48 protein-coding genes are annotated in these 52,453 nt (G+C 42.4%); 24 read left to right on the plus strand and 24 right to left on the minus strand.

Annotated elements, in window-relative coordinates; translation table 11 throughout:
* Window positions 1-271 precede the first annotated feature (271 nt).
* The 5 genes from ACEYW6_RS26535 to pilM form a co-directional block, all read right to left on the minus strand.
* Window positions 272-439, minus strand: coding sequence for a hypothetical protein (locus ACEYW6_RS26535; protein ID WP_412982106.1), 168 nt, complete (start codon window positions 437-439; stop codon window positions 272-274).
* A gap of 237 nt (window positions 440-676) precedes the next feature.
* On the minus strand, window positions 677-3,025 hold the full coding sequence (locus tag ACEYW6_RS26540) for an AMIN domain-containing protein (protein WP_412982107.1): 2,349 nt from the start codon (window positions 3,023-3,025) through the stop codon (window positions 677-679).
* 126 nt (window positions 3,026-3,151) lie between these two features.
* Window positions 3,152-3,922: a pilus assembly protein PilO gene (locus ACEYW6_RS26545; RefSeq protein ID WP_190899352.1), complete on the minus strand. Its 771-nt coding sequence runs from the start codon at window positions 3,920-3,922 to the stop codon at window positions 3,152-3,154.
* The gene (locus tag ACEYW6_RS26550; RefSeq protein WP_190899350.1) at window positions 3,919-4,695 is read right to left on the minus strand and encodes a PilN domain-containing protein; all 777 of its coding nucleotides are present in this window, start codon (window positions 4,693-4,695) and stop codon (window positions 3,919-3,921) included. Before ACEYW6_RS26550 ends, ACEYW6_RS26545 begins: the two co-directional genes overlap by 4 nt.
* Window positions 4,696-4,699: 4 nt before the next feature.
* Window positions 4,700-5,806, minus strand: a complete 1,107-nt coding sequence (gene pilM / locus ACEYW6_RS26555) for a type IV pilus assembly protein PilM (protein WP_190899348.1) — start codon at window positions 5,804-5,806, stop codon at window positions 4,700-4,702.
* A 142-nt stretch (window positions 5,807-5,948) separates the two neighbouring features.
* Between pilM and ACEYW6_RS26560 the strand changes: the two genes are divergently transcribed.
* Window positions 5,949-7,247, plus strand: a complete 1,299-nt coding sequence (locus tag ACEYW6_RS26560) for an ABC transporter substrate-binding protein (RefSeq protein WP_412982108.1) — start codon at window positions 5,949-5,951, stop codon at window positions 7,245-7,247.
* Between the two features lie 51 nt (window positions 7,248-7,298).
* Here the strand turns inward: ACEYW6_RS26560 and ACEYW6_RS26565 are convergent, their stop codons facing one another.
* From ACEYW6_RS26565 to ACEYW6_RS26575, 3 genes are all read right to left on the minus strand, one after another.
* Window positions 7,299-8,597, minus strand: coding sequence for a bifunctional folylpolyglutamate synthase/dihydrofolate synthase (locus tag ACEYW6_RS26565; protein WP_412982137.1), 1,299 nt, complete (start codon window positions 8,595-8,597; stop codon window positions 7,299-7,301).
* A gap of 159 nt (window positions 8,598-8,756) precedes the next feature.
* On the minus strand, window positions 8,757-8,882 hold the full coding sequence (locus ACEYW6_RS26570; protein ID WP_069072075.1) for a photosystem II protein Y: 126 nt from the start codon (window positions 8,880-8,882) through the stop codon (window positions 8,757-8,759).
* 260 nt (window positions 8,883-9,142) lie between these two features.
* A complete protein-coding gene (locus ACEYW6_RS26575; protein ID WP_190899342.1) occupies window positions 9,143-9,670 on the minus strand; it encodes a gamma carbonic anhydrase family protein in 528 nt (175 codons plus the stop codon).
* A 239-nt stretch (window positions 9,671-9,909) separates the two neighbouring features.
* Here ACEYW6_RS26575 and ACEYW6_RS26580 point away from each other — a divergent pair, with 239 nt between their 5' ends.
* The 5 genes from ACEYW6_RS26580 to map all read left to right on the plus strand — a co-directional run bounded on the left by ACEYW6_RS26580 (window position 9,910) and on the right by map (window position 15,853).
* Window positions 9,910-10,422, plus strand: coding sequence for a TIGR02652 family protein (locus ACEYW6_RS26580; protein ID WP_412982109.1), 513 nt, complete (start codon window positions 9,910-9,912; stop codon window positions 10,420-10,422).
* Between the two features lie 76 nt (window positions 10,423-10,498).
* A complete protein-coding gene (locus tag ACEYW6_RS26585) occupies window positions 10,499-10,942 on the plus strand; it encodes a VOC family protein (protein WP_412982110.1) in 444 nt (147 codons plus the stop codon).
* A gap of 142 nt (window positions 10,943-11,084) precedes the next feature.
* Complete coding sequence (locus ACEYW6_RS26590; protein ID WP_412982111.1) at window positions 11,085-13,955, plus strand: M16 family metallopeptidase; 2,871 nt, start codon at window positions 11,085-11,087, stop codon at window positions 13,953-13,955.
* 262 nt (window positions 13,956-14,217) lie between these two features.
* The gene (locus ACEYW6_RS26595; RefSeq protein ID WP_412982112.1) at window positions 14,218-14,742 is read left to right on the plus strand and encodes a cupredoxin domain-containing protein; all 525 of its coding nucleotides are present in this window, start codon (window positions 14,218-14,220) and stop codon (window positions 14,740-14,742) included.
* A 283-nt stretch (window positions 14,743-15,025) separates the two neighbouring features.
* Window positions 15,026-15,853 (plus strand): type I methionyl aminopeptidase, encoded by an 828-nt coding sequence (map, locus tag ACEYW6_RS26600; protein ID WP_190899332.1) that lies wholly within the window; start codon window positions 15,026-15,028, stop codon window positions 15,851-15,853.
* Between the two features lie 135 nt (window positions 15,854-15,988).
* Here map and ACEYW6_RS26605 read toward each other — a convergent pair whose 3' ends face one another.
* Window positions 15,989-17,242: a hypothetical protein gene (locus ACEYW6_RS26605; protein WP_412982113.1), complete on the minus strand. Its 1,254-nt coding sequence runs from the start codon at window positions 17,240-17,242 to the stop codon at window positions 15,989-15,991.
* A 433-nt stretch (window positions 17,243-17,675) separates the two neighbouring features.
* Between ACEYW6_RS26605 and ACEYW6_RS26610 the strand changes: the two genes are divergently transcribed.
* Both ACEYW6_RS26610 and ACEYW6_RS26615 read left to right on the plus strand, forming a co-directional pair.
* Window positions 17,676-19,073, plus strand: coding sequence for an amidase (locus ACEYW6_RS26610; RefSeq protein WP_412982114.1), 1,398 nt, complete (start codon window positions 17,676-17,678; stop codon window positions 19,071-19,073).
* An 8-nt stretch (window positions 19,074-19,081) separates the two neighbouring features.
* Window positions 19,082-19,780, plus strand: a complete 699-nt coding sequence (locus ACEYW6_RS26615) for a Crp/Fnr family transcriptional regulator (protein ID WP_412982115.1) — start codon at window positions 19,082-19,084, stop codon at window positions 19,778-19,780.
* A gap of 84 nt (window positions 19,781-19,864) precedes the next feature.
* On the opposite strand, the gene ACEYW6_RS26620 is transcribed toward ACEYW6_RS26615, so the two are convergent.
* The 8 genes from ACEYW6_RS26620 to ACEYW6_RS26655 form a co-directional block, all read right to left on the minus strand.
* Complete coding sequence (locus tag ACEYW6_RS26620) at window positions 19,865-20,356, minus strand: hypothetical protein (RefSeq protein WP_412982138.1); 492 nt, start codon at window positions 20,354-20,356, stop codon at window positions 19,865-19,867.
* 21 nt (window positions 20,357-20,377) lie between these two features.
* The gene (locus ACEYW6_RS26625; RefSeq protein ID WP_412982116.1) at window positions 20,378-20,725 is read right to left on the minus strand and encodes a cupin domain-containing protein; all 348 of its coding nucleotides are present in this window, start codon (window positions 20,723-20,725) and stop codon (window positions 20,378-20,380) included.
* Window positions 20,726-20,817: 92 nt separating this feature from the next.
* A complete protein-coding gene (locus tag ACEYW6_RS26630; protein ID WP_412982117.1) occupies window positions 20,818-21,594 on the minus strand; it encodes an SAM-dependent methyltransferase in 777 nt (258 codons plus the stop codon).
* A gap of 83 nt (window positions 21,595-21,677) precedes the next feature.
* Entirely contained in the window at window positions 21,678-22,217 is a 540-nt protein-coding gene (locus ACEYW6_RS26635) for a GNAT family N-acetyltransferase (protein WP_190899321.1), read from the minus strand.
* A gap of 143 nt (window positions 22,218-22,360) precedes the next feature.
* Window positions 22,361-23,197, minus strand: coding sequence for an EndoU domain-containing protein (locus tag ACEYW6_RS26640; protein WP_190899318.1), 837 nt, complete (start codon window positions 23,195-23,197; stop codon window positions 22,361-22,363).
* 171 nt (window positions 23,198-23,368) lie between these two features.
* A complete protein-coding gene (locus ACEYW6_RS26645) occupies window positions 23,369-24,235 on the minus strand; it encodes an aldo/keto reductase (RefSeq protein ID WP_196512778.1) in 867 nt (288 codons plus the stop codon).
* Between the two features lie 413 nt (window positions 24,236-24,648).
* The gene (locus ACEYW6_RS26650; RefSeq protein WP_412982118.1) at window positions 24,649-25,155 is read right to left on the minus strand and encodes a pentapeptide repeat-containing protein; all 507 of its coding nucleotides are present in this window, start codon (window positions 25,153-25,155) and stop codon (window positions 24,649-24,651) included.
* 133 nt (window positions 25,156-25,288) lie between these two features.
* Window positions 25,289-26,803, minus strand: coding sequence for an LCP family protein (locus tag ACEYW6_RS26655; protein WP_412982119.1), 1,515 nt, complete (start codon window positions 26,801-26,803; stop codon window positions 25,289-25,291).
* A 115-nt stretch (window positions 26,804-26,918) separates the two neighbouring features.
* Here ACEYW6_RS26655 and ACEYW6_RS26660 point away from each other — a divergent pair, with 115 nt between their 5' ends.
* From ACEYW6_RS26660 to ACEYW6_RS26680, 5 genes are all read left to right on the plus strand, one after another.
* Window positions 26,919-27,983, plus strand: a complete 1,065-nt coding sequence (locus ACEYW6_RS26660; RefSeq protein WP_412982120.1) for a mannose-1-phosphate guanylyltransferase — start codon at window positions 26,919-26,921, stop codon at window positions 27,981-27,983.
* Between the two features lie 78 nt (window positions 27,984-28,061).
* Complete coding sequence (gene yidD / locus ACEYW6_RS26665) at window positions 28,062-28,358, plus strand: membrane protein insertion efficiency factor YidD (protein WP_196512774.1); 297 nt, start codon at window positions 28,062-28,064, stop codon at window positions 28,356-28,358.
* A gap of 31 nt (window positions 28,359-28,389) precedes the next feature.
* Window positions 28,390-30,033, plus strand: a complete 1,644-nt coding sequence (locus tag ACEYW6_RS26670; RefSeq protein WP_190901479.1) for an ABC1 kinase family protein — start codon at window positions 28,390-28,392, stop codon at window positions 30,031-30,033.
* A gap of 161 nt (window positions 30,034-30,194) precedes the next feature.
* Window positions 30,195-31,175 (plus strand): ATP-binding cassette domain-containing protein, encoded by a 981-nt coding sequence (locus ACEYW6_RS26675; RefSeq protein ID WP_190901481.1) that lies wholly within the window; start codon window positions 30,195-30,197, stop codon window positions 31,173-31,175.
* Window positions 31,176-31,247: 72 nt separating this feature from the next.
* On the plus strand, window positions 31,248-32,036 hold the full coding sequence (locus tag ACEYW6_RS26680) for an ABC transporter permease (protein WP_412982121.1): 789 nt from the start codon (window positions 31,248-31,250) through the stop codon (window positions 32,034-32,036).
* A gap of 18 nt (window positions 32,037-32,054) precedes the next feature.
* Here ACEYW6_RS26680 and ACEYW6_RS26685 read toward each other — a convergent pair whose 3' ends face one another.
* The 3 genes from ACEYW6_RS26685 to ACEYW6_RS26695 all read right to left on the minus strand — a co-directional run bounded on the left by ACEYW6_RS26685 (window position 32,055) and on the right by ACEYW6_RS26695 (window position 35,836).
* Window positions 32,055-33,782 (minus strand): protein kinase domain-containing protein, encoded by a 1,728-nt coding sequence (locus ACEYW6_RS26685; RefSeq protein WP_412982122.1) that lies wholly within the window; start codon window positions 33,780-33,782, stop codon window positions 32,055-32,057.
* A 178-nt stretch (window positions 33,783-33,960) separates the two neighbouring features.
* On the minus strand, window positions 33,961-34,797 hold the full coding sequence (locus ACEYW6_RS26690) for an alpha/beta fold hydrolase (RefSeq protein WP_412982139.1): 837 nt from the start codon (window positions 34,795-34,797) through the stop codon (window positions 33,961-33,963).
* A 118-nt stretch (window positions 34,798-34,915) separates the two neighbouring features.
* Window positions 34,916-35,836: a bestrophin family protein gene (locus tag ACEYW6_RS26695; protein ID WP_412982123.1), complete on the minus strand. Its 921-nt coding sequence runs from the start codon at window positions 35,834-35,836 to the stop codon at window positions 34,916-34,918.
* Window positions 35,837-35,958: 122 nt separating this feature from the next.
* Between ACEYW6_RS26695 and ACEYW6_RS26700 the strand changes: the two genes are divergently transcribed.
* Complete coding sequence (locus ACEYW6_RS26700) at window positions 35,959-36,177, plus strand: hypothetical protein (protein ID WP_412982124.1); 219 nt, start codon at window positions 35,959-35,961, stop codon at window positions 36,175-36,177.
* A 445-nt stretch (window positions 36,178-36,622) separates the two neighbouring features.
* Here the strand turns inward: ACEYW6_RS26700 and ACEYW6_RS26705 are convergent, their stop codons facing one another.
* From ACEYW6_RS26705 to ACEYW6_RS26720, 4 genes are all read right to left on the minus strand, one after another.
* Window positions 36,623-37,009, minus strand: coding sequence for a VOC family protein (locus tag ACEYW6_RS26705; protein ID WP_412982125.1), 387 nt, complete (start codon window positions 37,007-37,009; stop codon window positions 36,623-36,625).
* Between the two features lie 580 nt (window positions 37,010-37,589).
* A complete protein-coding gene (locus tag ACEYW6_RS26710; protein ID WP_412982126.1) occupies window positions 37,590-38,438 on the minus strand; it encodes an SIMPL domain-containing protein in 849 nt (282 codons plus the stop codon).
* A gap of 190 nt (window positions 38,439-38,628) precedes the next feature.
* Window positions 38,629-39,006, minus strand: coding sequence for a hypothetical protein (locus tag ACEYW6_RS26715; RefSeq protein WP_190896604.1), 378 nt, complete (start codon window positions 39,004-39,006; stop codon window positions 38,629-38,631).
* A 533-nt stretch (window positions 39,007-39,539) separates the two neighbouring features.
* Window positions 39,540-40,604: an NAD(P)/FAD-dependent oxidoreductase gene (locus ACEYW6_RS26720; protein ID WP_412982127.1), complete on the minus strand. Its 1,065-nt coding sequence runs from the start codon at window positions 40,602-40,604 to the stop codon at window positions 39,540-39,542.
* A 144-nt stretch (window positions 40,605-40,748) separates the two neighbouring features.
* On the opposite strand from ACEYW6_RS26720, the gene ACEYW6_RS26725 reads away from it, so the two are divergent.
* The 10 genes from ACEYW6_RS26725 (at window position 40,749) to arsB (ending at window position 52,353) form a co-directional block, all read left to right on the plus strand.
* Window positions 40,749-41,591: a hypothetical protein gene (locus ACEYW6_RS26725; protein WP_412982128.1), complete on the plus strand. Its 843-nt coding sequence runs from the start codon at window positions 40,749-40,751 to the stop codon at window positions 41,589-41,591.
* A complete protein-coding gene (locus tag ACEYW6_RS26730) occupies window positions 41,573-42,904 on the plus strand; it encodes an O-antigen ligase family protein (protein WP_412982129.1) in 1,332 nt (443 codons plus the stop codon). Before ACEYW6_RS26725 ends, ACEYW6_RS26730 begins: the two co-directional genes overlap by 19 nt.
* Before the next feature lie 442 nt (window positions 42,905-43,346).
* Window positions 43,347-43,868, plus strand: coding sequence for a Ycf51 family protein (locus ACEYW6_RS26735; protein ID WP_190896596.1), 522 nt, complete (start codon window positions 43,347-43,349; stop codon window positions 43,866-43,868).
* 659 nt (window positions 43,869-44,527) lie between these two features.
* Window positions 44,528-45,721, plus strand: coding sequence for an iron-containing alcohol dehydrogenase family protein (locus ACEYW6_RS26740; protein WP_412982130.1), 1,194 nt, complete (start codon window positions 44,528-44,530; stop codon window positions 45,719-45,721).
* On the plus strand, window positions 45,718-46,929 hold the full coding sequence (locus ACEYW6_RS26745) for an aspartate aminotransferase (RefSeq protein WP_412982131.1): 1,212 nt from the start codon (window positions 45,718-45,720) through the stop codon (window positions 46,927-46,929). The genes ACEYW6_RS26740 and ACEYW6_RS26745 overlap by 4 nt, the downstream gene beginning before the upstream one ends.
* 30 nt (window positions 46,930-46,959) lie before the next feature.
* Window positions 46,960-47,283 carry an ArsR/SmtB family transcription factor gene (locus ACEYW6_RS26750; RefSeq protein ID WP_412982132.1) on the plus strand — a complete coding sequence of 108 codons (324 nt, stop codon included), beginning with the start codon at window positions 46,960-46,962 and terminating at the stop codon, window positions 47,281-47,283.
* Between the two features lie 191 nt (window positions 47,284-47,474).
* A complete protein-coding gene (locus ACEYW6_RS26755; protein WP_412982133.1) occupies window positions 47,475-48,533 on the plus strand; it encodes a PstS family phosphate ABC transporter substrate-binding protein in 1,059 nt (352 codons plus the stop codon).
* Window positions 48,534-48,724: 191 nt separating this feature from the next.
* Window positions 48,725-49,744, plus strand: coding sequence for an ArsJ-associated glyceraldehyde-3-phosphate dehydrogenase (locus tag ACEYW6_RS26760; RefSeq protein WP_412982134.1), 1,020 nt, complete (start codon window positions 48,725-48,727; stop codon window positions 49,742-49,744).
* Between the two features lie 145 nt (window positions 49,745-49,889).
* On the plus strand, window positions 49,890-51,152 hold the full coding sequence (arsJ, locus tag ACEYW6_RS26765; protein WP_412982135.1) for an organoarsenical effux MFS transporter ArsJ: 1,263 nt from the start codon (window positions 49,890-49,892) through the stop codon (window positions 51,150-51,152).
* A 58-nt stretch (window positions 51,153-51,210) separates the two neighbouring features.
* Window positions 51,211-52,353, plus strand: coding sequence for an ACR3 family arsenite efflux transporter (arsB, locus tag ACEYW6_RS26770; RefSeq protein ID WP_412982136.1), 1,143 nt, complete (start codon window positions 51,211-51,213; stop codon window positions 52,351-52,353).
* Window positions 52,354-52,453 lie beyond the last annotated feature (100 nt).

Raw genomic sequence — 52,453 nt, forward strand, 5'->3', positions numbered from 1 at the left:
GTTCTTTTCCTCGTACCCCTGTTGATGAATTTTACTGTTATAACTCCTCCTAACTGTAAAAAACCTACACTTGTCAGCCCCTGCTCCCTGCCCCCTGCCTTTATAGGGATGGTATATTTTTTTATTTGGAAGTCCCTTACCTCCAATTTGACAAACTCACTACAAGCAAATTCCCGTTGGGAATCTCCTAATATTTCAAGGGCTTTATCGGCAATTCAACCAACACCATCTGTTGCGCTGATTAATACCCCTGAATCAATATAAGTTATTTTCATTCTTCTCTACTCTGTAGCTCACCTCTCCGACTGGCAAGTTCTTTTTCGATTTCATCTTCATCTAATAAATGTTTACCAGAAGCAACAATCTTAGTACAAATTTGCTGCAAACGTTCTCCCAATGGGATTTTATTTGCAGAGTTTTTCAAACCAAGAAATTCCACAAAATCTAAAACTTCCTTTTGCTTGCCTTGTGGAAGAGAACGCCACTTTTTAATAATTCTTGTTCTGAAGTCATTAGTATTTACCTATTACTATTAATTCTATTGTGATTGGATATTTTTATTGTAGAATGACATTTAAATTTAATCCTACTTGTGAACAAGAAGATCCCCGACTTCTTAAAGAAGTCGGGGATCTGAGCCTTTGCCAAAAGTGACTCACCTTGTCCATTATCCTTATTACCTGCCAGGAACCTTCAAGCCTCGACGCTCAAGGATTTGCCGCACTTCTGGGCTGGGGGCGTAGTTATAGCCGTAGGAGGAGTTCTCTGTATCATCCATAATCTGAGGTGTGAGTAATACAATCACCTCATTGCGCTGGTTCTGTCTGTTTGTACTTCTAAACAGCGAACCAATTAGTGGAAGATCACCCAAGATGGGAATTTTAGAGACAGTTGTCCGGTCTGCGTCTTGAATGATGCCTGAAAGAATTAGTGTTTGACCATCTCTCAAGCGAATCGAGCCAGAATTAAGAGAGCGCTCCGATACCAAGAATATTTGTTGGGTACCGCCTCCTCCAACGTTGATAGTAGCTGGAGCTTGGGGTGCTTTGACGACAGGAGCTACCGATAGAGAGACAAAACCATTGTCGTCAATCCGTTCAACTTTAACAGCTAGGGTTAAACCTACTCGGTCTTTTTCTGCTGAAATCGTTTCTGTAGCAAGATTCGTATCCCGAACTATTTCCCTTTTTATGTTGCCTACTACTTCCTGAGTCAGGTTGACATTAGCGGTTTGGCCTTCTTGCACAATTAACGTCGGGTCTGTCAAAATCTTGGCATTGCCATTTTGCACTTGAGCTTGCAAGCTAGCGAGAAGACGCTTAGGGAACTGAAATAAAGTTGGGAGAGCAAATGTATATTGATCAGGAGTTCCAGCGGTTGTGGCTGTTGCCGGAGTTCCTGGAGTAAACTCTGTAATACCTGGTTGTAGTGGATTACCTACATCAGCAGTAGCTGATGGTATATTGCCCTGAGAGTTAAAAAACCCATCACCCAAAAATGTTCCACCTGTAACGGGATTCTGGATAACTGGCGTACTAGTCACGCTGCTCGACGTTTCAGCTCTAGTAGCTGGTCTCGAACCGCCAAAATTTAGAGATGCTGCACCGCCATCATTTGTAAAGTAGTTATTACCAACCCCAAAGGAAAAGCTAGTGTTGTAGTCCTGGGTGTTCAAGAGGTTAACATCGATAATCTTGACATTGACTACTACTTGACGACGGCGGATATCAAGCTGAGTTAGTTGAGCCATGGCCATCTCAACTAGCCGCGGAGGACCAATCAAAGTCAGGGAATTGGTGCGCTCATCTCCTAATGCCTGTAAACCTCTAAGTAATGGGTTAGAGTCTGTAAAATTAACGCGTTGAGTTTCAACTTTGGTTTCTGTAGTTGTCTGAGTTTGGGTGATAGGAGCAACTCCAGTACCCACGGGTACGGCATTAACACTGGTAACTTGTCGTTCGCGGCTGACGGCGCTTTCTGCTCCTAAGCCGACCAAAAAGTTCAAGGCGACTCCCACTGTCACCTGATTGAGTCGCAGGCTACGCATAACCATGTCACGGGTGGAATTAGGTAGTTTAGGCCCAACAAAAACCGTGCGATTACTGCGATTCGCTTCTAAACCACTCAAGCGTAAGACGTAGTTAAACACATCTTGCACTGGCTCATTTTCTATATCTAACGAGATTGTTTGAGAAACTGCTGGTGCATTAGCAGCACCACCTTGCTGACCTCCAGCAGCTTGCTCGCCTCCGATATAAGCCAGGTTCAAACTAGCAGCACGGGCAAGTAGTGACAAAACCTCACGCACCGGCGCATCTCGCAATACTAAACGGGGTACACGTTCCTGAGTTCCTAAGTCAATGGTGCTAGGAGAAGCATCAGTATTAGAGATGGCAATATCTCCCACTGGTGGCGCGACAGCTCTAGGTAAGAAAGGTGGAGCCTGACTCACCGGTTGACCTGGCCCAGCTGCTTGTGCAGGTTGTCCGTCAATGGTGACTTCCGGGTTAGGAACAAGAACATCTGGCTTCTGACCCGGTTGGGCTGGAGTAGTAGCAGGCGGTGCTGTGGATGTTGGCGTTGGCGCTGTTGGCGTTGATGCTGATGCTGTAGTGCCACTGGATGGGCTAAAGCTGAGTGTAATTCCATTTTGCGATCGCACCACGGGTTGACTCTCAGGTGTATTGTTACTACCAGTTACGGTCACCCGAATGCTATTGGCATCAAGCTGATTAATCTCAACGGAGGCAATTCCTGGTGCTGGGCTATCTTGACGAAAACTATTGCCTTGTGGTAATCGTAATTGAGTATTGATAATATCTGCGACTAAAGTCTTGCCTCTTTTTGTAGTGAAAACTTGGGGGCGCGACCCTGAAGAAGTTTTCAAAGCAACGCTAATTCCACCATTAACTGGATTTAACTGTACGTTAGTAACTTGACTAATTTGTGCCCAAACTGGTTGAGCTGCCAAAAATACAAAAGCGGCAGTACCCAATATAAAACTATTACCGTGAAGCTGTTTCACAGTTCATTCCTCACCTTATAAAACCTTGTTTACAAACAATTTTGAGTAGGCGAATAAAATTCGCCCTGGCTCTAAGTTTACTTAACGCTAAATCGGCGCTTAGAAACCGCCTTGGCTCTAAGTTAACTACTTTTTCGGGGCATTTTTAGCCGCCGCCGCCGCCGCTACTTCTTCTGCACTAAGTGGCATCAATACCTGTAACTGGAATGACGTATTGATCGCTGCTGGCCCTACCCGAACCGGCGTTTTATCTAATGGCGATCTTGACTCTACTGGAGCCAAAGTTGCTTGATAATCTTTAACTATTAACAAAGGCTGTAAACGCTCAATGTTACGCATTATCGATTGTGTTTGCTCATAAGTTCCTGTAATTTCGGCATTGATACTGCTGCGTTGCAGCTTACCGTCAACCTGTAGTCCTAGAGTTCCATCGATAATCGGTTCTGGTTTGGCGGAAACTGGCACAAATTTCTTGAGTTTGGCTCTCACTGCATTAATAGAAGTTGGAGTACTGCCAGAGTCAATTAATCGGTTCAGATCCAACAGCAATGTATCCAAGGTTTTTTCGTTAGCAAATAAACCTAAAACCTGAACTTTTTGCTGTTTTGCCTGTGCTAGCTCGTCTTTAACTTTGGCAATCTGTTTGATACTGGCTTTTTTTTGCTCAATTTGCGCTTGCAGTTCAGAGCTTTTAGCTTGCTGCTGCTGATAGCTTTCCCAAGCTGGCATCAGCAGGTTTAACAATATATAACCTGCTCCCGCTAAACCAATTACCCCTACCAAGATACCAATAATTTTTGGTGTGAAAGCAATACCAAATACCACGGGGTAGGCTGGCGTTTCCGAATCGAATTCCCCACCATGTTCGGCAAAATTTAAATCATCACTCAGCGTCATTTTGAAATGACTCCTGTTTGTTGCATACTACGAATTCGAGTTACTAACCCCACTGTGCCTTTTTTTTCCAACTCCCGGATTAATTCCGAAGCTGGAACATCGTTCATACTCGATTGAATAGTGTATTTAACTACTTGGGGCGGCTTAATTATTACAGCATTAGTAGGTTGACCCAAACCTGGAGTTAAGGGAGCATCTACTAACGTTGCCGTCAGAATTCTGCTTTCTGAGGACTTCAAGAACTGAGACTGTTGTAAACTCAATAAGAAATCATTGACATCGTTAAAAGAACGAGCCAATCCGGTAATTTCTAATCCCCCAGCGGGATTGCCTGCTGGCTTCCCTTCCACTGCCGCAATGGGTGGGATTTGCTTGATGTTCTCGATTTGCACTGTCGCTGGGATGCGATCGCGCAAATCTTGCAGCATTGCTGACCAAGGTCGAATCTGGTCAAATACGGTGACTAAAGCTTGGGTTTCCCCTTTAATTGCATTCGTCTCGGCTTTGATTTTATTCAGATTTCCTATTTCTGTATCTAACTTCTTGCTTTCTTGGTCTAGTTGTGCTATTGTCCCCTCTAATTCAACAATCTTTCCTTGTAACAACCACCAACCAACTCCCAATAAAGCTGGAAGACCTACACCTAGTGCAACTCCCACATACACTGGTGTCATATTCCCTGTAGGCAGGTTTAGAGATATGCCTCCCTTTCTCTCAGGCTTTTTCTGGTATGCTGGGCGGTCTTTAAGAAAGTTAACATCTAGGCTGTACATTTTGTTACACCTCCCGCATTCCTAGACCTAGTACGATCGCCAAACCAGAGCGTTGTACCTGTGGATATTTATCAGTGTCAACTTCCAAAGATAAAGACCCTATTGGATCTATTTGGGTAGTTGGCAAGCTCAATCGTTGCGTAAAGAATTCATCTAGCTGTTGGAGTCCACCTCCTGGGCCAGCTAATATAATTTGTGCTACCTCCAAATTTTCACTTTGATTGAGGTAAAAATCGATGGAACGGCGCAGTTCATCTGTAAGTTCTCCCAACACTCTTAATATGGCTGCCATACCAGGATCGAGTTCGGTGACACCAGTTTTGCCGCCGTCTATGGGAGTTGGCGGAATAACCATTCCGTGTAACAGTTCCATATCTCGTGATGTGGGTAAGCTCATTGCCCTTGCTAAGGCAGTTTGCATTTGATAAGTCCCAATTGGGACTGTGCGTGAAAATTGCGGCACTCCGTTAACGATGATGGCGATTTCTGTACTGTCAAACTCTATATCAACTAGTACTGCTGCTTCTTGTGGCCCAAATTGTCGCAGTTGCTCACGAATAGTCCGAATCAGAGCAAAACTGTTAATTTCTAAAACATCGATTTGTAATCCTGCCTGCTCGAATGTACTTATATAGGTATCCGTTATCTCCTTGCGGGTGGCAACTAGGAGTACGTGTACTTTTTCAATGCCATCTTCATCTACAAAGTACCCAAGTTTCTGATAATCTACATCAGCTTCTTCACGAGGATAGGGTAAATATAAACCTGCTTCATGGTTGAGCACCATTTCTCGCAGTTCTTTATCATCTAACTCTGCTGGCACTGGTATGATCCGAACGATGGAATCTCGCCCTGGTACACCAGTGGCAACGCGAGAAGTTTTGATTTTGCTCTCAGCTAGCGCCTGCTGAATTAATTGCGCCATTGCTGCGGGGTCGGTGATTTGACCATCAGTAACTATGCCTTCGGGAACTGCTACCGATGTAAAGGTTTCTAGTTTCAAGCCTTGACGCTGCTTGCGTAGCTGAACTACATTTACCCGTTCGGGAGCAAGTTCAATGCCGACCCCTTTATTCGATTTGCCAAACAGACTATTGAAGCTTTTTACCACATTTGTGCCCGCTGGACTGCTAAATTGAAAATTTAAATGATACTAAGAAATGGACTTGGTGCTAAGTAATTTATTTAGCCTATAATCTCGACAATTCTGATCTAAGCTTTTCACACTGAGCAAGCGTAAAAATACTGGGAAAATGATTCAATTGCGAAAATTTAAACAACTTGTTGCTTTTACACTGCTGGGATTATTAACCAGTTGGATTGTAAGTTGCAGCACAAGTAATGTTGGTACAGGTACAAAACAGGCTAGTTCAGGCACGGCAACTGTTGAGTTTTGGACGATGCAACTCCAACCTCAATTTACCGACTACTTCAAAAACCTAATTGCGAATTTTGAATCGCAAAATCCAGGTATAAAGATTAACTGGGTAGATGTACCTTGGGCGGCGATGGAGAACAAAATTTTAACAGCTGTCTCAGCAAAAACGCCACCTGATGTAGTTAACCTCAATCCGGGTTTTGCTTCCCAACTTGCTGGACGAAATGCCTGGTTAGATTTAGATGCGAAAGTCCCAAACGATGTACGTTCCTCCTATCTACCGAATATCTGGAAAGCAAGTACTCTTAATGGCAAGAGTTTTGGGATTCCCTGGTATCTCACCACAAGGTTAACCATTTATAACACTGATTTATTAAAACAGGCAGGTATCAATAAAACACCTGCAACCTACGCAGAATTGGCACAAGCAGCCCAACAAATTAAAGATAAGACTGGCAAGTATGCCTTTTTTGTGACTTTCGTGCCGCAAGATTCCGGTGAAGTGTTGGAATCTTTCGTGCAAATGGGTGTCACCTTAGTAGATGCTGAGGGAAAAGCAGCGTTTAATTCAGCACAAGGTAAGGCAGCGTTTCAGTATTGGGTAGACTTGTATAAAAAAGGTTTGCTTCCTAAAGAAGCTTTGACGCAAGGACATCGCCACGCGATCGATTTATACCAATCTGGAGAGACTGCGTTTCTAGCTTCTGGGCCAGAATTTCTGAAAACGATCGCTAATAATGCCCCGAAAATTGCACAAGCTTCGGGAATAGCACCTCAACTCACTGGTGACACAGGCAAGAAAAATGTTGCGGTGATGAACATAGTTATTCCCCGCGATAGCAAACAACCAGACGGGGCTGTAAAATTTGCTTTATTTGTCACCAATGACGAAAATCAGTTAGCCTTTGCTAAAGCTGCAAATGTCTTACCTTCTACAGTAAAAGCATTGTCTGATAGTTACTTTAAAGATGTTCCAGCTAATGCTTCAACAATAGAAAAAGCGCGAGTTATCACCGCCCAACAACTGCAACAAGCAGAAATATTAACTCCTACTTTGAAGGATTTCAAAAAACTCCAAAAGGCGGTTTACGAGAACTTGCAAGCAGCAATGTTAAACCAGAAGACTGTAGATAAAGCCGTAGAGGATGCGGCGCAAGAGTGGAACAATAGATAAATTTTGTAATTCGTAATTCGTAATTCGTATTTCGTATTTCGTATTTCGTAATTATGATTTACGAATTATATTGGTGGGTGATAAAAAATCGCCTACTAAATAAAGGGAACCACATAAAACGATTAAATCGTCTGTGGTTGCGGTTGAGGTTACGGCTTCCAATGCTGTGAATAAATCTGGATGGATTTGGCGATCGCTTAATTCTGGACAGAGGCTGTAAGCTAGATTTGCTAAGTAGTCTAGATCAGCGGAAGTTCTACCGGGCCAAGATTCTACTGGTATTGGTACTAGGAAAAGGCGATCGCCTGGCCGCAACAGGGCGGCAAAAATATCAGCATGATCTTTGTCAGAAAACATTCCCATAACCCAGTTGACTGGCTTGTGGTTCACTGCGTCTAAGCTATCGACATACTGGCGGAGAACTTGGGCTGCGGCGGTATTATGAGCACCATCAAGTAATAATTTATGGTTATTCCAGGTAGTCCATTGCATCCGCCCCGGCCATTTAGTTTTTGCCATGCCGTTAGTTATGGCTTCTTCAGAAATCTGCCAACCCTGTTGTTGGAGAATTTCTAAAGCAGCTAAAGCCAAAGCTGAATTAGTTAATTGAATCTGTCCCGCTAACGGTAACTGGTATTTAATTAATTTAGAATTTTGAATAGTTTGATATTCTGCCCATCCAGAAGCTATTTCACGGGCGGGTTGAGGTGTAAAAATCGGGCATTTTAATTCTAAGGCACGCGATCGCACAACTTCTTCTGCATCTGGTGGCAATCCTCCAACCACAACGGGACATCCCGGTTTGAGAATACCTGCTTTTTCTCTAGCAATGTCAGCGACGGTGGGGCCAAGTTGCTGCCAGTGTTCCCGGCTGATAGAAGTGATGATTGTAACCAGGGGTTCCAAGCAGACATTGGTAGCATCTAAGCGTCCTCCTAGTCCTACTTCTACTACAGCCACATCGACTTGCTGCTGGGCAAAATATAACCAAGCAGCCGCCGTAATTACTTCAAACTGAGTTGCAGATTCCTCATCAGCACGAATAGCAGCTTGGACTTCTTCTAATAATTGGCTCAATTCTTCAGAGGAAATTGGCTGTTCATTCAGACAAATACGTTCCGTCCAATCGACTAAATGGGGGGAAGTGTAGCGTCCTGTACGATAACCTGCCTCAGTAAGTACTGAGGAAAGATAAGCACATACTGAACCTTTGCCATTGGTGCCAGCAACATGAATGATCGGGACTTGGTGATGAGGATTGCCCAGATTTGCCAATAAATTGACAATGCGATCGAGTCCTAGATGGACACCAAAACGTTGCAGGGGCTGTATTACAGAATCGATATCCAAGGAAGGGGAGATTGGGGAGTCAGGGAATGAGGGAGACAAGGGAGATGATGGGGACAAGGAGAATAACCAATGCCCCATGCCCATTAATTGATATCAATAAAACCGGCTGCCTCTGTGAAGAGAAACAGTCGGTTAAAGCTCGATGATATTGAGCCGTATTTAAGCTTCTCTATCCAAAAAGCCTTGAATTTGTCTTAAAGCCGCAGCGCCAATATTAAACACTGCCCAGCTAGCGGCAATGGCAACTGGTGCTAAAACGATCGCTATACGGTAATCGATATCCATATCTAGAACCCCTCTTTTAAGTAGAAATTAAAGTTTTGTCAACTGCTCTCATTTTTATTTTTAGCTGAAGTGGGCAACTTTTCCAAGTAGATATGTAAAGAATGATTAAATTATGGGGCATTGGGCATTGGGAAAAGACAAGGAAGAGGGGGGAGACAAGAAAGAAACTTGTTCAATAATTCTCCGTTGTCCCCCTTGTCCCCCTTGTCCCCCTCATCTCCCCCTGCTTCCCCTGCTCCACAATCCCCACTCCCCCCTCCCTAAGGCTTCTGAAAGCCGAGATCAGTACCCTTACCAGCATGAACTAAAGCTAACTTTTGGTAACGTTTAGCGTGTTCAATAAGTTCTGCGGCTTGAGCCTCTGTTACTTGCCGCAACACTTTGCCAGGAATGCCTACAACTAGGGACAAAGGAGGTACATCTTTGGTTACGACTGCACCAGCACCGATAATGCTACCAGCGCCCACTCGTACCCCGTCTAAAATCACTGCGCCAATGCCAATCAAACTTCCACGCTCAATGTAAGCGGAATGTACCACAGCGCGATGCCCTACGGTCACATGATCTTCTAAAATTGTCGGAAACCCAGGATCTCCATGTAAAATTGCACCATCCTGAATATTTGTGCATTCGCCAATTTCAATCCGTTCTACATCTCCCCTAACCACTGCTCCATACCAAATGCTTACCCCTGCTGCTATATTTACCGAACCCATAACAACAGCATTGGCTGCGATGAAGGCAGCTTGAGAAAAATCAGGAGATGTCCAGTAAGAAGCGGTAGACACGATAGAATATTAATATGGTACCCAGGAACACTGGAGAAAATCCAACCTTTGAGGCTGGTTGAACAACCAGGATATCACACTGTTAAGCCTCTACGGTGAGGAAAACACTAGTGAACAATGTTCCTGCCGCAACTCCGTGTCTATGCCGCAGTGAGCAAGTAACCCAAAGTAGTGGAGCCGAAGTGTATAATCCAATGCACTAGTGCTGGTGAAGACAAAATTATGTTTGTACGCACTTCATGATGAATCCAGGCTTGCAGTACCCGATGTTTGGGCCGGAAATACAGTGTCCTCACTGTCGCCAGACTATTCCGGCGCTGACACTAACAGATACCTATTTGTGTTCGCGTCATGGCGCTTTTGAAGCTAATCCTAAAAATGGAGAGTTAATCCATTTGCAATCGGGGCGTCATTGGCGGAGGTGGAATAATGAATGGTATAGACAGCATACTCATCCCGATGGTATTCGGTTTGAAATTCACGAAGCATTAGATAAGCTCTATACCCAAGGCTATCGAGCAACAAGAGTGATTATTGCTCGACGCTATCAGGAATTGATGAGTGGCTATTTAGAACGCAGCACCCCTTGGCGTTCTGGACAACCAGAAGCTACTGCTGCGCGTTTATACGGCTTACCCGTGGAGTTTAGCCCCGATAGCTCAGAAGATGCCTGTTGGGAAGTGATCAATTTTGACTTGGAAAAAGAGCCTGGCGTCCCTGTGCGCTACCCTTATTTCAGGTTGTTTGAGTAAAGTTAGGAGTTAGGAGTGAGGAGTTAGGAGTTAAATTCAATTTAGAACTCATAACTTACAACTCCTAACTTTTGTTATGCACCACGCTTCTATTCGGACTGCGAATATTCATCGAGCGATCGCTTTCTACGAACATTTAGGGTTTACAATTTCGGAACGCTTTACTACGGGCTACACCCTAGCTTGCTGGATGGAAGGATTGGGCGGCAGAATTGAACTAATCCAAATTCCCGAACCAAAACCAGCCCCAGATGCCTTTGCTGACGAGCATTATGTGGGGTATTATCATCTCTCGTTCGATTTAACTGAAATTACACCAGATTTACCTAGCTGGTTGACAAATTTACAAGAACGTGTAATGTTAGCTGCCGAGAATCAACCCGGAGAATTACAACCGTTGAAGGTACTTTTAGAACCGACACAACAGCAAATAGGCGATCGCATTTACGAAGTGGCTTTCATCGCCGATACCGATGGTTTACCTCTGGAATTCATTCGAGTTTTAGCAAAAAAACCATAATTTAGCTTTTTTATTACCTTTATTGCTAATATATTATTTTTCTGTATTGTTACCGAGATAACAGATTTTTTTGCGATATTAAACTGTGGTCACTCTCCAACATAACTATGTAACTTAATTTACAGATATATTTGCTAAATACATGTATGGATTTTCTAGATTTTATAAATATCCCTTGCCATTATTATTTTTAAGCTTATGGCTAATAGCGGTTTTTTTGTTAAGCGATCAACCTGCTCATAGCCAACATCCAGCCATATCTAATAAAGAAAAATACCAGTCAACCTTGCTAACAAAAAGAATAATGCCCTCAACACTGACACTAAATGTCCGTAAGACAGTGCTGGAAAATGGTCTAACTATCCTTACAAAGGAAGTACATACTGCACCAGTGGTGACGGTGCAGGTGTGGTACAAGGTTGGCTCACGCAACGAAGAACCGGGCGTGAATGGCATTGCCCATCAGTTGGAACACATGATGTTTAAAGGTACAAAAAATCGTCCGATTCAATTTGGCCGTTTATTTAGTGCTTTAGGTAGTGATTCCAATGCTTTCACCAGCTATGACCAAACTGCATATTACGGTACTGTGGAACGAAACAAGCTAAAAGCGCTCTTAGTGCTGGAAGCAGACAGAATGCAAAATTCCCAGATTGAGCCAGAACAACTGGCGAGTGAAAAGCGGGTAGTCATTTCCGAGTTGCAGGGTTACGAAAATAGTCCAGAATATCGTCTCAACCGTGCTGTAATGCAAGCGGTGTTTCCTAATCATGCTTATGGGTTGCCTGTAGGTGGAACCAAAGCTGATGTAGAGAAATTTGAAGTTGAGCAGGTAGAAAAATATTACCGCAATTTTTACAGTCCCGATAATGCCGTTTTAGTAATTGTTGGAGATTTTCAAACTGCAAATACCCTAGAAATAGTTAAAGAGGTATTTGGCAAACTATCGAAGAGGCAGGATAGCGCAGCGGTAGCTCATCCTAGAGCGTCGGCAGAAGGCAGGGGGCAGAAGGCAGGGGGCAGAAGGCAGGGGGCAGGAGTTATTTCTTCCTCATCTTCTTCATCTCCCATAGTGTTGCGAGAACCGGGAGCAGGGCGGCTGTTGCAGGCGGTTTACCCGCTACCGGATGCAAATCAACCGGATGTGCCTGCGCTGGATGTAATGGATTACATCTTGACAGAGGGGAGGAATTCTAGACTTTATCAGGCATTGGTGGAATCAGGTTTAGCTAGTGAATTAACAGCATCAGTTACCAGTCTGCGAGAATCTGGCTGGTATGAGGTGTTGGTGACGGCTGGTTCTAAACAAGATTTGAAAAAAATTGACTCAGTGTTGAGTAGTGCGATCGCCAATGTAGCAGAAAAAGGCGTGACATTAGAGGAAGTTGAACGAGCTAAAACCCAATTAACAGCAGATGTAATTTTGAGTAACCGTGATATCACTTCTCAAGGAATGCAATTGGGCAATGATGAGACAACTACTGGTGATTATCGCTACACAGACCGTTATTTGGCTGCTGTCCGTCTGGTGAAGCCGACGGATGTCGTTGCTGTCATTAACAAATACCTTACCAAAGGAGCCAGGACAGTAGGCTTTTTTGAACCAACCCAGAAGCTGATAACAGAGGTTATTGATAAACCAGACTCAGCCCAAACTACAGAGAATTTTTCTCCTGGCGCACCTGTGCTTCCTTCTGAGGTGGGGAAGTACTTACCACCTGTAGATTTGGCTACAGATGCGATTGCACAAGTATTACCACAGGAATTTAAATTTACCAACGGACTGCGGATATTACTGTTACCAGATCATAGTACTCCCACCGTTACCTTGAGCGGTCACATTCAAGCCGGAAAGGAATTTGATCCAGATAATCAAGCTGGGCTGGCTGCTTTTGTGGCAGAGAATTTGCTAAATGGCACTAAGAGCAAGGATGTCTTAACTATTGCCAAAGCTTTGGCAGAACGAGGGGCGAGTTTAGACTTTGAAGCCTACCGCGAAGGTGTGCGGATTGAGGGTGATAGTTTAGCAGAGGATTTGCCGATACTCCTTGAGATATTGGCTGATGTTGTAAAAAATAGTACCTTTCCAGTCAAAGAATTGGAATTGCATCGCCAACAAACTTTAACTGATTTGCAGCTGGAATTAGATGAGCCATCAGAAGTAGCCAGAAGAGTATTTGTTCAGTCAATTTACCCGAAAAAACATCCCTTACACACCTTTCCCACAGAGGAGAGTCTACAGCAGATTCAGCGCCAGGATGTGATTGATTTCAAAGCTAAACACTATCGTCCAGATACGACAGTGCTTGCGCTGGTGGGAGATTTTGATCTGGACAAAGTGCGATCGCTCATTAAAAATGAGTTTGGTAACTGGGAAGTTAGCGGCCAAGCACCCACATTAAAATATCCCACAGTGCCAATGCTGGAGAAAATAGTCAGTGTCAACCCAGTTTTACCAGGTAAAGCCCAAGCCGTTACATATATGGGTTACACAGGTATTAACCGTTATGATTTTCGGTTTCACGCAGCCTTAGTATTGAACCAAATTTTGGGAGGCGATACCCTATCTAGTAGACTGGGTGCAGAAGTGCGCGATCGCCAAGGTTTGAGCTATGGAATTTATAGTTCCTTCCAAGCCGGGAAGAATGCAGGCACATTTTTGATAGAAATGCAAACTAGTCCTGAAGATAGCAGTAAAGCGATCGCTAGCACCCGCCAGATGCTACAGCAAATCCATCAACAAGGTGTCACTGCACTGGAAGTAGAAACAGCTAAACGCACCCTCGTCAGCAACTACAACGTTTTGCTGGCAAACCCAGAGGAATTAACACATAGAATTCTGATGAATGAGGTGTATGGACTCGACAAATTAGAATTGTACTCCTTCACTCAAAAAATCCAAAAAGTCACTCTTGAGCAAGTTAATCAAGCGGCTCGTGAGTTACTCCGCCCAGATCAAATCGTAGTCGTTACTGCTGGGCCATCTGTGTTAGCAGAGAAAAGCATTAGGTAGAGATGGGCACTGGGCATGGATAATATAAAGAATGGGTAAACTCAGAACTTGCACCAGTCCCAACAACTGCCTCGGAATTGATTTCGAGGCTAGTCTTCTAAAGAAGAGTGAATAAGGATTGGAGTCCACTTGAGTGGATTTGCGCTATGAGCCAGAGAATAAATTCTCTGGCGGGAAGTGGGCAGGTGCAAGATATAAAGTAGTTTTTCCCGCTACCTATTAATTGTTCCTGCTCATCAGCATTGCCTTTTGAGAACTACCAATGAAAACTTACAACCATTTATACCAAATTGTAATTACATTGCTTGTTTTTCCAACTACCGTTTGGCTGCAAATATTACGGCGAAACTACGTGATATTAACGTTGCTCCTAGCTCTAAATTTCATTGCTGCGACTCCAGCGATGGCGGCAAATTTGTCTGACGATTTGCTCAAGCAACCAGCCACAGAAATTAGAGTTAGCTTGGGTAATTCGGCTAATGAACTCAAATTTGAGCCAAATCATTTGGAATTCGAGGCCGGCAAACGCTATCAACTAAAGCTTACCAATCCCAGCCAACTGAAGCACTATTTTACTGCTAAAGATTTTGCCGATGGCATCTGGACACAAAAAGTTGAAGCAGGCAAAGTAGAAATTAAAGGAGCCATTCACGAACTGGAACTCAAGCCTGGTGCTGAGGCAGAATGGGTATTTGTGCCCTTGAAATCTGGCACTTATGGCTTGCGTTGTCCAATACCAGGACATACCGAAGCAGGTATGACTGGAGAGATTGCCATCAAGAATTAAAAATTATTCGACTCAGTATTTAGCAGCGATCTAATGTTTAAATTAAAGTTAATTGAGCTAAATACCATAGTGTGCAATGGAAAATAAGTTAGGGCAATTTAGATTGAAGTCCAACACATTAGGAGTAGGCAATGTGTTATTATATATACGTTAGCGGCTAAACTGGAAGAATCCCTATTTGGGATTAAAATAACTTAAATTATAGATATTATTTCTCAAGTAATCTAGAGAAAGCATTAATACTTCAGCGCTAGAGCCACCAGTAATTATTAATTAATTTCCCATGAACATTTTCAGTAACTTACTTTCTCAAGCGACTCAGCCTGCACCTGCGAAAAAGCAACGTCGAGGAATTGAAATCAAATCGCCGCGTGAAATTGAAATCATGCGGCAATCAGCGACAATTGTAGCAACTGTTCTAAAAGAAATTTCCGAGTTAGTAAAGCCAGGAATGACAACGGCTGATTTGGATGTTTATGCAGAAAAACGCATCCGCGAAATGGGTGCAACGCCTAGTTTTAAAGGATATCACGGTTTTCCTGGTTCTATCTGCTCTAGCATTAATAATGAAGCAGTGCATGGTATTCCTAGTCCCAAGAAAGTGATTCGCGTGGGGGATGTATTAAAAGTAGACACGGGTGCTTATTATCAAGGCTTTCATGGTGATTCTTGCATTTCAATTGCTGTCGGTGAAGTGACGCAAGAAGCTGCTAAATTAATTCGCGTAGCAGAAGAAGCTTTATATAAAGGCATTGAACAAGTAAAGGCTGGTGTATACCTGCTTGACCTGGCTGGAGCAATTGAAGATCATGTTAAATCTAACGGCTTTAGTATAGTCGAAGAATTTACTGGACACGGTGTCGGTCGTAATCTGCACGAAGAACCTTCAGTATTCAACTATCGTACCCGTGAGATGCCAAATGTTAAACTCCGTGCGGGAATGACGCTGGCAATTGAGCCAATTTTAAATGCGGGTTCTAGACACACCCGGACATTATCTGACCGTTGGACAGCAGTCACTGTGGATAATTCTTTGTCGGCTCAGTTTGAGCATACAGTGTTGGTAACAGAGACCGGTTATGAGATTTTAACTGACCGTTCTAAGCTGTAATTTTTAGTTGTAATTATCTGTTGTTAAAAGAGGTGAAGCGTCAAAAGAGGGCGATTTGCCTCTTTATTTTTTTACAAAAATCGAAAGGCTCGGATTCGTAACTTCTTAGAGAAATCAGAAATCTTGTAATTGTTTTTAGTTCTGGATTATTTGCCTGATAGCTGCATAGTTAGTTTTATAAATAACAAGTGTTTCTTTAGCTTGTATAGAGACAGAAGTTTTCTCTGGAATCGCTTCTAACAAATTAATTGCCTGTTGCCATTTGTCTTGTGCTTGCTGCCAAACTAGTAACGGATGAGGTGGATTTTGGACAAATAAATTAGCTTCAATTGCTAACTTTTGCGCTGCTTCTAAGTTGGCTAAGGCTTTCTTTTCAATTAAGACTCTTTGATTGATAGATTTATAGTTAATCCGATAGTAAGCCAATTTCTTCTTTGCTCGGTCATAAACTGATGTTTCAACAGGAATGCTATCTAATAATTTTATTGCCTGATGCCATTTAGTTTCTGCTTGTTGCCAGACTTTTAAAAAATGCGGTGGATTTTGAACCAGAGAAGCAGCTTCCATTCCGAGTTTTTGAGCAGATTGAAAGTTAGTAATAGCACTTCTTTCTTGATTTAAACTTAGACTCATCTGCTTCGATTGTAGACTTTTCTCTTTAATTTTCCAACCAGCAAAACCTAAGATTAATAAACTTGAGGCTATGAGTAAAGCTGAACGTACTATTTTTTGTGTGGAAAACTTTGGTACTATTTCTACATGCTGGCTAATAATTGGTTCTTTACTACTTTCGTGCTTAATCTTTTTCAGCGCTTCTTCTGCCTGTTCCTTTAAAGTATCACCCTGGATAATTAAAGTTGCAATTTGTTCTTGGAAAAAATCACAATCATTAAGAATGTCTGTCAATTCTTGAAATTTGCCATCACTAGATATAATTAATTCGTGATCATCATCTAACCACTCTAAGGCAAAGCCAGATTTACCACAGAAAGCAGACACACCTAATAAAATGTTTAATAAATTATGACTATTTTTAATAGTATCAAAAATATAATTTAACTTTTCTTTTAGCTGGAACAATTCATTTTTAGAATTGCTGATTTTGTGAATTTGCCGTTCCAAAACATGAGAATTATCAAAGGCTAAGTTAATTTTTAAGCTTTCAGCAATAACCTGAAAATGGGCGCATATGCTGAGATTATTATTATCAAAATTTAGTTTATTTACCAACTGAATATCACTGAGAATATCAGCAGCTATTGCCTGCAAAAAATAGCCCCATTCAATCCAGACATCGATTTTTGATTTTAAATCAGTTAAAGTAATTTTTGTTTTTGAGTTGCCAAACTTCTCTGCTATGGCTGGATCTACTAATCCAACAGGTATCAAGAAACTAGGGATTGTAGCTATTCGAGGAAGTGTAGCGATCGCAGAATTTTTGATGTTCTCAAATCCCAATTCCTGAACAATTATTTTTTGAGTATTTCGTAGTTGTTCCTGAGCATTATTGATCAGGATAATTTGTTCCATGATTTCATTAGAATCGCCAATATTCAGTTTTAAACTCTGAATTAGTGTTGGCAATTCACTAACAAGTATTTCTAGGTTAGCCATAAATACCCCTTAGGGATTTGTCGAAAGTTTATGCGAAACAATTAAAATGGCTTGAGTAAGAACGTAAACACGCCTGTTGCATCTGAGCATCCTAGTTGAGTGACAAATCTCAGGAGCTATAAAATGTATAGTTCCCGGAAATCCTGCTAAAGTAACAATTTCACATTTCAAATCCCAGAAAAAGACAAAATTACCCATTCACTAACGTATGAATGAAGTTGATTTAGCATTTACCCCAGCACTAGAGTTGGCACAATTAATCCGTCGCCGGGAAGTATCACCGCTAGAGTTGGTGGAAATATATTTAGAACGGATTGGGCAGTTAAATCCCCAATTAGGAAGTTATTTTACGGTGACGGCAGAACTAGCGATCGCAGATGCCAAAGCCAAAACAGAATTATTGACAACCACCTCAGAACTACCACCATTTTTTGGGGTGCCAATTTCCATTAAAGACCTCAATGCTGTAGCAGGTGTTACCTGTACTTATGGAAATCCAGCATTACTGAACAATATCCCTAACTATGATGATGGCGTTGTAACCAGGATTAAGCAAGCTGGGTTTACTATTCTCGGTAAAACAGCCACATCCGAATTAGGTTCATTACCATACAGCGAACCTACGGGTTTTCCTCCAGCTAGAAATCCGTGGAATTTAGAATACACCCCTGGCGGTTCCAGTGGTGGCGCAGCGGCGGCGGTAGCAGCAGGATTGTGTGCGATCGCTCAAGGTTCTGATGGCGGTGGTTCGATTCGGGGGCCTGCGGCTTGTTGTGGTTTGGTGGGACTCAAACCATCAAGAGGCAGGGTGAGTAAAGCACCCGTAGGCGAACGCCTTGCTGGAATTGCCGCCAACGGCCCGATCGCCCGCACCGTGGCTGATGCTGCTGCCCTTTTGGATACTATATCTGGCTATGTCACAGGCGATCCTTACTGGTTGCCTGATCCTGAACCATCATTTCTCGCCGCCACTCAGACAAAACTCGGTGCATTGCGAATTGCCTTTGACACTACTATTTCTCCTTTAGGAGAAGCTGATGCCAACTGTCAGCAAGGTGTCCGCCAAACAGTTGAGTTATTAGAACAACTCGGACACCAAGTTGAACAGAAATCTCCAGATTTTAGTGGTTTAGTTGAACCATTTCAAATCGTTTGGCAAGCTGGGGTAGCTGCTTCGGGACTTCCTGTTGAAGTTATGCAGCCATTGAATCGCTGGCTATTTGCACGCACAGGTTCTGTTGCTGAGTATCTTCAAGCAGTTTCCCAAATGCAGATAGTGGCACGGCAGATTGTGGCGTTTTTCGATACCGTGGATGTGCTGGTATTGCCAGTTTATCTACATTCACCCATCCTGGTTGGGGAATGGGCTTCCCTGAATCCAGAAGAGACATTCCAAAATATTATTCAATGGGTTGCCCCTTGTCCACCTGCGAATGCAACTGGACAACCTGCGATCGCAATTCCTGGAGGCTTTGATAGTAAGGGTTTACCCATCAGTGTGCAGCTAATTGGTAAACCTGCCGCAGAAGCCACACTCATTAGCCTAGCAGCCCAATTAGAAGCGGCTAACCCTTGGATTCATCATCGTCCAGCCTTTGCAATATAAGGCTAATCATGCAGGCATCCCTGGAACAACTTTCGCAAATTATTGTATTTGCAGGCTTAGAAACAGCAGAGAAGATAAGTTTGCAACCTTACACTCAGGTGCAACGCCATAGCAAAGGAGAGATTATTCTGCATGAGGGCGATCGCTTACCAGCTAAACTCTATGCTGTTGTCAGTGGATCAATTCAAGTTACCAAAACAGCAACAACGGGGAAAGAAACAATTTTACGCGCCCTAGCTGCTGGAGAAATTTTTGCGGCTCCTGCTTTGTTAGGAAATGGAATTTCTCCGGCAACTGTCACTGCTGAATCTGATTGCGAGATTCTCACTGTAGAGCGAGATGCTTTATTAAAAGCAATTGGACAAAATCCTGAAATCGCATTACGAATGCTGATGGTTTTTAACAGTCGAATTCAGCAATTGCACGAAACAGTTCACGGATTAGTTTCTGAAAGAGCTATTGTTCGCCTTGCTAGGTTAATTCAATATTTTGCTGCTGAATCTGGAACTGAATCAAGTCCACAAGGTGAGTGTTTAAAAGCCAAATTATCTTATTATCGGATGGCTCGGAGTAGTGGCATTACTTACGAAGAATGTGTGCGGTTAATTAAAAGTCTCAAGTCAATAATTGCCTATAGTCGGGGTGGGAAGATTACAATACTTGATGCGGAGAAATTAGATGCGATCGCTTCTGGAGATATAGATTAGAGAATCTAACGAATACAATTCGCGGTTACATAGAGAAAACCTGCCTCCGCAGGTTTCACAAGCTTAATTTTCCGTAAACAGTTATCAGACTTCTACAGCTGCTCTATCTTGTTCACGTGCAGCGACAACTAGAACTAGACATAGAGCTGCGATCGCTTTTTGCCATTCCTGCCGAACTTGCGCGTCTTCGACACCTGCAAACATCCCTACCAAGCGCGGGATAGAAGCTTCTAAAGCCGGACGAGGCACTGGTCGGTGTAACTCAACTAAATGAGTTAAACTTTCTTGATGATTGACAAAACCAATTACCCATGTTGTTGTGTGATCAGGACTATCAGGAACCCGCTTGACTCCCAACTCATTTTTTAGCCAATTGTAGAAAGGTGGTAATTCCTCAGCTAAAACTTCTCCTGCTGTGGGTAAAGTTTCCTTAAGCAAATTGATATCTAAGCTGTTTAATGCTTTCTGCAATTGAGGTGAATTAAGAACTTCAGCTAGAGGTTGTGATAGTATTTCTTCCAACTGAGTTTCAGAAAGATTTAAATTTTGAGTGAAAGTTAAAAGTAGCGATCGCATATTTCCAGACTCCATAAATAACTAATTACTCTCTGTGACTTTCTCAGAAAGAGTGAGCAGAAATGTCAAGTTATCTTCAGCTTTTAAGGCATGGGGTGCGTTAGCAGGCATAAAGACAAAAACACCAGGTTTAAGGATGATGTTTTCTCCCGATAAAGTAAGTAAACCTCTGCCTTCGATGACGTTGATAGTGGCATTACGAGTAGAGGTATGCTCAGAAATATCAGTGTTAGCTGCTAGGCAAAATAGAGTGTATTGACAAGCATTATCTTTCAGCAATACTTTGCTGAGAACTCCCGCACTGGGGTATTCAATTTGTTCTCGTAGTTGAGTAATAAAAGATGGACTAGTTGTGATTGAAATTGTCATAGTATTTTAAGATTATGAACCGTAAACAAAGGCTGATATCATTCAAAGATTATCGGTATTTATGAAGCGATGGTTTTGGGAAAGAAATTATGTTACTGGGCAACAGCACACAAAATTATGTAGCCTAATTCGTGTTGGTATTTATGAAAAACTTGGTGAATTTCTAAAACCCGCTTGCGAATATCTCTCTGCGTCAATATATTCCACAAAATCCGAATTGTGTTAAAAATACCTTCATCTTGAAATATCCGCCTTAAATTCAATAAATTCATTGAGTCAGTTTGGCATTTCTCTACTTGCAATCCTGCTGTTGCAAAAGCCGTAATCCAGTTGGTTTCTGACAGTGGTGTAGAATTAACTCGAATTACTCGTGCTAAATCAGCATGAATTTGTTCTTCTTTGTCACAAGCTAATAGTTCATGGGAGAGAAATTTACCTCCCGGTTTGAGTCGATTGCGAATTTCAGCTAAAAGCTTGGTTTTTCCCAATAGCGATTGCATTGTAAGAATGGCTTCTGCCAATACATAATCAAACTTTCCTGGGATTGCCTCTAGGTTAAAAATATTACCTTCAATGATTTCGACTTGATTTTCTAACCCAGCCGCGCAGATATTAGCACGCGCACAAGCTACACTCTCAGGATTTTTTTCAACGCCTACTACTTTGACATGGTAGCGTTTTGCTAAAGCGATCGCACTATAACCAAAGCTAGAACCTAGCTCTAAAACTGTCTCTCCAGGCTGAAAGTTTGCCCACTGAAATAATTTCTCTGTGGCTATTCGTCCACCAGGACGCAGATATTTTTTACCCGCTGCTGCTAAAATTTCGTGTCCGGTAGCTGTTTGGAAATTGAGGATAGTGTTGGTCATGTCTGTGACCCTCTGAAGTTGTCTTACCCTCAATTTCTCAGGAATTTATGATATTGTCTCTGAGGTAGCTCATAGAAGCAGTATTACTTTGCTTTCCACTCGTGGTCAAGGATAGCGTAAAGAAAGTTGTCGTACCATCTACCTTTGATTAACTCTTTTTCCCGCAGATAACCTTCACGACGCATACCAATTTTTTCTAATACTTTTACAGAAGCAACATTCTCTGCAACACACCAAGACCAGATACGATGTATTCCCAGTTCTTCAAAGCCAAACTTTAAAATGGCTTGTGCTGCTTCTGTTGCATAACCTTGTCCCCAATACTGAGAATTTAGTTCATAGCCAATGTTTGCTTCCCGTATTTCCGGGTCGTTTACACGGATACCACAATTACCAATAAGCCGATTTTCTTCTTTAAGGACAATAGCTAACTGAAACTTTGTTCTTGGTTGCTCTTTTTGCTGATCAATAAACATCTGGATAAACTCACACACATCGTTCTTTGTGCGGTGCGTCCAATAGTTATAACGCAAGTACAAAGAATCAGATTGATAAGCAAAAACCGCCTGCCAATCTGCCTCTACAAAGTCACGCATTAGCAAGCGGTGTGTTTCTAATATCATGTCTTTTATTTATAAGCTTATAGTGGTTCCCACTTAGATACGGTACAACATTATATCGCAAGGTGTAGGGCACGGCATGCCGTGCCCCTACGGCTGTACCTCAGGTAAATAAGAACCGCTATAGTGCAGACGATCTATAAATTTTAACTTTTACATTTTGCACCTTGAGGAGTAGCATCGGGATAATAGGTAATGATCGCTTTTTCTTTACTGACAAAAACAGTAGGAAAGGATTTTCCTGTTTCTCGATCACGCACATTATAAATACATGCTTCCTCATTATTGCCTTGGAGTTTAAATATTTTGGTGGCATCTAAAAGCATTTCTTCAGCATTGCTGAGGTAGCCATAGCCTTTAATTACATCTGTTACTGTACGATTTTTCTGTTTAATTACTACACCCATTGTATAAATTACATTAGGAATAACTTCCTCTCGTCCTTGATTATTTGGCAAACGTCCGCCTATTCCTTCATCTTGTAACTGTAAATATCTGCCATAGAAATGTAAACCACCAATATCATCGGCGTTATATATTTCACCACAAAAGATATGTTCAAACCCCCGCCGTTTGAACCAAATATTTGTTAAATCTTCGAGAAATTGTGCTTTATTCCTACGTCCCGGACGAAGTTCACCACCGCTAGCTTGCTGAAGTTTCTGCAACACATCTGGGTAATAAGATAACAATTGTTTAAAATTATTAGAACTAACTCTCGTACCAATAGGACCGCAGAGTTTTAGTACAGCTTTGTCAAAAGAATTTAGCAGCGGTGGAGGTGGTGTAATATCTACCTGTTGTCCTGGAGGGAAACGAACAGAAACTGGGTTATTTACATTATCAAAAAACGGCAGAAGTTGCGTATTTTGCTTAGGCTGTGCGTCTCCTGGATTTTGCCAGATGAATTGAGAAGCTACCAGCAGAACTGCAAACACTCTTAACCTCTGCTTTAACCTATCGATTACAGAATTTAGCTGCATAAATTTTAGATTAATTACTTTCGATAATAGTTTCGCATGAATACAAAAAGACGCAAAGATACTAAAAAATTCTTTGCGTCTTTTTGTAAGATTTACGATAGTTTATGCAGCTATACAAGCCACGGAAATCTTAGGCAACTTCTACCACATCTACATTAGCTAGTAAAATAATTAGGTTGCTCCATCAATTTTTTGCACTTCTTCATCAGATAGTTTCACATTGATAGCACGTGTTGAGTCTTCAATGCTGAAAACCTTGCTAGCACCAGGAATTGGCAAAATAGCGGGCGACTTGGAACGCAACCACGCCAAGACAATATTATACACTGACACGCCTTTTTCTTTAGCTAACTGAGCGATCGCAGGGATATCTTGCAAGCCCTGATGGCGACGCCTACCACCAAAGGGACTCCAAGGCAAAAAGGTCAATCCTTGCTGTTCGCAATACTTCAACACACCGTCATTTTCTGGCTGTCGTTGCCAAGGGCTGTATTGATTTTGCACCGAGACAATATCTACCACGTCCCGTGCCCGTTTAATTTGTTCAACGGAAAAGTTAGAAACTCCCACAAACCGAATCAAACCTGCCTCCACTGCCTCTTTCACAGGTGTAAGGGATTCCTCAATGGTGTAATTATTATCGGGAGAATGGTATTGCCAAACATCGATAGGTTTAGCACCACCCAACGCCTCAAAACTGACTCTAATTGCTTGGCGCAGATGTTCTGGATTGCCGTTGCTTGTCCAGTTTCCATCGGGACGCATTAAACCGCCTTTAGTTGCCACAATTACTTGGCTAATATCGCCTTTGTAACTAGTAAGCGCCTTGTGAATTAGTCGCTCGTTGTGGTGCTTATCTGACTCATCTTTGCAGTAAGCGTCGGCAGTGTCAATAAATGTAATACCCAGATTCAGCGCATGATGAATCACTTGGATTGATTCTGATTCGGGAGGACGATTAGAAATTGACATGGGCATACCACCCAAACCGATCGCACTTACAAAGACACCAGTTTTTCCTAGCTGTTTGGTTTCCATGCTTCTAGCTATAGCTTTCTGCCCCAATTATCTACCAGTTAGCCAAAGCTTTTTTAGCAATTCATGATAAATCCTCCCTAGTACTTAGACTAGGTAATCAGTGAATATGCTACCAAGGGAATACTCTACTCAAGGGTTAAGTATTCTATACACAGACACTTTGCTCATGAATTTTTAGATTTTTACCTCTGAGCAAATACCAAATTAAAATCAAATTGATAATTAATATAGCGGTTCTCGTTTACGTGAGATACACCCGTAGGGGCACGGCACTGCCGTGCCCCTACACCTGGCAATATAATGTTGTACCGCATCTGAGTGAGAACCGCTATAATACATAGCCTAATAAAAAAGCTTGATTTTCCATTTTTTCGGTAAAATGTCTTTGTTTTCAGGCTTAACGCTGAGATTCTTTACTTACAACCTAAACTATCTCGCGTTGGCACACCTGTAACCGGATTTACGCCATCCGCTCTTTCACACATTAACGACACTTGATAACGGTCAATCAAAGCGTCGGTAAAATCAGCGCCTGTAATTTCGGCATCAAAAAAACGGCTGCGGGTCAAAGTTGCTTCTGTAAAAATGGCATTTTTCAGGTTAGCACCATCCATAGTGACGCGATCGACTAAAGCCCCGCTCAAGTTCGCACCTTCCAGATTTGCTTTTAATAAAACTCCTTTAGTGAGAATTGCGTTGGTTAAATTCGCTCCTTGGAAATTTGTCCCCCGCATTTCTGCTGCTACAAAAGTCACACCTGCCAAATCAGCATTCGAGAAGTCACGATTTTCTAAATTTATATTGTTGTAGTTGATTGTGTTGATTTGAGCAAAAGCCGGTTTGGAATTAAGTATTATCCACAAACATGCTAGTATCAAAATCGCAATCAAACTCAAAAAGCGCAATAAAATCTTTTTCATAACTTTATTATTTCTGAGTAGTCTTTTGTCATTAGTCCTCTCTTACAAAGTTCTGATCGGAGGAAACCTCCGCTCAGACTTTGCGCTTTGTCATTTAACCAATAACTAATGACTAATGACTAATGACTCTTGGCTATTTCCAATCTTTACCAATCCGAATTGTGAGATCAGATTCTAAATCACCAATCGCCGACACTTCTATTTGACCCAAGCCTAAGACTTTTTGCAAATCAACTCCAACTCGTCGGTTGCCTTTTTGGACAACAATCTGAGTTTGACGTTGGGTATCTGGCCAATCAGGCACTTTGTAAATATTAGTAAAGCCTTTCTGTTTCAGATAAGCAATAACTTTTTCAGTTAGCTGAGGTTGATTGGAGGCATTTTGAATAGCAATTTTGAGGTTAGGAACCTGACGCATATCTGGTTTCAGACCAGGTACATTTACCCCAACATAATCATTCAACAGGCTCTGTTGTCCTGTCATGTTCAGCCAATAGCTGTCCGGGTCTTTGCTAAAACGGCTAAACGTACCAGGCAACACGGTCATTTGGAAATTATCCCGATCTAAGTTGAGACCAAAGTTCACCAACGCCATCATTTCTTCCATCTTCAGGTTGGTATCAAAGTATTTTCGCATCAAGCGAGTTAATTGAGGCAACCTGGGTAAGACGGTAGGACTATTTAAGCGTTGCAGCAATGCTGCTGTTAGTGCTTGCTGACGCTGCACTCTCGGCAAATCTCCCAAACCTGGTTCGCGGAACCGGGCAAACTGTTCTGCTTGTTCGCCGTTGAGGGTTTGCCAGCCACTGACTAAATTAATTGACAGCCGACTGCTGGAGTCTTTATATTCCATTGATTGGGGAACAAAGACTTCTACTCCGCCTAACTGATCGACTAACTGCCGTAAGCCGCTGGTAGAAATACGGATGTAGCGATGGATTGGGGCGTTGTTTAAGGTACGGCTAACTACCCGTGCTGCCAAGACTGGGCCGCCTTGGGCATTGGCATCAGATACCTTAGTTAATCCCTTTTCTCCCTTTTCGGGGATAGCAATCATCGTATCTCTGGGAATGGAAAGCACCCGTACAGATTTTTCACTAGGGTTAAGCCGTACTAGCAGCATGGAGTCGCTTTTCCCAGCAAAGCTTTCTGGAGAACCATCAACAGTACCGCTGACTGGTTCAATCCCCATAATTAAAATATTCATCGGTCGTGAAAGCTGGTACTGGGAAAGTTTGCTCCATAACTCTCCTGGTAGTGGTATTTTTACCTCGTCTTTAGCTGTTCCTAAATCTTCATCTGTTCGATCTAGGTTGCTCCACAACGGAGTCCAAAGGGCTAAGGTTGATACCAGCAACCCAGATAAGGTAATGCCGATGACAACCGTCATGATCCATAACAGCCATCGAGGCATGGTTAAGCCCAGTCTCTCGTAAAGCTGATTGGGAATCGCACCAACAGATTCGACGACGCTACGGTTGGGATTCGCTGGCGGGTTTAGTTCGACCTCCTCCTCCTCTGAGTCGGCTACTGGTGCAGGTGTTACTTGATTTTCCGTTCGTTGAAGTTGCTGTGATCGCACCTCATTTTCAAATGCTACTTGTTGAGATGTCACCGGATTTTCCGACCATTCGACTTGTTTTATCACAATTATCTCCCCACTCAACCACTCCCTAAAAGTATGTTAATGCAAGCTACAAATATTGCCAGTGGAAAAGCTCACTGTAAACTTGTAATGTTCTTCGGTAGGCGTGTATGACAACATGAATACTTTATTGTTCCCCGTAATCCTTGCTGGTGGTAAAGGTGAACGTTTTTGGCCCCTGAGCCGCAAAGACCGACCCAAGCAATTTTTAAGTCTTGATGGTAGCTCTAGAAGTTTATTACAAGCAACCGCCGATCGATTGATAGAACTCGGTGGCGGGTGGGATTCCTTGTGGGTGATTACTTCTAGTCAGATCGCTGAAGGGGTAAGACAACAATTACCTGATCTACCATCTCAGAACTTATTGATTGAGTCGGAAGGCAGAGACACTGCCGCAGCCGTTGCTTGGACAAGTTTAGAAATCAAACAGCGCTATGGAGAAGACGCTGTTATTGGCTTTTTCCCTGCTGACCACTGGATTGCTGACGAAAAAGCGTTTGCACACACATTAAGCGCGGCTACGCAACTGGCAGCAAGCACAGCAGCGATCGTTACACTGGGGATCAAGCCTACTTTTCCATCAACCGGTTACGGCTACATTGAACAAGGTGAAAAAATAGGTAGCTTTAATGAGTTGCCAGCTTATCACGTCAACCGCTTTACTGAAAAGCCCGACCGTGAAACGGCAGAGACTTTTTTATCTACGGGACGCTTTAGCTGGAATAGTGGAATGTTCGTTTTTCGGGCAGGGGTTGTTCTCAAGGAACTACATACCCATGCTCCAGAAATTATCGAACCTTTAGAACAACATGGTCCTGATATCTATCCCCAGTTGCCTAAGAAGAGTATAGACTATGCGCTAATGGAAAAGACAACTCTAGCATACGTTTTGCCAGTTGATTTTGGTTGGGATGATTTAGGAGATTGGAATGCGATCGAACGCTTACTGAAGAAAGAGGAAAATCCCAATGTAGAACTCGCTACTCACGTAGGGTTGGACACGCAGGGCGCTATTATTTACGCCTCAAATCCAGAAGATGTAGTTGTTACAATTGGTTTAGAGGATGTGGTGATTGTGCGCGATCGCAATGTCACTCTCGTTGTTAAAAAAGAACGTACCCAGGAAATTAAGCAGATCCTCAAAATTCTTCAAAGCGATTCCCGATTTACCGACCTGCTGTAAAAATTAAAACCCTTGGCAGAGGCGAAAAAGTCTATTTTCCTATTATAACTTGACTGTCTGTTATTTTATCTGACAGTTATGGACATTATTAGCTTTGAGCCTCTCGCCAAAACAATGGCCATCGATTCTATTACTGCCTATCAAAAATATATTTCTCCGTCCAAAGGATTTAGTTGTTCCCATCGCTTATTACATGGTGGGGATTCCTGCTCTAATTACGTCAAACGGATGCTGAGTGAGCAAAAGCTCCACGAAGCCGTACAATCATCCATAAAAAGATTTCAAGACTGTGCCGCAGCTAGCAAAACTTTAACAAGCAGTAAAGCTAGAGCCGACTTCCGTTGTATTGTCATCCCCTGCTGTTTACCTCTTTAACTCCTCTGCATCTTTGCAGTTCTTTACAAAAATGTTCCTCACCCAAACTGTTCCCCGTCAACGAGAAATTCTTGAAGTATTCCTTCGCAATGGCTGGGACTATATGCGAAGGTTACTCACTGGTGGCAAAGCTGATGAACCCCAGCTACCTACACCTGCGGTTTTAAAAAATATCCTGATAGATTTGGGCCCAGTCTACGTAAAACTCGGTCAGCTACTTTCTACGCGTCCAGATTTACTGAGTGCTGCCTACATTGAGGAACTATCAACTCTACAAGACGAAGTACCACCAGTTCCCTGGTCAGAGGTAGAAGTAGTCATCCGCAAACAACTAAAACTCTCTCTGGCAGAAACTTTCAGCACAATTAACCCGATCCCAGTTGCAGCAGGATCAATTGCTCAGACACATCGAGCTACATTAGCAGACGGTCGAGAAGTTGCTCTGAAAGTGCAACGTCCGGGAATTGATATTACAATTGCCCAAGATATTGCTTTAATTCAAGGTATTGCTGATTTAGTGGCGCGGACTGAGTTTGGGCAAACCTATGAAATCAAATCCATCGCTGAAGAATTTACCAAAGCTCTAGAAGCCGAGTTAGATTTTACACGGGAAGCGGGTTTTACAGACCAACTGCGGCGCAACTTATCTAAAAGTCGTTGGTTTGATCCCACGCAAATAGTGGTTGCGGAAATTAACTGGGAATTGACCACAGAAAAATTACTGGTGATGGAATGGCTGGATGGGGTGCCGTTCTTGTCGGCGGATTTGAACAACAATAATGGTAAAGATCCTGATGTAGAGCGTAAAGAAATAACTACTTTGTTATTTCGGGTATTTTTTCAGCAACTATATATTGATGGCTTTTTTCACGCTGATCCCCATCCAGGGAACTTGTTTTATCTCAAAGATGGTCGTGTTGCCCTCTTAGACTGTGGCATGGTGGGAAGACTTGATCCCCGCACACAGCAGATATTAACAGAGATGTTGTTAGCGATCGTTGATTTAGATGCTCAAAGGTGCGCTCAGTTAACTTTGCAGCTATCAGATTCTGCCCAACCAGTAATTTTGTCGCGGTTAGAAAATGATTACGATCGCATGTTGCGAAAATATCACAATGTCAGCCTAACGCAAATAAACTTCAGTCAGATAATTTATGAAGTTTTACAAGTTGCCCGCAACAATAAAATTAGATTACCTAGCAATATGGGTTTGTATGCCAAAACCCTAGCAAATTTAGAGGGTGTAGCGCGGACATTCAACCCTGAGCTTAACTTTTTTGATGAAGTAAAACCATTAATTACAGACTTGTTTCGTCGGCAGTTACTAGGCGATAATCCAGTGCGATCGCTCCTCAGAACAGCCCTAGATATTAAAAGTCTCTCTCTCCAATCTCCCCGTCAAATAGAACTGTTATTAGACCGAGTTACCTCAGAAACCTTACAGTGGAATCTATCGCTGCGGGGTTTAGATGGTGTGCGGCGCACTATGGACGATGCGGCTAACCGATTATCTTTTAGTATATTAGTAGGTTCGCTGATTATGGGTGCAGCCATTATTTCCACCAGAGCGCAGACAACTCAGCTATCTTTTTTAAGCACCATCCTCTTTGCCGTCGCTAGTTTATTGGGTTTGTGGTTAATTATTAGTACATTGCGATCGGGACGTTTACGCTAAAGTCTATGTGTTGTGCCTGAGTAATGCCCACCACAGGAAATCATCATATGTCACTGGCAAAAATACCTACTTTAGTATTTGGAACCACAGAAAAATAGCAATAAACACCAATGATTTATGTGTGTTTACCCGTGTACATCTGTGGTTCTAATATAAAAAATATGTCAATCATCATTGCTGAAAAGCTAAGTAAATCTTATCCAGTGGCAGTTAAAAGTCCGGGTATTAAAGGTACAATCACCCACTTTTTTCGCCGCACCTACCGCACAATTCAAGCAGTTCAGGATGTTTCCTTTGAAATTGCTCCTGGTGAAGTAGTGGGGTTTTTAGGCCCAAATGGTGCTGGTAAAACAACCACACTCAAAATGCTCACGGGGTTGATTCATCCCTCTAGCGGTAAAGTTCAAGTAGCTGGACAAATTCCGTTTCATCGGAAAGAAGCATTTTTGCAAAAAATTACCTTGGTAATGGGGCAAAAGCAGCAACTAATTTGGGACTTACCAGCGCTGGATTCTTTGAGAATTAATGCTGCTGTATACAATATCTCTGATAAAGAGTTCCAGCGGCGGGTGGGAGAACTAACAGAGATGCTTTCCCTAGAAGGCAAACTTACCCAACCAGTGCGGAAGCTATCTTTGGGTGAACGAATGAAGGCGGAATTGCTAGCAGCACTTTTGCACCGTCCTCACGTATTATTCCTAGATGAACCAACGCTGGGACTAGATGTAAATGCTCAGGTGGCGGTGCGCGATTTTTTGCGCGACTACAATCAGCGTTATCAAGCTACAGTGCTGTTGACGAGTCATTACATGGCTGATATCACAGCTTTGTGTCAGCGAGTGCTGTTGATTCACCAAGGAAGGCTGATGTATGACGGTAGTTTGGATGGACTATTAGAACGTTTTGCCCCTTACCGGGAAGTTCATATAGAGTTAGCCCAACCTCTACCGATAGAAAAACTTATGACCTATGGTGATGTGCAACACTTAGAAGGGCGATCGGTGCATTTTATGGTGTCAAGAGAGGCGCTCACCCGCACCGTTTCTCAGATTTTGACGGATTTAGAGGTAATTGATTTAACAGTTACCGAACCGCCTGTGGAAGAAGTGATTGGACGAGTTTTTCAGGCGGGTGTCGTGTAGTACAGACGCGATTAATCGCGTCTGTACAAGAGTGGAGAATTCTGGATAATTTTTGTAGCGGGAAGTGAATAAATGAAGCAGATAATCAGAAAATCCTTAACTTTGCTGTCAGTATACTACGCCTATATGGTTGAGTATCGGGCAGAACTAATATTATGGGTTTTGGCTGGCTCTTTGCCGATTATCCTCATGGGTATCTGGATACAGGCGGCACAAGGAGGACAGTTTGGATTATCACCTGTGGATTTTGCTCGTTACTTTATCACAGTTTTCATCGTTAGACAATTAACAGTTGCTTGGGTAATTTGGGACTTTGAAAGAGAGGTAGTGGAAGGCAGGCTTTCGCCCAAGTTGCTACAACCACTCGACCCAGTATGGCATCATGTTGCAAGTCACATTTCTGAAAGATTTGCTCGACTAACGTTTGCTTTTCTATTAGTGGCCTTATTTTTTATTCTTTATCCCCAGGCTTTTTGGTTACCAAGTTTGAGTAGGTTTTTGCTGTTTACATTGGCGGCGGTGCTAGCTTTTGCTTTGCGGTTTACGATTCAGTACACCTTTGCCATGTTCGCCTTTTGGACAGAACGGGCTAGCGCTTTAGAAAATTTTTGGTTGTTATTTTATCTATTTTTATCTGGTTTGATAGCACCTTTAGAGGTCTTTCCAGAACCTGTGCAGAAAATAGTGATGTTTACGCCTTTTCCCTATTTGATTGATTTTCCTGCGAGTCTTTTGGTAGGGCTACCCGTGGATATAGGGCGAGGATTTGGGTCAATGGTGGGATGGATATTAGTGTTTTTGGGTGCGAATCGTTTGCTGTGGCGTGCGGGTTTGAAGAGGTATTCTGGGATGGGAGCATGATTAACAATGCTAGAGATTTTATAAATTACTTGGTATCGTCTTAAAGTTTTCTGCCGTTCCTAAAGAATAATCTTCTAACTTAAAATCAGCAAAAGGCTTCTTTTCTAACCTATCCCGTAATGCTTCATCAATAATTACACTTGCTGATTGTTTTTTAACACCAATGATTATAATACTTCTCTGATATTTAGTTAAATCCTGATTTACCTGACAATCACTCCTTTGAAATTGTCCCAAATTTAATATACGATAGCCTTTGACGCTTGGTGTATTAATAAATAAATTTTTCACTAAAAATTGTACTTGTTTGGAACGTTCTAAAGACATTCGCTGTTGAACTGCTATATTACCTTTACAAGAAACTGTGCCGACAGAAATAATCTCACTAGGTTCTTCCATTATCTTCTGTATACCTTCCTGTTCTAAGTTCAACTTTAAAAGGTCTAGACTAATAATTTCATCATTATATTTAATTTGAAAATTGCTACCTAAAAGCCATTTATATTCTAGTGATAAAACAGCTATATTAAATTCGGCTACCTTCCCCTGACTATCCCTACCTTCTTGATAAGAAAAATAATCAATATTACCTTTTTTTTGTGGAGATTGTCCGTAATTTTGCCTCACAGAAAATTTTGATGTCCGCGTTGCTAATGCCACTATACTAAGTAATCCTAATATGACTAGCAGGGCTACAAAAAATGCTAGTAGTGGTACTTCTTCAGTCTGTTTCTGTGGAGATAATGAAGTTTTAGTAATTAGTGCTGGCAATTGCTCAATTTTACAATCATCTAATAAAGTAATGTTTTCAGCAGTAGTTTCTGTTAGTTGGGTTTCAATTTCTTCTAGGCGTTGTAAAATCTCCTGAGTATTTGCAGGACGCTTTTCTATATCCGGTGCTGTCAGCCAATCAATTAAATTTAATAGTAAGGGTGAGATATGGATGGCATGATTTTGCCAGTGCAACAAATTTTGCTGGACATCATACATATCTAAAGGATGGTATCCCGTGAGTAAAAATACAAAAGTGCGTCCCAAGGCAAAGAAATCTGATTGCGGTACTGCTTGAGCATTCATCTGTTCTGGAGCGCTGTAGCCAGATGACATAAGTGCTGTCATCCCATCGCTGTTGTTGAGTTTGTCTGGGTAGGTTCTGTCAATTTCTGTGGCGGTGCCAAAATCAATCAGTACTAAATCCCCCCAACCCTTCCCAAGGGGGGATCGAATCATAATATTAGATGGCTTAATATCTCGATGCAGGTACTGTTGACCATGCACTAAATCCAAAATTTCTACCAATTGTTTTAACCAGGCTAAAGCTTGTTCCTGTGAAATAGGATAATTCTGCTGCTGCTGCTTTAGGCACTCTTCTAAGTTGTACCCATCGATTTTTTCCATTGCAATGCAATGCAACACTAAACCATTTCGGGTTTGATACTGGAAGTAACTATCTTCTTTGGGAATGCCGGGATGCTTGAGTTGTCTCAATACAGTTACTTCTTGCTGAAATAGTTCTACTGCTTTGGCATCGCTTGATAAATCCTCTTTGAGTATCTTGAGGATTTTAGGGGTATCTTGTTCGTATGCTTCATAAACTTTACTAAACCCTGTTTTGTCACTCAATAGGCACATCACCCGATAACGCCCTAGCAATTCCAAATGGGAACCACAACTTTGACAAAAGCGGTTTTGATGATTATTCGGATGGTTTGGTTTAGGGCAAACGGGATTGATACAAAGGCTCATAACTGGCTTATCCGTACATTAACAGTTATCAGTTATGAGTTATCAGCGTTCACGAGTTACTGATAACTCATAACTGATTTAAGAGGAATGCAGACGCGTAGCAGTTTGTTGCTAGACATCGCTCCTATTAATTCTTCTGTTGCCGTATGATAATCCCGTCTAATAATTATGAGATTTTCTATCTGTGTTCTGCCAATAAAGCTGCTACAGTTTGGTTAAATGCCTCTGGTTGTGTCAAAAACGGCCAATGATTGCCGGGAACTTGGCAGATGCGTAAGTTTTTAAGATAGGTTTTGTAGGGTTTAATTTGCCAATCTTGGCGGTTCAATCCTTGTTCTGGCTGGACGAAGATGGCAGGGGTGTCAAGGGGGATTGTAAAACCAGGCACTTGCATTACTGCCTCAAAAATGCCGTCACGGGCGGCTATGGTAAATTTGCTGCCCCAACTACCATCGGGTTTTTGTTCTATTCCTGCTTGAAAGACTTGCTGCTGTAAGGAACTCCATCCTTGATATTGCTTTAACTGCCATGCTTGTTGTTCGGCTTCTTCATGAGTGGCAAAGGGGCCCATACTTTTGAGAAAAGGCAAGAAGCGATACAACATGGGAAAAGTTACCCTGAGAAGACTGGGCATTTTCCAGATGAAAATTGGATCAACCAGAATTATACTCCGCAAACGCTTTGGGTTTTGCCTTGCCCAGATGGCGGCTAATTTGCCTGTCCATGAGTGGCTGACAATATGGGCAAAAGTCCATCCGAGATGATCCATTAGTGCTTCGAGGTCTGCGATCGCACTCTCAAAGCTATAATCTCTCTCAGGCTTACTACTTTGGCCATGTCCGCGCATATCTGGTGCAACTATGTGGTAGTCTGCTGCTAAGTAATCTCCTAAACTAGACCACACTAGAGCATGGTCGCCTAAGCCGTGTAACAGCAGTAAAGGTTCTTGCCCTTGGTTCCACTCTAAGTAAGAAAGTTGGATATCAGGCTTTGATAAAGTTTGACGTACAGGCATCATTGCACATCCACCAATGAAGAGATTGTTTCGCGTTTATATAGTACTGCGAAAGAAGATGGACGCGGCGAGATGGGACTTGACAGCTATAACCAAATCTTGGAACTTCTTTCCAATCTCAACTTTTCTCATAGGTCAAATTACTTGAATGCGATCGCGTATTTGGAGTTAGAGTAATTAAATCATCAATGTTGCGTTTCATTGTGTCGCAAATCGCATCTAGAGGTAAGTCGTTAGGGTCATAACCAAAGGGGTTTTCTATCTCCAAGCCGATGGCTTCAATGCCAAATACTGTAAAACCGACCAAAGCAGAAATTAAAGCTGTCCACCACCCCAGAGTCTCCACTATTTGAAAGGGTAGCAGGAAACAATATAGCAGCAATAGTTGCTTAAGATGAATGGCATAAGCTAATGGTATAGGTGTTTTTAAAATCCGTTCGCAAGCACCTAAATTATCCACAAGACTATTCAATAATTCTTGCATAGATGTTAGCTGGTAGCTATTAAGGCAATTACGATGATACTGCTCCTGTAAATAATCTCCTATCCAAAAGGCAACCTCTATGGGGGGATTATTCATAATCTTCAGTTTTATATACTTACTAGATGGCATTAAATCTTCTAACTCGCTATTGACTGTTTCTCCCCGCAAATGTAATTTAGTTGTCACGGCAAAAGCTACTAATAAATTTAATGCTGTAATTTTATTGTCTTTATCTTCTGGAGATATTTCGTCAATTGATACCCAAATTTGCCGTGCCAGATTTCGGATATTATTTACTAAGGAACCCCAGCATTTTCTGCCTTCCCAAAATCTCTCATAAGCAGTATTAGTGCGAAATACAAGTAACAAACCTAAAACAATACTAGGAATAACGCTTCCTAAAATAGGCTGGGATACAGGCAAATCAAAATGGTAAAGTATAGAAATCAGAAATCCGAAAGCTCCGCACCATAAAATATGTTTATAAATTGCTCTTACCACCGAACCTTTAAGTTGCAATGTTGTGCGTAGCCATGTGAGTTTTTTGGTTGTCATGCAGTCACCCTAAGAAAATATTTAGTGAACCGATCGTTTAAACATCGATACTTTAAAAATAATAACTATAGAAATAGCACAATTGGCAAAGAGGATATTGTAATATAGCGGTTCCCATTCAGATGCGGTACAACATTACATCACGAGGTTTAGGGCACGGCAGTGCCCATTGGTGTCAACTTAACGTGAAACCCATCCTAGAAGCAGCTTTTAGATATTGTCTCGTTGTCTTGTTCCCAGTCTCCGACTGGGAATGCCGTCTTAGAGGCCCCGCCTCTCTTGCTGGCGGCAGAGCCGCTTTTGAGTTGCATTTCCAGCAAGAGGCTGGAAACGAGATTTGAAAAGGCTTTTAGCTTAAGTTGACACCAATGGGCACTGCCGTGCCCCTACGGGTGTACCTCACGTAAACGAGAACTATAAGTAGTGATGGAAAGATAACAGTATATGCTGGCGGTGATGGCTGTATCCTACCTTCTGTTACAATCTGCTGAAGTAGGTAGGGGAGACTGTTCCCAAGCGTATTGCCTTATGTATATCAAAGCGATAGCTACGGCTGGCTACGCCTACGCGGCTAATTGTAAGTAAATGTAAAGATTTCTCGGTAGCTGCATAAATCCCGCACCTCACGCCGATAAATCGATAGAAGAAAAGGTACATGGCTATCGATAATAGTTATACAGCATTAGTCAGTATCATGTACTCCAGTAAATCAAAAAGTTCTAACCTGTACAAATCCTGCCCTGTAAATTAAACGTTTAGACATAACTAAATAAGTTATGTCTTTTTTTAGTGGTTAGTCTCAAAACGTTGAATTTCAATTAAATAACCACTGGGATCACGCAAAAAACAGTGGTAAATGTTGTACTTTTTGTTTAGTGTAGGTGGCTTTTCAAATTCGATGCCACGTTGTTTGAGATATTCAAACCACTCATCCACCTGCTGTGTAACCAAGGTAAAAATAACACTTGATTGCATGTCGGCTGGAGGAGTTGATATTTCGCTTGCTTGACACAATCCTAAATATCCAGAGCCGCTAACAGTATAAATTCGACAGGCTCCTTGGTCAAGCCACAACTCCAAGCCCAGCTTTTGTTCGTAGAATTCTGCGGACATATTGAGATCATGAGTATAAAAGAAGGTAACCTGCTGTTTTATTGGCGGACGATCAGACATAAAATAGATTTGAGTATATACCCCAACGACATCTGGCGATCGCATAGGTAAAAATTAGTTGATGTTAGAAACCTGTTACTACTCCAGATGCCTTAAGTGCATCTGGAGTTTCTTTTTGGAAAAAGCGATGTCTACGACGGGCTGCGCCTACGCAATTTTCCAAATCATCCTGATATGCCAAAACACGGCTGAATAAGAATGCATACTGAATTATCTATATTTAACACGGGGCATCACTTATTGATGTACCCCTCCTGCCAAACAACTCTCGCAAAACAGCCTCAGTACATCTGGGGCTGTTTTGCCTTACTTTCAACAGAGAAGTTGTGTAAACGAGAAGCACAGCAGTTGATCCTCAGACATCTTTAACTGTATTTGAGTGTATACCCTGATGACGTAGAATGCTCTCACGGTGAAAATTTGGTATAGGTAAATGCGTATCTTTCCTGACTCCAGATTTGTCACAAACATTTCTGGAGTTTTTTCATTATTAGAGTTGTTTACAGCCAAGGCAAAATAGTTAAGCGATCGCACTTATAATCTTGACTCAATCAAAGTGAGATACACGTAATACAAATGATTATTTCGTTGTATATGTCACAAAAATATCCTTTTTCATTTCTACTTCTGCCGGAGCATCTGGATTATAAGCTGGTGATAATAAAAAACTAGCAAATGACGGCAAAGGAACTCCAGTTTTGGAACTACATGAGGGATAGAATAATGTATAAAAAGGTTCGGCTACAGAAGGAGTATCAAGTTTAACACCCATAGCAGTTGCTAAAGCCTGAGCACGACTTTGAGCGTCTTTCATTGCTGATTGATAAACTGAACTCTGCAAAGCTTGACAGTCATTGGCTGCATACTCAATGCCCACACTCTTGACAGAAAGATTTTCAATTTCACTTGCCACTTTGTTCGCTGTAGCAACAATCTCCTGGACGCGAGCCTCCAAAGGAGGAACTGCGCTAACGCGTGTTGGCTTTTCCAATCTCACCAATATTTTGGCGCTATTTTCACTGGAATTACTGCTAATTTGCACTTGAATTTTATCAGCCCTAATTCCTTTTGCAACTAGGCTATTAACTACAGGCTGGAGAGTTGCTTTAGTTAGAGATTTTGTGTTTGGTAAAGATTCTGCTGCTGTTTTGTAATTTAAGAGTAGAGTCCGTGAGGACAAGCGACGGGCTTCAGGTAGAGATGATGGTTGCGTTTCTAACTCATCATTGCTAGCTCCCCTACTGAATACCAATTCAATATCCGCTGTATCTGGTGGCACTTTCACTACTCCTTGCCCGATTACCATTATTGAATGGCGATCGCTTGCTGGTGGGTAAAATAATTGAGCATTAGTGACTTTGGGTGTTAATGCTCCCATCCCGACAGTCACAGTAATACTTACCAACATTAGAGCAGTTATTTTTCTCATGTCCTGGGATGTCCTTTGAACCTATTAATTGTCAAATTTTACACCTCAATAGCAAGCAATATGCTTAAAAAAATATTGAGCTATTCCCACGGGCTTTACACTGACTTGAGTCATGGGATTAGCTCAAAAATTAAAAATTCACTGCGGGCATTATGATATCTCAGCAGAGAGCCAAATCTTGTTAAAACTATTAACCAAACCAGTGAGAGGGTTCACAAGTTGATTGAACAGTTTCACAAACATGGTGGCTAATCCAATCTGACTTTTCTTGAACGATTAAACAAATACCTTGGTGAATCAAATTCTGTAAGTGCAGTTGCTGCTCTAAGGGTTTACGAGGCAATTTGTAATAAGCCAAGTTTCCTTGTTCCGCTTCAGCTAGCGGAATCTGTGCGTCAGACATCGCGCTGTAAAAGGAGGGAATGCGGTTGAGGACGAAAGCAATTAGCTCTTGGCGTAAGTCAGGAATCGCAAAGGCTTGTTGATATGGATGGTATGGATATGTATCCAAAACGCTTTCAATCTCACTTACTACTGATTGCTGTGTTAAATTGACTACCGTTTTCATGATTTTTAAACCCCTTTTTTATTCCAGTCAATGATTGGTGGAGAAAATAACTTTTTTAGATGGCAACGTCGTTATGAAAATCAGTTAGAAATAATTCAACTGATAGATGCAAGTAATCCCGAAACTAGTCTTTTATACTGGGTTAATATCAGACATTTGGCCTTGCTTATTTTAGTTAAAGTTTATACTTTTTCACAGTATGACTTAATTAAAATAGCATCCAATCTGCTGACAAGTTCTCAACATTTTATATTTATAATCCTAATTATTTCAAATTTCTGCCTTTTTGGCAGAAATTTACACAAAACGCAGCATTAAAGATAGGGGATCAAGACTAACAGCAATAAAACAACTTGAATTAGGAACAAGTTTTTAATGAAGTTAACCTTTCTTGGTAATTTACATCACATTTTACGCTTGCTGCAAAAATTGCTGTTTCATCTAAAAAACTTATTTGTTGCACGTTGATTTAGTGAGTCAGAAAAATAGCGACTCGCTATAGTGCAAAATCAGTCTAACGACAGATGAAAGGATCAGGTAAAAACGTTGAGAAAGTTCACATTTTCTAAAGGTAGATGACGCAACTGATTATTAATTTCATTAGCAGCAGCTAATCCAGAAACCATTGCACTTTCCACAAGATTGCCGCCACACCAATCACCACAGCAAACTAAAGGTAGGGGAGTTCCGGCAGACAGAAAAGCCTCGTGCCAAGGACGGCTAGGAAAGGCATAACGCCAACGATGTACTTGCATCCATTCGGGAGTATTCAACCAAGGGAGCGACAGAGATCCAGCGGCTCGTTGCAACATATACTGTCCGGCCGGTTGTAAATCCTGGGATTCTAGATGGCGTTGGGCGAAATCAGCGCTACTTTGCACCACAAAATGTGGTTGTTGAGGATTAGAACGCTTGCTACTATCCAAACCAATCCATGCTAAATCAGCATCATCCACAAAAGTTAGAGCTTTCCACTGAGGGAGTGGTTGGGATGTGGGAGGATATCCAGCGAGCGCACTAATCGAAGGATAAAATTCTACAGAACGCAAATTATCAAGAAAGACTGCATCCAATATACTTTCACCCAAAGGTTCTAACAGCATCACAGCTTGGGGTGCAGGAATGGCGACAACTAAAGCTTTTACAGTTAATTCTTCGTTGCTAGATTCGAGAGCCAAACGCCAACTATTTTCGGGAGTTGGGGTAATAGCAATGACACGCTGATTCAGTAATATTTCTAAACCTGGGGCGAGGGATTTAGCGATCGCACTCATTCCCTCAGGTGCAACATATCGCGGACTGCGGTTTTTGGGTTCAGATAAAGGAGCGCCTACTGTGAGTTCGTAAACCTCCTCCGTCCAAACTTCGAGGATATGGCGCGATCGCAATATCTCCACAAAACGTCCCAACAATTCACCCTTTGGCTTCAGGTAACAAGCCCCATGATCCGCCAAAGTTCCATGCAATCGGCGTGTAGCTAGTCTTCCTCCCAAACCACGCGACTTTTCTACCACTAGCACCGAATATCCAGCTTGACTTAACTGCTGGGCGCAGACTAAACCAGCTATTCCGGCACCAATCACTGCAATATCAGTCATGAGTCAGTAATCCTTAGTCATTGGTTATTAGTTATTGGTCATTAGTTATTCGTTATTATCAAAGGACAAAATTACTACTAATGACTGCTGAAAGCTAATAGTAGAATAAGGTACAGAAAGCTGCATGGAAGGGAGGAAGGGAAATTGGATGAGATGAGGGCGGCGCTAGAGTTAGCGACCGAAGAAGAATTGCAAGACTTAACGGCAATTCTATTTAGTCGTAAGTTCAATCCCCTAGACTATGTACACACACCCGAACCCATCGAAGTGCAAAGCCAAGACCGCAAAGCTTGGCTAGACGCACTAGAGGGTCGCTTTCGTTTTTTGGCAGCAGATGGAATGACGGTATTGCGGGGACGCACAGGCCAGGTAACTTACCGACAAGCCTTAGTTCAAGTATGTAAGTATCTAAAAATTTCCTATTCTAATCAACTGGCAACCATTGATTTAGAAGCAGAAGTATTTTTGCATCTACTAGGACAGGTGTGGAAAAAATTGCCTGAACAAGAAAAGCAGAAATTGACTCTACGAGTGCAGCGTCATCTTGTCAAATCAGAACTAAAAGAACCGCTACCACTTTTATTGCAGCGTGACCCCTTGGGGTTACTTTTCAAAGGCGGTAGTGCATTAGCGGTGACTTCTCTTCTCCAGCCACTTGTGCTTAAGCAAATTGCCCGTCAATTTGCCATCCACTTTGCTACCTATGAAGTAGCCAAACAAGCGGCTATTACAGGTTCAGAAGTAGCTACAACGCAGTTTAAAAGCTATGTAGCTATGCGAATGGCCCAACGAGGTATGACTGTGAATGCTGCTCGTTATGGGGCAGCCCGCAGTATGTTTGCCGTGATTGGGCCGATAATGTGGACTTGGTTTTTTGCGGATTTAGGGTGGAGAGCGATCGCCACTAACTATGGTCGGATCATCCCTACTATTTTCGCTTTAGCTCAAATTCGCCTCACTCGTGAGGAATGTTGGGAACCAGCTTGAACAAGGTTTTTGACTATTTCAAGTCTCGTTGGCAATTTTCGTGGAACTACTCTCTATGGGCACTGTTAATCTTCCCATTGAGTCCTTTATTGGGGGCTGTGACTATAGGTTTTGTATCATTAATAACTTGGTTGAAACAATACCGCAAAATTAGTCGCCGCCCCCTCAATTGGGGATTTGCCCTTTTGAGTGTGTTGCTAATCGTGAGTGCTGGATTTGCCGATGACAAGACAGCAGCTTTCCTCGGCTTATTTAATTTATTACCATTTTTTTTACTTTTCGCTGCCCATAGCGCTCTAATTCAAACATTTGTCCAATTGCGGCAAATGACCTGGATTTTGGTGATCGGTTCTATGCCGATGGTGATTATTGGCTTGGGGCAATTATTTTTGGGCTGGAGTTTGAAGTTAGAGATTTTGTGGATTGTGTTGGATTGGACGATCGCACCAGGAGGAAATCCGCCAGGTCGCATAGCCTCACTCTTCTTGCACGCTAACACTTTCGCAGCTTATCTAGTGATAGTTTTCATCCTTGGTCTAGGGTTGTGGTTAGAAAACTATCAGCAACTAAGAGTCAAGAGTCAAAAATCATTTCTCCCCCTCCTCTTTCTAACCGTGGCGATGATTACAAATTTCATTGCCTTGATTTTTACCAACTCGCGCAATGGGTGGGCGATCGCTATTTTTGCCTGTTTAGCTTATGCACTCTACCAAGGTTGGCGCATTCTTATGGGTGGTGTGGCTGCGATCGTCTCTAGTGTGCTTTTGGCAGCTTTTGCACCCTCACCAGTCGCTCAATTTTTTCGCCGGGTAGTTCCTGCTTTCTTTTGGGCAAGATTAAATGACGATATGTATCCAGATAGACCAGTTGCTTTAATGCGAAAAACTCAGTGGCAGTTTGCCTGGTCTTTAGCTCAAGAACATCCTTGGACTGGCTGGGGGTTACGCAGTTTTAGTGGACTCTACAGAGCAAAGATGCAGATTCCCTTAGGTCATCCCCATAATTTGTTTTTGATGTTATCTGCTGAAACTGGTTTTCCCAGTACTTTTTTATTTTGTGGTTTACTTGCTTGGATTTTGATTTCAGGCGGTCAATTATTGCGAAAGTCAAAATATATAAATACAGAAGACAGATTGATATTTTTCAGTTATTTTCTGGCTTTTGTTGGGTGGGTTCTATTGAATACAGTAGATGTAACCCTTTTCGATTTTCGATTGAATACGCTTTCATGGTTAATTTTGGCTGCTATTTGTGGAGTAGTACATGGTTACAATCAACAACACAGGCTGGATATCATCAAAATTAGGCATTAGTTGTTTTCAGTGTATGCACTGGGGACATTTATAGTTTTAAGTTAATAAGATTACTATATTCACGTCTGTGACTGTGAGTGTGACTAATACCTAATTAGTCACTGTTGCTGATTGTTGGGAAGGTGTAGGGACAACCCTTTGGGGTTTTCCTGCATAACGGGCATCTCTTGTAGGTGCCCTTTTGTATTTTTATTATTTTTATTCAGTTAAACATAATTTTAAAAGATATTGAATTTGACGGGATATCTCAAAATTTTTATCTTTTATAAAGAAGTATAAAACATGATTATTGAAATTAAGCTAGGTCTTTGTAACCCGCTAAAGCCTATCTATTTGTATGTGAAAAACGGAGAATTAAAGACTACGATAACCTCTATAGTGTAAGCTCTCGGTAAAATGGGTGTGTCGGTAACGAAAAAAAGACGCATCCATAACCAACCTTATGCTCACAACAGCTGACTTTCTTCAGTACACCCAATGGTCAGGCATAGCTACCTTGGTATTTGCTGCCTTAACAGTTTTGGCTTTTATTCTCAAATGGGGCATCCGCTTTCGCCTGGTGGGTACGACTGGCTTTATGCTGGTGCTGACGGGTGGTTTATTTGGACTTTCGATAGTCCCATTGAGTCGGACTGTGATTCCAGGAGCAGCCCGGTACACTCTAGTTTATGACAATGGGTCAACACAAGCGGTGATTGCCACATCACCCCAAATTACACCCACACAATTAGAAGCAACTTTACGTCAAGCAGCCAGTAATTTGTTTTCTTATGGTCGCTCAGGTACACGGGAAGACGAAAAGTTGACAGTTCGCGCCCGTACCATTATCCACCCAGAACCAGGGACTTCTGTACCAGTTTACTTGGGTGAGGCCAAGCGATCGCTCGTTTCTCGTCAAAATTCCCCAGTCACAGTCAAAATTTACACAGACAATTTCGCCCAATTGCCAAAACCCACCGCTTAAGAAGCACGGAGTTAGGGGAGCAGGGAGGAATTTTTGTAGAAGTTTCTCCTTATCCCCTCTGACCCATTTCACAGCACACAATAATTTACCTGTTATCAGGATGACAAAATTTATTTTGTATTTACTGATACATTAATAGTTATATTTAGATTAAGATATTCACACTCTAGTAGTTCCACTGTGGGTAAAAGTCAATCAGCGTGCAGGTAATGGGTATTGATAGTTGTGATTTTTCAGTTGTTATTCTAATTACCACTGTTGCCATTTTCACAAGTCTTTGCGGCACATGAGTTGGCTGTGGAGGCATACAGATAGATGTATGTACCTAAGTACTTATCCATAGCTGACAATGACCATCGACACATTATTCAGTTCTCAATGACTTTTCTTGAGAATCTGAGAATGGTAATGTTAATTATACGGTTATTCAAAACTTTGATAGTTCGGAATTTCAGACTAATGGACATCACAGATTCAAGCAAAGTCGTCAATTTGCTTAACCAGTTGGCGATGGGCTTTGTCTTTTTTATTAAATCGGTTAAAACCTAGTTGAGTCAGATGCAAGCTTGTAGCCATCCTGAAAAAAGCATGGCAACAAGTATCCTTGGCTGCAAGTCTATTAGATTAAGAAATATCAAGGTTTTGGCAAACTAGATTATATGTCTAATCAACTTTCTACTCAACCTTCTTTGTCTACTCAAACCTCTAGTCCGTTATTGACGCTCACAGTTGCCCCTGCAAAAGTAATTCGTGGTTCTGGGGTGCTACAAGCAGCCGCAGCAGAGATCGCCTGTTTGGGAAGTCGTCCCTTAATTGTGGCAGGTGAATCTACTCTCGCTATCAGCCGAAAGAATTTGCAACCACTTTTAGAAACGCAACAGTTACATCATGTCCAAGCTTCTTATGGTGCAGATTGCTGCGAAGTTAGCCTGAAATCTTTACAGAAGAAGGCAAAAGAACATAAAGCTGATGTAATTATCGGTGTTGGTGGCGGTAAAGCTTTAGATACAGCGAAATTACTGGCCCAGCAGTTACAGTTGCCAGTGGTAACAATTCCTACGTCAGGGGCTACCTGTGCAGCTTGGAGTGCCTTGTCGAATGTTTATTCGGAAGACGGGGCGTTTCTCTACGACGTGGGGCTGTCTCATTGTCCCGATTTATTGATACTTGATTATGACTTGATTAAAACTGCACCACAACATACTTTAATAGCTGGAATTGGTGATGCGATCGCTAAGTGGTATGAAGCCTCAGTTAGCAGTGGGCATTTGCAAGACACTTTAATTATTGCTGCGGTACAACAAGCACGAGTTTTGCGAGATATCCTCTTACAAAAGTCAGCGGCCGCCTTGAAAGAACCAGGTAGTGAAGTTTGGCGAGAAGTCGTAGACGCAACTGTGTTACTCGCCGGGGTAGTTGGTGGACTTGGAGGGGCGCAGTGTCGCACAGTTGCTGCCCATGCCGTGCATAATGGTTTAACGCATATTTCAGGACATGGCAGTATTCATGGCGAAAAAGTTGCTTTTGGAATTTTGGTGCAACTGCGTTTAGAAGAAATGCTACAAGGCAATCAACTAGCAGCATCGGCACGGCAACAGTTGTTAAAGTTCTACACAGAAATTGGACTACCCCAAAAATTAAGTGATTTGGGATTGGGCAATATTACATTAAGCGAGTTGCAAACAGCCGCTGAAATTGCCCTAGTTCCTAATTCTGATATCCATCGATTACCATTTAAAGTCGCGCCAGAACAATTGATGGCAGCAATGGTTTCGACCACTGCACCTATAGATAGTAGAGATACTATGAATCGAGTTTCGCCCAAGGGAATGAGTGACGAGGTTGAAGCATGAGTTTAGATTGGATTGTCCCAGCAGAACGTATACAAAAACTGCCACCCTATGTATTTGCCCGTTTAGATGAACTAAAAGCTAAAGCCCGGGAACAAGGGTTAGATTTAATTGATTTGGGTATGGGAAACCCCGATGGTGCAACACCAGCACCAGTCGTAGAAGCTGCGATCGCAGCCTTGAAAGATCCCGCCAATCACGGTTATCCTCCGTTTGAAGGGACTGCTAGTTTTCGCCGGGCGATCACCAACTGGTATCATCGCCGTTATGGTGTGGTTCTCGATCCCGATAGCGAAGCTTTACCGCTACTGGGTTCTAAAGAAGGATTAACCCATTTAGCGATCGCCTACGTTAACCCTGGCGATTTAGTTCTGGTTCCTTCCCCAGCTTATCCCGCCCATTTTCGCGGCCCTGCGATCGCAGGGGGGAAAATCCACAGTTTGATTCTCAAACCAGAGAATGACTGGTTAATTGATTTAGCTGCAATTCCTGATGAGGTTGCTAGACAAGCTAAAATTCTTTATTTCAACTATCCCAGCAATCCCACCGCCGCCACCGCACCCCGCGAATTTTTTGAAGAAATTGTCGCCTTCGCCCGCAAATATGAAATTCTGCTGGTGCATGATTTGTGTTATGCCGAGTTAGCGTTTGATGGTTATCAACCCACCAGCTTGCTAGAAATTCCCGGTGCGAAAGATATTGGTGTGGAATTTCACACCTTATCTAAAACCTATAATATGGCTGGTTGGCGCGTTGGGTTTGTGGTGGGGAACCGCCATGTCATTCAAGGTTTGCGGACACTGAAAACTAACTTGGATTACGGCATTTTTTCTGCCTTGCAAAAAGCAGCCGAAACAGCTTTACAACTGCCAGATGTGTATTTGCACGAGGTACAACAACGCTACCGTACCCGCCGCGATTTCCTTATTCAAGGATTAGGAGAGTTGGGTTGGGATATCCCCAAAACCAAGGCGACAATGTATCTTTGGGTGAAGTGTCCCGTTGGCGTTGGTTCCACAGATTTTGCCCTGAACGTGTTGCAGCAAACAGGCGTTGTAGTTACCCCAGGTAATGCCTTTGGGGTTGCAGGTGAGGGTTATGTAAGAATCAGTTTGATTGCCGACTGCGATCGCTTGGGTGAAGCTTTACACCGTTTCAAGCAAGCTGGCATCCGCTATCAACCTGAAGCTGTAGTCTCTGCTTCACAATAGAGATAGCATAACCTTATCAAAACCTGATTCATGCAAACCCCCTCTGCTACTATTCCTCATTTAATTGCAGCTGGCTTTCACGCCCTTTCTGATCCACTCAGGATTAGTGTGCTGGAATTGCTCCGAAAGCGAGAATTATGTGTATGTGATTTGTGCGAAGCCTTGGGGGTAAATCAATCGAAACTATCTTTTCACCTGAAAACCCTCAAAGAAGCCGGCTTAGTTAACTCCCGTCAGGAAGGACGCTGGATTTATTACAGTTTGAATCTGTCCCAATTTAGTGTTTTAGAGGAATATCTGGCAGATTTTAGCCATAATTCTATAATTTCATCTGCTCGTTCCTGCTGCGATTAAGAAAGAGTTTAGAGCTTTAAGCCCTAGAAGTGTCAACTACGACTGATTCCGTTGGCGCTGAATTAATTTATTTAATGCATCAAGTTTTTTTGATGAATTTTTATGTATAGTGCTATGCTTTATATTGACACATCAAGTTTTTTTGAAATGATATAAACATACTTTCAAAATTACCCCTAACGGTGAGGTCAATGAACGCAATAGCAAAGAAATTAGCTCTCATATTTGGAGTTTTGGCTTTTGCGACAAGTTGCACAGCCACATCCAATTCATCTACTCAAACTCAGTCGTTGCCAAAGGTTACAGAAGTCACTGATGCGACAAAGGTGAGGGCGATCAAGATTGATGGTTCTAGTACAGTGTATCCGATCGCAGAGGTGATCGCTAACCAGTTTCAACAAAACAAGCAACAGTACAAGGGACAGGTTGTAGTTAGCTTTTCCGGTACTAGCGCGGGGTTTAAAAAGTTTTGTAGCAAACAGATAGACATCAGCAACGCCTCGCGTCCTATCCTGAAAGCAGAGATAGAAGCTTGCAACAAAAACGGTGTCAAGTTTATCGAGCTTCCCGTTGCCTTTGACGCGCTGACTGTTGCTGTGAATTCCGAAAATACCTGGGCAAAAGATATTACTGTAGCCGAATTGAAAAAGCTTTGGGAGCCAAATGCCCAAGGAAAAATCACTCGTTGGAACCAAGTGCGATCGTCTTGGCCCGATAAACCAATTAACTTGTATGGTGCAGGCGGTCAGTCTGGTACTTTTGATTACTTTACAGAAGCTATTGTTGGTAAAACGAGAGCCAGCCGCAGTGACTACATCTCCAGTGAAGATGATCTTGCTCTAGTGCGTGGAGTTGGCACAGATCCTAATGCCTTGGGTTATTTCGGGCTTGCTTATTACGAAGACAACAAAAGTCGGTTAAAACCTCTTGCAATTGATAGCGGTAAAGGAGCAGTATTGCCATCAACTGAAACTGTTGAAAAAGCTGAATATCAGCCATTAGCTCGACCTTTGTTGATTTATGTTAATGCTCAGTCTTTACAAAATCAGCCAGAACTCAAAGAATTTGTAGATTATTACCTAAAGTACGCTCCAATAACAACTAGTTCGGTTGGGTATGTGCCTTTACCTAGTGAAGCCTATGAACTGGCAGAAAAACACTTTCAAGCTGGTAAAGAAGGAACAGTATTTGCAGGCAAAGAGCAGATAAACTTCCAAATTAGTGATTTGTTGAAAACACCACAAAAATAGTGGTTTAACTCAAAAATACTGATGTAAAAGAAAGTTTTGATAAGTTCGTAGTAAGCACTTTAGTGCTTAAAAAATTAAGGACTAAAGTCCTTACTACAAACATACTATTGAATAAATTTGGTGCTACCCATTAATTGAGGATGCATTCACAAACTCAGATTTTGTTGATTTAGATAAACTTAGGAAAACTGATGAGAGTACGTGTTGGCATCAACGGATTTGGCAGAATTGGACGGCTAGCTTTGCGGGCTGCTTGGGGTTGGTCAGAGCTTGAGTTTGTCCATATCAATGAGATTAAAGGCGGGGCAGTAACAGCTGCTCATTTGCTCAAATTTGATTCTGTCCACGGGCGTTGGGCACCGGAAGTAGAAGCACAAAGCGATGAACGCATTCTCATTGATGGCACACCCCTCAGCTTTAGTGAGTATTCCCAACCGGGTGAAGTCCCTTGGGAAGAGTTAGGCGTTGATCTCGTGCTGGAATGCTCCGGCAAGTTTAGGACTCCTGCCACTCTAGATCCGTATTTTAAACGGGGAGTACAGAAGGTAATTGTGGCTGCTCCGGTGAAGGAAGAAGCCTTGAATATTGTCATGGGGGTTAATGACCAACTTTATCAGCCAGAAAAGCATCATCTGTTAACTGCGGCTTCTTGTACAACTAACTGTTTGGCTCCAGTTGTGAAGGTGATCCATGAAGGCTTGGGCATTAAACATGGAATTATTACCACAATCCATGACAACACCAATACTCAGACCATCGTGGATGCCCCTCACAAGGATCTGCGCCGCGCAAGAGCTACCAGTTTGTCTCTGATTCCTACCACCACTGGATCGGCAACTGCGATCGGGTTGATTTATCCCGAACTGAACGGCAAACTCAACGGTTTGGCAGTACGGGTGCCATTGCTCAATGCTTCTCTGACAGACTGCGTGTTTGAAGTTGTGCGACCCACCACAGTAGAAGAAATTAATAGTTTACTAAAAGCAGCTTCAGAGCAAGCACCCCTCAAAGGAATTTTGGGCTATGAAGAACGTCCTTTAGTATCTATCGACTACAAAGACGATCCTCGATCTTCCATAATTGATGCCCTCTCCACAATGGTGGTAAACGAGACGCAAGTCAAAATACTGGCTTGGTATGACAACGAATGGGGCTATGCCAACCGGATGGTTGGACTCGCCCGTAAGGTGGCTTTGAGTCTGAAGAATTAAAAATGATTGGGCATTGGTAATAAGGGCAAAGGGGAATGGGTAAGGGGGAAAGGGTTTATTTCTTCATCCTTTACCCTTTAACCTTTAACCTTTAACCTTTTCCCCTCTTGTTGCTCCCTTGTCTCCCTCACTCCCTCATCTCCTCATGGCTTCTACCACAGCTTCTAGCGCCAATTTCAAAAACTATATCCTCGTGACCCTTGCCTATTGGGGTTTAACTATTACTGATGGTGCCTTGCGAATGCTGGTGTTGCTCTACTTTAACAACATTGGCTATACCCCTTTACAAATCGCTTCTTTATTCTTGTTCTATGAAGTCTTTGGAGTTATTACAAACTTTTTAGGTGGTTGGATTGGTTCTCAGTTAGGGCTAAAAGTTACCCTTTACACTGGTATCGGGCTACAGGTTTTCTCAATGGTGATGCTTTCATGGCTCAATCCAGATTGGGCACAGTGGATTGCAGTCGGTTATGTGATGGTGGCACAGGCATTTTCTGGGATTGCCAAAGACTTAACCAAGATGAGTTCTAAGAGCGCTATTCGGTTGGTAGTTCCCCAAGATGCGCAGTCGTCTTTGTTTAAGTGGGTAGCAGTTCTAACGGGTTCTAAGAATGCTCTCAAGGGAGTTGGCTTCTTTTTCGGTAGCGCCCTCCTGGCTTCAGTTGGCTTCGTCAATTCCCTGTGGATTATGGCAGGGGGACTGTTCTTGATTATGTTCACTGGGCTACTGTTGCCTAAAGGGATGGGCAAAATTAAGAAGAAAGTCAAGTTTAGCCAACTCTTTTCTAAGAGCCAAGAGATTAACATTCTCTCAGCTGCCCGATTCTTTCTGTTTGGTTCTAGGGATGTCTGGTTTGTTGTGGCATTACCAGTATTCTTACGGGAGATTTTAGGTTGGTCGTTCTATCAGGTTGGTGGATTTTTAGCTTGTTGGGTAATTGGCTACGGACTTGTTCAATTCTTAGCGCCAACACTGATTCAACGATTTGGTTCTGGCCGTCCACCGGAATCAAAGACCATCCAGTTTTGGACATTTACTCTAACAGTAGTTCCAGCTGCGATCGCTCTTGCTCTCCAAATAGGTATACCTGCAAATATTGCGATCGTTGGCGGACTCCTGATCTTTGGTGTAGTGTTTGCCTTCAACTCAGCAGTTCACTCTTATCTAGTGTTGGCTTTTACTGATGATGACAAGGTAGCGCTGAATGTTGGTTTTTATTACATGGCAAACTCTGGTGGTCGATTAGCTGGCACTGTTTTGTCAGGTTTGGTATATCAGTTTTTCGGTTTAGTCGGCTGTTTGTGGACATCTATGTTCTTTGTACTAGCAGCAGCATTGATTTCTTTGAAGCTACCCGATCCCGAACCGAGCAAAGCGATCGCCTGGAAAGCTGGAGATGGAGATTAGGGCATTGGTTATTCTTCCTTGTCTCCAATAATTAGCTTTTAATTTCAGGCTTAAATCCATGAGTAGGAATCCGCAAGTGAATACAGCCCCAGCACAAGCAGGGAGTAATCTCAGTTTTTTTGAAAGATACCTCACCGTTTGGGTGTTTCTGTGCATCTTGGCGGGAATTGCTCTAGGAAGATTATTTCCACAGGTGGCGGTGACGCTGGATGCGTTGAGTATCTATCAAGTGTCAATTCCCATTGCAGTATGTCTGTTTTTCATGATGTATCCCATCATGGTAAAAATAGATTTTACTCAAGCTGCAAATGCTATCCGTGCCCCAAAACCTGTAATTCTCACCTTGGTTGTCAACTGGTTAATTAAACCATTCACGATGGTGGTATTTGCCCAGTTTTTCTTAGGTTGGTTGTTCCGTCCGTTAATTGCGGGCACAGAATTAATTCGTGGTGACGAAGTAGCGATCGCTAATTCCTACATTGCTGGTACGATTTTACTGGGAATTGCTCCTTGTACTGCGATGGTGTTGCTCTGGGGTTATCTTTCCTACGGCAATCAGGGACACACTTTGGTGATGGTGGCAGTTAATTCTCTGACGATGCTGTTTTTGTATGCACCTTTAGGCAGGTGGTTATTGGCAGCCAATGATTTAATAGTGCCGTGGCAAACAATTGTTTTGTCAGTACTGATTTATGTCGGCTTGCCATTAGTGGCAGGAATGTATAGCCGTTATTGGATTTTCAAATACAAAGGTAAAGACTGGTTTGAACGGAGATTTATCAAGTATCTCAGTCCAATTGCTATTACCGCCCTGCTGATTACTTTGATTTTGCTGTTTGCGTTCAAGGGTGAATTGATTGTTAGCAATCCCTTGCACATTTTGTTAATTGCCGTGCCACTATTCATCCAAACTAATTTTATTTTCTTGATTAGTTATGTGGCAGCCTTAAAGCTGAATATATCTTATGAGGATGCCGCACCCGCAGCATTAATTGGAGCTAGCAATCACTTTGAAGTTGCGATCGCTACAGCCGTAATGCTGTTTGGCTTAAATTCTGGTGCTGCACTTGCTACAGTGGTAGGCGTTTTAATCGAAGTCCCAGTAATGTTGATGCTGGTTAAGGTTTGTAAGCGAACCGCCGCCTGGTTCCCACGAGAACCGGAAAAGGCAACATTGCGAGATCCACGTTGTAATTTCTAATTCGTAATTCGTAATTCGTAATGCTTAGTGGTGCAGAAAACTCTCCGGAGTCTCAAGTTGAGAACACAGTGACACGGGAGAACTCAATTTGTTGCTCTAT

The sequence above is a fragment of the Nostoc sp. UIC 10607 genome (genome assembly GCF_047228265.1).
GTDB classification, from domain to species: Bacteria; Cyanobacteriota; Cyanobacteriia; order Cyanobacteriales; family Nostocaceae; genus Nostoc; species Nostoc foliaceum_A.

Bases quoted from the DNA above. Each gene is read 5' to 3' on its own strand.
- ACEYW6_RS26595 (WP_412982112.1), top strand. From the start codon at position 14,218: ATGAAAACTTACAACCATTTATACCAAATTGTAATTACATTGCTTGTT.
- ACEYW6_RS26675 (WP_190901481.1), top strand. From the start codon at position 30,195: ATGTCAATCATCATTGCTGAAAAGCTAAGTAAATCTTATCCAGTGGCA.
- ACEYW6_RS26645 (WP_196512778.1), bottom strand. From the start codon at position 24,235: ATGGAAACCAAACAGCTAGGAAAAACTGGTGTCTTTGTAAGTGCGATC.
- ACEYW6_RS26760 (WP_412982134.1), top strand. From the start codon at position 48,725: ATGAGAGTACGTGTTGGCATCAACGGATTTGGCAGAATTGGACGGCTA.
- map (WP_190899332.1), top strand. From the start codon at position 15,026: ATGAACATTTTCAGTAACTTACTTTCTCAAGCGACTCAGCCTGCACCT.
- ACEYW6_RS26710 (WP_412982126.1), bottom strand. From the start codon at position 38,438: ATGAGAAAAATAACTGCTCTAATGTTGGTAAGTATTACTGTGACTGTC.
- ACEYW6_RS26590 (WP_412982111.1), top strand. From the start codon at position 11,085: ATGTATGGATTTTCTAGATTTTATAAATATCCCTTGCCATTATTATTT.
- ACEYW6_RS26705 (WP_412982125.1), bottom strand. From the start codon at position 37,009: ATGTCTGATCGTCCGCCAATAAAACAGCAGGTTACCTTCTTTTATACT.
- ACEYW6_RS26735 (WP_190896596.1), top strand. From the start codon at position 43,347: ATGCTCACAACAGCTGACTTTCTTCAGTACACCCAATGGTCAGGCATA.
- ACEYW6_RS26670 (WP_190901479.1), top strand. From the start codon at position 28,390: ATGTTCCTCACCCAAACTGTTCCCCGTCAACGAGAAATTCTTGAAGTA.
- yidD (WP_196512774.1), top strand. From the start codon at position 28,062: ATGGACATTATTAGCTTTGAGCCTCTCGCCAAAACAATGGCCATCGAT.
- ACEYW6_RS26570 (WP_069072075.1), bottom strand. From the start codon at position 8,882: ATGGATATCGATTACCGTATAGCGATCGTTTTAGCACCAGTTGCCATT.
- ACEYW6_RS26615 (WP_412982115.1), top strand. From the start codon at position 19,082: ATGCAGGCATCCCTGGAACAACTTTCGCAAATTATTGTATTTGCAGGC.
- ACEYW6_RS26700 (WP_412982124.1), top strand. From the start codon at position 35,959: ATGCGGTACAACATTACATCACGAGGTTTAGGGCACGGCAGTGCCCAT.
- ACEYW6_RS26550 (WP_190899350.1), bottom strand. From the start codon at position 4,695: ATGTACAGCCTAGATGTTAACTTTCTTAAAGACCGCCCAGCATACCAG.
- ACEYW6_RS26625 (WP_412982116.1), bottom strand. From the start codon at position 20,725: ATGACAATTTCAATCACAACTAGTCCATCTTTTATTACTCAACTACGA.
- ACEYW6_RS26660 (WP_412982120.1), top strand. From the start codon at position 26,919: ATGAATACTTTATTGTTCCCCGTAATCCTTGCTGGTGGTAAAGGTGAA.
- ACEYW6_RS26635 (WP_190899321.1), bottom strand. From the start codon at position 22,217: ATGATATTAGAAACACACCGCTTGCTAATGCGTGACTTTGTAGAGGCA.
- ACEYW6_RS26720 (WP_412982127.1), bottom strand. From the start codon at position 40,604: ATGACTGATATTGCAGTGATTGGTGCCGGAATAGCTGGTTTAGTCTGC.
- ACEYW6_RS26630 (WP_412982117.1), bottom strand. From the start codon at position 21,594: ATGACCAACACTATCCTCAATTTCCAAACAGCTACCGGACACGAAATT.
- ACEYW6_RS26715 (WP_190896604.1), bottom strand. From the start codon at position 39,006: ATGAAAACGGTAGTCAATTTAACACAGCAATCAGTAGTAAGTGAGATT.
- ACEYW6_RS26695 (WP_412982123.1), bottom strand. From the start codon at position 35,836: ATGACAACCAAAAAACTCACATGGCTACGCACAACATTGCAACTTAAA.
- ACEYW6_RS26745 (WP_412982131.1), top strand. From the start codon at position 45,718: ATGAGTTTAGATTGGATTGTCCCAGCAGAACGTATACAAAAACTGCCA.
- ACEYW6_RS26740 (WP_412982130.1), top strand. From the start codon at position 44,528: ATGTCTAATCAACTTTCTACTCAACCTTCTTTGTCTACTCAAACCTCT.
- ACEYW6_RS26690 (WP_412982139.1), bottom strand. From the start codon at position 34,797: ATGCCTGTACGTCAAACTTTATCAAAGCCTGATATCCAACTTTCTTAC.
- ACEYW6_RS26730 (WP_412982129.1), top strand. From the start codon at position 41,573: ATGTTGGGAACCAGCTTGAACAAGGTTTTTGACTATTTCAAGTCTCGT.
- ACEYW6_RS26545 (WP_190899352.1), bottom strand. From the start codon at position 3,922: ATGACGCTGAGTGATGATTTAAATTTTGCCGAACATGGTGGGGAATTC.
- ACEYW6_RS26755 (WP_412982133.1), top strand. From the start codon at position 47,475: ATGAACGCAATAGCAAAGAAATTAGCTCTCATATTTGGAGTTTTGGCT.
- arsJ (WP_412982135.1), top strand. From the start codon at position 49,890: ATGGCTTCTACCACAGCTTCTAGCGCCAATTTCAAAAACTATATCCTC.
- ACEYW6_RS26685 (WP_412982122.1), bottom strand. From the start codon at position 33,782: ATGAGCCTTTGTATCAATCCCGTTTGCCCTAAACCAAACCATCCGAAT.
- ACEYW6_RS26680 (WP_412982121.1), top strand. From the start codon at position 31,248: ATGAAGCAGATAATCAGAAAATCCTTAACTTTGCTGTCAGTATACTAC.
- ACEYW6_RS26750 (WP_412982132.1), top strand. From the start codon at position 46,960: ATGCAAACCCCCTCTGCTACTATTCCTCATTTAATTGCAGCTGGCTTT.
- arsB (WP_412982136.1), top strand. From the start codon at position 51,211: ATGAGTAGGAATCCGCAAGTGAATACAGCCCCAGCACAAGCAGGGAGT.
- ACEYW6_RS26640 (WP_190899318.1), bottom strand. From the start codon at position 23,197: ATGCAGCTAAATTCTGTAATCGATAGGTTAAAGCAGAGGTTAAGAGTG.
- ACEYW6_RS26560 (WP_412982108.1), top strand. From the start codon at position 5,949: ATGATTCAATTGCGAAAATTTAAACAACTTGTTGCTTTTACACTGCTG.
- ACEYW6_RS26620 (WP_412982138.1), bottom strand. From the start codon at position 20,356: ATGCGATCGCTACTTTTAACTTTCACTCAAAATTTAAATCTTTCTGAA.
- ACEYW6_RS26585 (WP_412982110.1), top strand. From the start codon at position 10,499: ATGCACCACGCTTCTATTCGGACTGCGAATATTCATCGAGCGATCGCT.
- ACEYW6_RS26650 (WP_412982118.1), bottom strand. From the start codon at position 25,155: ATGAAAAAGATTTTATTGCGCTTTTTGAGTTTGATTGCGATTTTGATA.
- ACEYW6_RS26610 (WP_412982114.1), top strand. From the start codon at position 17,676: ATGAATGAAGTTGATTTAGCATTTACCCCAGCACTAGAGTTGGCACAA.
- ACEYW6_RS26580 (WP_412982109.1), top strand. From the start codon at position 9,910: ATGATGAATCCAGGCTTGCAGTACCCGATGTTTGGGCCGGAAATACAG.